This window comes from Kitasatospora sp. NPDC088548, assembly GCF_044753005.1.
GTDB lineage: Bacteria > Actinomycetota > Actinomycetes > Streptomycetales > Streptomycetaceae > Kitasatospora.
The window spans coordinates 110,503-166,612 of sequence record NZ_JBIVMI010000018.1; the positions used below are offsets into that span (position 1 = coordinate 110,503).

The window sequence follows — 56,110 nt, forward strand, 5'->3', positions numbered from 1 at the left end:
CGACCAGCCAGCGCCCGTCGGGCGTGCGGTGGGCGTCGGCGCCGAGCAGGCCGAGCGGCTGCAGGCCCGGTGAGGTGCCCTCGCTGCGCCGGGACGGGGTGACATAGGCGTGCGAGGTGCCGAGTTCGCCGAGGAGTTCGCGCAGCAGGTCGGCGAAGTCGTCCGGCCCGGCGATCCGCTCCAGCAGCGGCTCGTACTGGGCGACCAGGGCGGGCCAGTCCAGCCCGGACATGCCGGTGTCCCAGAACTGGTCCCGGACGATCCGGGCCGCCTCGTGGTACGCCTGGCGCCACTCGGCGGCCGGGTGCACGGTGTGGGTGATCCGGCGCAGGTCGACGCCGGTCCCGGCGGAGGGGGCGCCGACCGGGACGACCCGCAGGGTGCCCGCCGAGTAGACGGAGATCGAGCCGCCGTCGCCGGAGACCGCGTAGCCGTCCAGCTTGTCGACCAGGGTGGTGCGGGTGCCCCGGACCAGGTCGAAGTACTCCAGGGAGGGGCGGCCGGAGGTGTCGTCCGGGTTGGTGAAGGTCTGCCCGAGGGTGCCGGAGATCGGCCAGCGCAGCCAGACCAGCCCGCCGCGCACGGCGTCGGTGGCCGAGTACTTGGAGGCGACCACCGGGAACTGCACCAGCCGCTCGCCGATGTTCTGCGGATCCACCCGCACGGTGCCGTCGCCGTCGTCGCGCGGGGCGCCGTCCTCGGCGGGGGCGGCGAACGGGGAGGGGGTGTCGGCGGTGAGCGGGACGAGGTAGGGGCGGCAGCCGAGCGGGAAGGAGAGGTCGCCGGTGTGCACGTCGTGGACGGGGTCGAAGCCGCGCCAGGAGAGGAAGGCGAGGTAGCGGCCGTCCCGGGTGAACACCGGCTGCTCGTCCTCGAACCGGCCGTCGGTGACCTCGGTGATCGGCGCGGGCGCGTCGGCGCGGGTGAGCCGGATGCGGCGCAGCGAGCGCCCGGCCGACGGCTGGGACCAGGCGATCCAGTGCGAGTCGGGGGAGAAGCGGGCGGCGGAGACCGGGCCGTAGTCGGAGGCGGCCACTTCACGGACGGCGCCGTCGGCGGTGGCGACCAGGAGCAGCCGTCCGTCGGAGGTGGCGGCGGCCAGCCGGGTGCCGTCGGGGGAGGCGGTGAGTTCCAGGACGCGCCCGATCCGCCCGGCGGCGAGCAGGCGGTGGTGGTGGCGCGGCGTCGGCGTCCCGGGCTCCGCGGCCGGGTGTCCGGTCGGCCCGTGCGCGGTCGCCGGGTGCCCGGTGGCCTGGTACCCGGCCGGTTCGTGCCCGGGGAGGGGGACGACCTCGACCGCGTCCGCGCCCTCGGCGTCGGTGATCCAGGCGGCCTCGCCGGTGTGGCCGAGCACGACCGGCAGCCGGGTGCGCACGCCCGGGGTGTCGGCGAGCGCCCGGGCGGGGCCGTCGCGGTGGGTCAGCCAGTACTGGCTGCCGCGTACGGTGACCACCCCGGCCCGGCCGGTCTGGTCGCAGGCCAGGTCCTTGACGTGGGCGGCGGCGTTCACCTGGTACGGCCGCCGGCCGGCCCGGGCACCGCCGAGCGGGACGCGCAGCCGGCGCGGCGCGGACGCCTCCAGGCTCTCCAGCAGCCAGAGGTCGCCGGCGTGCTGGTAGACGATCCGGGTGCCGTCGGTGGCGGCCTCCCGGGCGTAGTACGAGGCGTGGTCGGTGTGCCGGCGCAGGTCGCCGCCGTCGGGGCGGCAGGAGTAGAGGTTGCCGATGCCCTCGTGGTCCGAGAGGAAGGCGATCCTGGGATCGCCGGGCCCTCCCACCGGCATCGGTGAGGAGAGGTGGCCGGGGTGGCCCGGGAGGATCTGCTCGCCGTCCACCCAGAGCCGGCCGGTGGCGCCGCCCCGGTAGCGCTTCCACGCGGCGGGCTCGTGCGGGGCCGAACCGGTGAGCAGCACGGTGTTGGTGCGGCCCATCTGGGCGTCGCCGACCGGTCCCCAGGGCATCCGGCGGCCGGGGGAGCCGTCGGATGGCAGCGCGTGCGCCCAGGTGTAGTGGCCGAAGGGCTCGTGGAAGGAGGTGACGGCCAGCACCTCACCGTCGGGCAGCCAGCCGCGGACCCGGGTGTCCTGGCTGCCCCAGTAGCTGAGCCGGACGCCCTCGCCGCCCTCGACCGGGGCCGTCCACACCTCGGGGGCCGGGCTCTGCCAGCTGGTCCAGGCGAGGGTGCGGCCGTCGGGGGAGAACCGGGGGTGGCTGACCCGGGTGCGGTCGCAGCTGACCCGCCAGGCCCGGCCGGTGCCGCCGTCCGGGGCGAGCGGCGCGAGCCAGACGTCGTCCTCGGCGGTGAACGCCAGCAGGCCCCCGTGCAGGTGGGGGTGGCGGAGGTAGCCGGGCGAGGTCACCCCTCCATCCTTCGACGGGGTGTCACTCCCGGCAACCGGGAAGGCGGCCCGGTGTGCGGCTGTCCGCTACCGGACCGGTCTGGACCATTGACACCGTACGGCCGGATCCACTTCAGTGGTCTAGTCCAACTTGGGTGCGAGGTCGGGCCGATCCCCCACTGGCGCGTACCTCTGCCGTGCCCTCGGACGTCCCCCACGATCGCGCCCCCGCAGGAGTCCCCGCATGCGCAGAACAGTGCCCCTGCCCACCACCACCCCCGGCCGCCGCCGTCCCCGGACGCTGCTCGCCGCCGGCACCGCCTCGGCCGTCGCCGCCGCCACCATGGTCGGCCTCACCCTGGGCCTGGCGCCCGCCGCCTCGGCCGGGGAGTTCCTGGTCAACGGCGGTTTCGAGAGCGGCTCCCTGGCCCCCTGGAGCTGCACCGGCGGCACCGGAAGCGTCGTCACCGGCCAGGCCCACGGCGGCACTTACGCGCTCGCCGCGGCCGCCTCGGCGAGCGACATCGCCCGCTGCGCCCAGACCGTCACCGTCGCCCCGAACACCACCTACACGCTCAGCGCGTACCTCAAGGGCTCGTACGTCTACCTCGGCGTGGACGGTGGCACCAGCACCTGGACGCCCGGCACCGGTGGCGCGTACCAGAAGCTCAGCGTCAGCTTCACCACGGGCGCCGGCCAGACCAGCGCCACCGTGTACACGCACGGCTGGTACGGCCAGGGCACGTACTACGCGGACGACGTCTCGCTGGACGGCCCCGGCGCGCCGAGCCCGACGGCGACCGCCTCCCCGACCGCGACGGCCTCCCCGACGGTGACGCCCACCGACACCGGCTCGCCCACCGTGACGGCGACCCCGACCGACACCGCCACGCCCACCTCCCCGCCCGCCGGGGGCCACACCCTGGTCGGCTACCTGCACGCCAGCTTCGCCAACGGCGCCGGGTACACCCGGGTCGCCGACATCCCGAACTCCTGGGACTTCATCAACCTCTCCTTCGGCGAGCCGACCTCCGTCACCTCCGGTGACATCCGGTTCAACCGCTGCCCGGTCACCGAGTGCCCGGGCGTCGAGTCGGACGCCGACTTCAAGGCGGCCATCGCCGCCAAGCGGGCCCAGGGCAAGAAGGTGCTGATCTCGATCGGCGGCCAGAACGGCCAGGTCCAGCTCACCACCACGGCCGCCCGCGACACCTTCGTCAGCTCGGTCTCGGCGATCATCGACAAGTGGGGCCTGGACGGCCTGGACGTCGACTTCGAGGGCCACTCGCTGTCGCTGAACACCGGTGACACCGACTTCAAGAACCCGACCAGCCCGGTCGTCGTCAACCTGATCTCCGCGCTGAAGACCCTGAAGGCCAAGTACGGCCCGGGCTTCGTCCTCTCGATGGCCCCGGAGACCTTCTTCGTCCAACTCGGCTACCAGTACTACGGATCCGGTCCGTGGGGCGGCCAGGACCCGCGTGCCGGAGCCTACCTGCCGGTCATCTACGCCCTGCGTGACGACCTCACCCTGCTGCACGTGCAGGACTACAACTCCGGCTCCATCATGGGCCTGGACAACCAGTACCACTCGATGGGCGGCGCCGACTTCCACGTCGCGATGACCGACATGCTGCTCAAGGGCTTCCCGGTCGCGGGCAACACCGCCAACATGTTCCCGCCGCTGCCCGCCTCCAAGCTCGCCATCGGCATGCCGGCCACCACCAACGCGGGCAACGGCTACGTCGCCCCCGCCGAGGTCAACAAGGCCCTGGACTGCCTCACCAAGCTGGCCAACTGCGGCAGTTACGTCCCCAAGGCCGGCGCCCAGCCCAACCTGCGCGGCCTGATGACCTGGTCGATCAACTGGGACCAGTTCGCCGGGCGGGAGTTCTCCAAGAACTTCGACGGCTACTTCCGCCGCTGACCGGCCCGGCCGGGCCCGACCCCTGGGCCCGGCCTCCCGGGGCGCCGGACGGAACCGTCCGGCGCCCCGGGGCGGTCAGTGCTCCACCCGCACCGCTTCCAGGTACTCGGCGATGGCGTCCCGGTTGCGGGTGAGGAACCTGATCCGCTCGGTCATACCGGCGAGTTCGTGCTCCAGGGTGGCGATCATCTCCGGGGTGGCGTCGGCGAAGTGGATGACCCGGGGCTTGTCCAGGCAGGGCAGGATCTGCCGGATGAGGCGGGTCGGCAGCCCGGCGTCGAGCAGGCCCCGGATCTGCAGGACCCGGTCGACGCAGGACTCGGCGTAGTCCCGGTAGCCGTTGGCCCGGCGGTCGGCGACGATCAGCCGCTGCTCCTCGTAGTAGCGCAGCAGCCGGCGGGACGTGCCGGTGCGCTCCGCCAGCTCCCCGATCATCATGTGGCTCACCTCACACCGGGACGCGTTGACCCTCACATCAATGTGAGGGTTTGAGCATAGCCGTCATGCGAACCACACAGCCATCCGCACAGCCGCCTGTGCGGCCGTCAACTGCCGTCAAGCAGACGGGACTTCCCCTGTCGGCGCTGCTGGCCCTGGCCACCGCCGTCTTCATCACGGCCCTCACCGAGACCCTGCCGGCCGGCGTCCTGCCCGCCATGAGCACCGACCTCGGCGTCAGCGAGTCCGCGATGGGCCAGTCGGTCACCATCTACGCGATCGGGACGGCGGTCACCGCCCTCCCGCTCACCGCGGCCACCGCCGGATGGCGGCGCAAGCGGCTGCTGCTCACCGCGATGGCCGGGTTCGCCGCCGCCAACACCGTCACCGCCCTCTCGTCCGGCTATCCGCTCACCATGGCGGCCCGGTTCGTCGCCGGGGTGGCGGCCGGCCTGGCCTGGGCCCTGCTTGCCGGGTACGCGCGCCGACTGGCGCCGGCACCCCTCCAGGGCAAGGCGATCGCCATCGCGATGACCGGCGCGCCCGTCGCCCTGTCGCTGGGCGTGCCCGCCGGGACCTTCCTCGGCACGGCGCTCGGCTGGTGGGTGGCGTTCCTGCTGATGACCGTGCTGGCGGTCGGCGTGATCGGCTGGATCGCCGCGACCGTCCCCGACCACCCCGGCCACCCCGGCCAGGGCCGGGCCGAACGGGCCCCGGCCCTGCGGGCGCTCGCCGTCCCGGGGGTGGTGCCGGTGCTCTTCGTGACCTTCGTCTTCGTCCTGGCCCACACCGTCCTCTACACCTACATCGCCCCGTACCTCGACCGGGCCGGCCTGGGCGATGCCACCGGCCTGGTGCTGCTCGTCTTCGGCGTCGCCTCGCTCGCGGGCATCTGGTTCACCGGCGTCCGCATCCACCGGCGGCTGCGCACCCTCACCCTCGCGAGCGGCCTGCTGGTCGCCGGCGCGGCCGCCGTCCTGGCGGTGCCCGTCGACGGCCCCGCGCCCGTCTACGTGGCGGCGGTGCTCTGGGGCCTGGGCTGGGGCGGCATCCCGACCCTGCTGCAGACCGCCGTCGGCGACGCGGGCGGCGAACAGGCGGACGCCGCCCAGGCCATGCTGGTCACGCTCTGGAACGCCGCCATGGCGGGCGGCGGCGTGGCCGGCGGCTTCCTGCTCGACCGCTTCGGCGCCGGCTCCTTCCCCTGGACCGTCCTCGCGCTGCTCCTCCCCGTCCTGGCCGTGGTCACCGCCGCCCGCGTCCACGGCTTCCCCGCCCGGCGCCGGACCGGGTGACGTCCGGGCCCGGACGTTCTAGTCGAACCAGTCGGGGTCGCCGGCCTCGACCAGTTCGCGGAGCAGGGCGCGGTCCCGGCAGGCCTCCCGCAGGAGCGCCCCCAGTGCCCTCAGCGCGTCGGCGTCGTCCCCGTAGGCGACGAACATGCCCGCCTCGGAGTCGAAGGAGATCCGGCCCGCCAGCTCCGGCGCCCGTTCCCGGATCGCGGACCTCGCCACCCCCTCCCAGCCGTAGCCGCCCGCGTCGTGGCCGGCCGCCTCGAAGACGTCGTCCGCCTCGGGCATCCAGCCGTCACTCAGGAGCAGGCAGTAGGTGCCCGGCCGGTGGTCGTACTCGAAGAAGGTCAGTGGGGCGAAGGACTCGCGATCGGTCATGCGCCGACCCTAAGGCCTGCCTCTGACATCCGGTCAGGCGCCGCCGAGGATGCCGCCGCCCGCGCCCGGGGGCGACATCAGCCCGCTGCGGTAGGAGATGGCGACCGCCTGGGCGCGGTCGCGGGCGTCGATCTTCAGCAGGATCCGTTTCATATGGGTCTTGACGGTCGATTCGGCCAGGACGAGGAGATCGGCGATCTCGGCGTTCGAGTGCCCCTCCGCGGCCAGCCGGAGGACCTGGCGTTCACGGGCGGTGAGCCGGGCGAGCCTGAGATCGTCCGGCGTGGGCCGCAGGGGGTCCGTGGTCCGGCCGACGACCTGGGCGACCAGGTCGCGGGTGACCGCCGGGTCCAGCACGGACTCGCCGGCGGCGAGGGTGTGCACGGCGTCGATGAGGCGCTCCGGCGAGGCCCGCTTGAGCAGGAAGCCGCCGGCCCCGGCCCGCAGCGCACCCCACACGTAGTCGTCGTGGTGGAACGTCGTCAGCACCAGGACCCGGGTGGGCAGGCCGGCCGCGACCACCCGGCGGGTCGCCTCGACGCCGTCGATGCCGGGCATCCGGACGTCCATCAGGACGACGTCCGGCCGCAGTGAGCGGCACAGCTCGACCGCCCGCAGCCCGTCCGCCGCCTCGCCGACCACCTCGATGCCGTCGCCGGTCTCCAGTACGAGGGCCACCCCGGCGCGCAGCAGGGCATCGTCGTCGGCCACCACCACCCGGACCGTCATGGGATCGGGAGGACGGCGTGGAGCCGGAACCCGCCCCGTTCACCCCTCTCGTGCTCCACGCTGCCGCCGAGCACCGAGACCCGTTCCGCGATGCCGAGCAGCCCCCGGCCGGGCGCGTACCCCGGGGCGGCGCCGCGGCCGTCGTCGCACACCTCGATGTCGAGCGCGCCCCCGGCGCACTGGACGGTGACATCGGCGGATCCGGCCTGTGCGTGCTTCACGGTGTTGGTGAGCGCCTCCTGGACGATGCGGTACGCCGAGACGTCGATGCTGCGCGGCACCTGCCGGGCGGCCGGGTCGACCCGTACGGTGACCCGGATCCCGGCCTGCCCGATCCGGCCGGTGAGCCGGCCCAGGTCGGCCAGGCCGGGCTGCAGGAGCGGCTCGTCGTCGGCGGGGCCGGTGCGGTCGGCAGGGTCGGTACGACCGTCGGGGCCGCCCTGCTCCGGCGCCCCGGCGCTCCGCCGGAGCAGGCCGAGCACCCGGTCCAGGTCGTCCAGGGCCTCCCGGCCGGTGTGCTCCAGCCCGGACAGCAGCTCGCGGGTGCGGTCCGGTTCGCGGTCGAGCAGCCGGCGGGCCGCGCCGGCCTGGATGAGCATCACGTTCACCGTGTGGCCGACCAGGTCGTGGAGTTCGCGGGCCAGCCGGGCCCGTTCCTCGGCGACGACCCGCTGGCGCAGCAGCGACCGGGCCGCGTCCCGCTCCTCGGCGCGCCGGGCCGCCCCGTACCCGAAAGCCCAGCCGAGCAGCCAGAAGAAGAGGACGCCGGCCGGGATCACCGGGTAGGCGTGCCCGAAGTCCGCGAAGTAGGCGGCCATCCCGAGGAGCGCGGCGAACGGGCCCAGCCAGGCCCGGCGGCGCGTGGCGTACAGGCCGAGCGAGTACAGGCCGATCAGGTTCGCGTACGGCGTCAGCGGGCTGGGCAGGACGAACAGCGCCTCCGCCGACAGCGCGGCGGAACCGATCAGATACCCGGCCAGCGGCAGGGTGCGCCGGACGGCGAGCGGGCCGGCGACGGCGGCGCTCAGCGCCAGGGCGAGCGGTATCCCGGTGCGGAGCCCCGCGGCCGCGCCGAGCCGCTCGACCACCATGGCGCCGAGGAACGCGCAGGCCAGGGCGGTGTCCAGGGGACTGGTCCGGATCGGGACGGGCGGGCTCATCGCGGCTCCGGGGCTGGGGCGGTGATCGCTGCTGCGCGGTGGTGCGGGCGTACGGTCCGTACCGTACCGAGGCCGGTCCGGCCCGCGCATCGCCGCAGGGGGGTATCCCGGGTGTACCCCTCCGGGGGTACCCGGGCGACCGGAGCCGCCTCCCCGGGTTCTCCCGCCACCCCGAGCGGCCCACCTCCGTAAGCCCCCCGGGGCACGTCCGCCGGACCCCGGCGGGGGAGGCGCCGAGCGGGCCCGGTCCGTAGCTTTCGGGGCATGAACTCCCTTGAGTCCCAGGGGCCGACGGGCCCCGCCGCCGCCCGAGGAGAACGGCGGCGGCGGGCCCCGGCCGCCGCCCTGCGCCGTACCGGCTGGATCGCGATGATCGTCCTCGCCGCCGCCACCGCCCTGATCACCAGCCGCTACCTCACCCTCGACCCGGACACCTTCCTCACCGAGCAGCGGGCCGTCTACCTCGCCCATCTGCTCCCCCTCACACTGCACGTCGGAGGCGGCGTGCTGGCGATCCTGCTCGGCCCCTGGCAGTTCCTGCCCCGGCTTCGCGCGCGCCGCCCGGTGGTGCACCGCGTGGTCGGCCGGGGCTATCTGGTGGCCGCGCTGGTCACCGGTGCCGCCGGTCTCTTCCTGGTACCGGACTCGATGGTCGGCCCGATCGCGCCGATCGGCTTCGCCGTCCTCGACATCCTCCTGCTGGCCACCTCCGCCGCCGGGTTCGCCGCCGCCCGCCGGGGTGCGATCGCCCGCCACCGTGCCTGGATGACCCGGTCGTACGGACTGATCTTCGCCGCGGCGACGCTCCGGGTCTGGCTCACCGTGATGCCGGCCGTCGGCGTCCCCTTCGAGCAGGCGTACGCGACCGCGGCCTGGACGTCCTGGCTGATCAACCTGCTGGTGGCCGAGTACGTGATCGCCCGGGGTCCCGGTCCCCGGCCGGGGCGTGACCGGTCCGGGACGGGGGCGTGACCGGTCCGGGGCGGTCGGCCGCGCTGCGTCCTGGCGCGGCCCGAGGGTGCGCCCCCGGGTGTCCGATGCCGCCGGACCGAATATGACGTCCTATCATCCAGCCATGTCCTCAACTGAGTTGATCCGCATCGTCTCCCGATCCTCGCCCATGGCCCTCGCCCAGGTGGAACGGGTCCGGGCCGAACTCGCCGTCCTGCACCCGGGGGTGCGCACCGAGGTGGTCCCGGTGACCACCTCGGGGGACCGGTGGATGGGCGACCTGGCGCGGCTCGGCGGGAAGGGCGCGTTCACCAAGGAGGTGGACGCCGCGCTGCTGGCCGGGGAGGCGGACCTGGCGGTGCACTGCCTCAAGGACGTGCCCGCCGACCGGCCGTTGCCCGCCGGGGCGGTGTTCGCCGCCTACCTCCGGCGCGACGACATCCGCGACGCGCTGGTCCACCCGGGTGGCCTGACCCTCGACGGGCTCCCGGCCGGGACGCGGATCGGCACCTCGTCCGTCCGGCGCCGGGCCCAGCTCGCCGCCTCCCACCCGCACCTGGCCTGCGTGCCGATCCGCGGCAACGCCAACAGCCGGCTGGCCAAACTGGCGGCCGGCGAGGCGGACGCGCTGCTGCTCGCGGTGTCCGGACTGGAGCGGATCGGCGAGAAGGGGCGGATCAGCGAGATCCTGCCCCTGGAGTCGATGTGTCCGCCGATCGGCGCCGGCATCCTCGCCCTCCAGTGCCGCGAGGAGGACACCGCCACCATCGAGGCGGTGAGCGGGCTGGGCCACCGTCCGACCTGGCGGGAGGCGAACGCCGAGCGGATGTTCCTGCACGTCCTCCAGGGCCACTGCAACTCGCCCATCGCCGGCTACGCCAAGGCCGAGCCGGACGGGCGCCTCTCGCTGCGCGGGCGGGTCTTCTCCCCGGACGGCAAGCAGGTCCTGGACGCCCACGAGTGGGCCGGCTCGCTCACCCCGGAGGACCTCGGCACCGCGACCGCCCTGGCACTGAAGCGGCAGGGGGCGGCCGAACTGATCGCCGCGATCCCGCACTGAGCCGCCGCCGGCGGGAACGCCGAGAGGCCCCCTGCTTTCGCAAGGGGCCTCTCGGTTGTCTGTGCGCCGCCAGGGACTCGAACCCCGGACCCGCTGATTAAGAGTCAGCTGCTCTAACCAACTGAGCTAGCGGCGCCTGCTGACGTGGAAAACATTACCTGGTCAGCGGCCGAAACTCACAATCGGGCCCGGCGCCCGCCCCGGGCCCCGCCGCTCACGGGGCGAGGACGACCTTCCCCCGGACGTGCCCGTCGCCGACCAGCCGGTGGGCGTCGGCGGCGCGCTCCAGCGGGAAGGTGTCGGCGATCTCCAGCCGCAGGCCCCCGTCCTCCCAGAGGGCGACCAGCTCGCCCAGCCGGGCCGCCGTCCGCTCGGCGCGCAGCCCGCGCACGCCGAGCCGTTCGGCGGCCGGGTAGTCCACGATGGTGCCGATCCGGTCCCGGTCGGCCACCAGTTCGACGGAGGCCTCCAGCGCGCCGCGCCCGGCGGCGTCGAAGGCCGCGTCCACGCCCTGCGGCGCCACCGCGCGGACCCGCTCGACCAGCCCCTCGCCGTAGGGGACCGGGACCGCGCCCAGCTCGCGCAGGTAGGCGTGGTTGCGCTCGCTCGCCGCCCCGATCACGGTGGCGCCCCAGGCCCGGGCGAGCTGGACGGCGACGGTGCCGACCCCGCCGGAGGCGCCGTGGACCAGCACGGTGTCGCCGGGGCCGACCTTCAGCGCGGTGAGCCCGATGTGCGCGGTCTGGCCGGACGCGGAGAGCGAGCCGGCCTGCTCCCAGGGCATGCCGGCCGGCTTGGCGACCAGCTGGGCGGCGTCCACGGTGACGTACTCGGCGTGCGCCCGGAGCAGCCGGAAGCCCAGCACCTCGTCGCCGACCGCCCAGCCCCGGCTGCCCGGGCCGAGCTGGTCCACCACCCCGGCGAACTCGTTGCCCGGGATCACCGGTGGTTCGACCCGGACGCCCGGCGGGCTCCAGCCGCCCCGGACGGCGAGGTCGACGGGCTGTACTCCGGCCGCGTAGACCCGGACCCGCACCTCGCCCGGTCCGGCGGTGGGCGTGGGCACCTCGGTGGTCCGCAGGACCTCGGGCCCGCCGAACGCGGGGACGGTGACTGCCTTCATGAGGGGCTGCTCCTGCCTGTCGGTCGACCCTTTCCTCAGATGATCAGACCTGAAGTGCGCTTGAGGTCAAGCACTGCCCGGCGTGTTGTCACGGTTGGGCGCATTGTCAGATTTATCCTTGACGGCGGCCCGGATCATGCTCCGGGCCGCCGCCCGACCCGTCGACCACCGGTCGCCGACTCACCACCGAGAGGACCTTCCCGTGGGCCAGCTGCCCCTGCTCTTCCTGGTGCTGCTGGCCTCAGTGGTGACCATGCCGCTCGCCCGGAAGACCGGCGTGCCACAACCCGTGCTGATGACCCTGCTCGGCATCGTCATGGCACTGATGCCGCAGATCCCGAACATCGCCATCGACCCCGAGCTGATCCTGCCGCTGGTCCTGCCACCGCTGATCTTCGCCGTCGCCCGGCGCTCGTCCGTCCGCTACTTCCGGGCCAACATCCGCTCGATCCTGCTGCTCGCCGTCGCCCTGGTGGTGGTCACCACGGTCGCGGTGGCCGGCGCCGTGCACTGGCTGCTGCCCACGCTGCCGCTCGCGGCCGCCATCGCGGTCGGCGCGCTGGTCTCGCCGCCGGACCCGGTCGCCGCCGTCGCGGTGGCCGGCAGCGTCGGCCTGCCGCGCCGCCTGGTGGCGATCCTGGAGAGCGAGGGCCTCTTCAACGACGTCACCGCGATCGTGATCTACTCGCTGGCCATCGACGCCGTGGTCAGCGGCGACTTCTCGGCCGGCCACGCGGTGCTGCGCTTCGTGCTCTCGGCGGTACTCGCCGTCGTCGTCGGCATCGCCCTCGGCTGGCTCAACACCAAGCTCGCCGCCCTCCTGGAGGACCCCACCCAGCAGGTCGCGCTCAACCTGCTGGTGCCGTTCGCCGCCTACGCCCTCGCCGAGGAGATCCACGGCTCCGGCGTGCTCGCCGTGGTGGTCTGCGCGCTCTACCTCGCCGAGCGGGCCGCCGACGCCGACGACGTCTCCTACCGGCTGGTCGGCAACGCCTTCTGGGAGATCGTCGAGATCCTGATCACCGGCGTCGCCTTCGGCCTGATCGGCCTGGAGCTGGCCACCGTCCTCAAGGAGGCGGGCACCGGCTGGACGAGCATGCTCGGCGACGCCGCCGTCGTCATCGCGGTCGTGGTCCTGGTCCGGCTGCTCTGGCTGCTGCCGGCCGGCTGGCTCTCCAGGAGGCTGCGCTCCGGGGCCGAGGAGGACACCCCGATCAGCTGGCAGGAGAGCGTGGTGCTCTGGTGGTCCGGGATGCGCGGGGTGGCCACCGTCGCCCTGTCCCTGGCCATCCCGCTCACCGTGCACTCCGGCGAAGGCTTCCCCGAACGCGGCCGGCTGGTCTTCATCGCCTTCAGCGTGGTGCTCTTCACCCTGCTGGTCCAGGGCCTCACCCTGCCCTGGCTGGCCAAGCGGCTGCGCCTGGACATCGACCAGGACAAGCACGAGCAGGCGGTCCGCCGGCTCTGGTGGCGGGCCGCCAAGGCCGGGCTGACGCGGCTCGGCGAACTGGAGAAGCAGGACAAGCTGCCCGCCGAGGTCGCCGACCGGCTGCGGGACCGTCAGCACGACCGGCTGGCCCGGCTCTGCCCGGAGAACTACGCCGAGGAGGAGGCCGTCGAGGCGAAGCAGCGGCTCACCCAGTGGCGGGCCGCGCACGCCGTCGAGCAGGAGATGATCGCCGCCTCCCGCCGCGAGATGGTGGTCGCCCGCAGCGAACCCGGCGCCGACCCGGAGCTCGTCGACCAGGTGCTGCGCGGGCTCGACCTGCGCTCCGAACGGAAGTGACGGACGGTCGGCGAGCCGGGGCCGGACGTGACCGAACGGAATGCGCACGGCCGGTCCCGACGTTGCATAGGCTGACCCCGGGCAGGCCGTCAACGGAGTCGGCGCACTAACCAGTACCCGCACGACCTCGCGAAAACCCTCCCGCCTGGCCCTGCCGGTATCTGCACCCAGATGAATCGAGGAGCCACCGATGTCGGAGACCCGCGCCGACGCCCGTACCCCGCTCGACCGCACCCCGCAGTGGGCCGCCCTCGGCAAGCACCGGGCGGAGCTGGGCGACACGCACCTGCGTGAGCTGTTCGCCGCCGACCCGGAGCGCGGCCGCCGCTACACCCTGCGCGTCGGCGACCTGCACGTGGACTACGCCAAGCAGCTGGTGACGGACGAGACGCTGGCCCTGCTGCGCGAGCTCGCCGAAGCCACCGGCGTCGCCGGGCTGCGGGACGCCATGTTCCGCGGCGAGAAGATCAACAACACCGAGCACCGCGCCGTCCTGCACACCGCGCTGCGCGCCCCGCGCGGCGCCGTCGTCGAGGTCGACGGCGAGAACGTGGTGCCCGCCGTGCACGCCGTGCTCGACCAGATGGCCGCCTTCGCCGACAAGGTCCGCAGTGGTGAGTGGCGCGGCCACACCGGCAAGCGGATCCGGACGGTCGTCAACATCGGCATCGGCGGCTCCGACCTCGGCCCCGCCATGGCCTACGAGGTGCTGCGCTCCTACGCCGCCCGCGACCTCGACGTGCGCTTCGTCTCCAACGTGGACGGCGCGGACCTGCACGAGGCCGTCCGCGACCTGGACGCCGCCGAGACGCTCTTCATCGTCGCGTCCAAGACCTTCACCACCATCGAGACCATCACCAACGCCGTCTCGGCCCGCAACTGGCTGCTCACCGAGCTGAGGGCCGACACCGACGCGGTGGCCAGGCACTTCGTCGCGCTCTCCACCAACGCCGAGGGCGTCGCCGACTTCGGCATCGACACCGCCAACATGTTCGAGTTCTGGGACTGGGTCGGCGGCCGCTACTCCTACGACTCGGCGATCGGCCTCTCGCTGATGATCGCCATCGGCCCGGACGCCTTCCGCGAGATGCTCGACGGCTTCCACCTGGTCGACGAGCACTTCCGCACCGCGCCGCCGGAGCAGAACGTGCCGCTGCTGCTCGGCCTGCTCGGCGTCTGGTACGGCGCCTTCTTCGACGCCCAGGCGCACGCCGTGCTGCCCTACTCGCACTATCTGTCGAAGTTCACCGCCTACCTCCAGCAGCTGGACATGGAGTCCAACGGCAAGTCGGTGGACCGCGACGGCAACCCGGTGAACTGGCAGACCGGCCCGGTGGTCTGGGGAACCCCCGGCACCAACGGCCAGCACGCCTACTACCAGCTGCTGCACCAGGGCACCAAGCTGATCCCGGCCGACTTCATCGGCTTCGCCAGGCCGGTCGCCGACCTGCCCCCCGGCCTGGTCGCCCAGCACGACCTGCTGCTCGCCAACTTCTTCGCCCAGACCCAGGCGCTGGCCTTCGGCAAGACCCCGGAGGAGGTCGCCGCCGAGGGCGTGCCGGCCGAGCTGGTCCCGCACAAGACCTTCAAGGGCAACCACCCGACCACCACCGTGCTGGCCGCCGAGCTCACCCCGTCGGTGCTCGGCCAGCTGGTCGCCCTGTACGAGCACAAGGTGTTCGTCCAGGGCGCGATCTGGAACATCGACTCCTTCGACCAGTGGGGCGTCGAGCTGGGCAAGGTGCTCGCCAAGCGGATCGAGCCCGTGCTGCTCACCGGGGAGGGCGCCGACGCGCTGGACAGCTCCACCGCCGAGCTGGTCGCCCGCTACCGCTCGCTGCGCGGCCGCTGAGCCCGGGCGGGGCCGTCCGCTCCGGCGGGCGGCCCCGCCCTGCGGATGCTCCCTCGCACGGGAAACGCCGAAGGCCCCTTGCTTTCGCAAGGGGCCTCTCGGCTGTCTGTGCGCCGCCAGGGACTCGAACCCCGGACCCGCTGATTAAGAGTCAGCTGCTCTAACCAACTGAGCTAGCGGCGCCTGCTGACAGGGAAGACTTTAGCAGCGGCGCGCCGTCGGGCCAAAATCGAATTCCGTCGCCCGCCGTTCATCCGGTGGTCAGGCCGACGGGCTCGGCCCGCCCCGCCGGAACGAGCTCGCGAGCGGCCCGGACGCAGGCCCAGAGCACCACCGAGGCGCCCGGCAGCCACGGCTCCCGGCTGTCCGGGGCGACGATCCACCGCCCGGCACCCAGCCCGGGGGAGTCCGGGCTGTTCACCATCCGCTGCACCGGCGGAACGGTGACCGCGTCGCCGCCGCCGTGGCAGAGCAGCGGCGGCACGTTCCTGGCCCACTCCTCCCAGGCCAGCAGACGGCGCAGCCGGGCCGCCGCACCGGGCCGGACGAACAGCAGCGTGCGCCCCCGGTACACGGCGACCGGTCCGCAGCCCGGACCGGAGGCCCAGAGTTCGTCCAGTACCCGGCGGCCGAACAGCGACGGCAGGCTGATCACGTCGAAGGCGCGCCCGCAGGGCAGCACGGAGGGCGCCCACGGGCGTGACTCCCAGAGGGCGCGCATGCTGCGCGGGTACTCGCTCGCGGAGGCGAGCCACGCTTCCCCGGCCACGGTGACGTACTCCACTGATTGGTGCGTCCAGATGTCCACACCCAGCAGGGTGAGGCGTCCGGGGGGTGGCCGGGAGGGAAAGCGTGGTTTGCCGGACAGGGCGCGGGGGAACGGCGTACCCTTCCCCGGCGCATATGCCAGAGGCGAGAGCCGACCGGTCGGCCGTCCGACGGCGCGGGGTGTCCGCCGCAGGGTGCCAGCTGCGGGGTGTCAGCCGTCGTGGCGACGGGGCTGGAGCAGGCCGCGCCCGTACTCGATCATCTTGGCGGCGTAGTCCGGGGTCCAGTCGGCCCGGTCCGCGATCTCGGCGTCCGAGAGCGCGTCGAACCGGCGGGTGTCCGCCAGCTGCGCAGCGGCGACCGCCTGGAAGTCGGTGGCCCGCTCGGCGGCCGCGCGGAAGGCCAGCGCCAGCTCGGTGGAACGGCGCAGCAGCTCGGCCGGGTCCTCGATCGACTCCAGGTCGAAGAAGCGTTCCGTCTCCGGCTCGGCGGCCTGCGGTTCGAACAGCAGCTGCGCCGGGCGCAGGCGCCGGACGGGCGCTTCACCGGCATCCCGGCCCAGGCCGCCCGGGGCGGTCGAACCGCTCGGGTCGGACGCCTTCGCGTGGGAGTCGGGCATGGACGGACACCTCCGGTGCTCGATGGGGGCGGGCGACGGCTGCTCGGGACCGCGCCGCCCGGTCGTGGCCGCCGTCCATTGTCGCGCGGCGGTGGCCGGTAACGGAACGGTGCGAGTTCGGGCGCTATTCCCGCCCGGAGCGCCGGGGGCGTGCACCCTTCGGCCGACGCGGCCGCCCGGCGGGGTACGGGCGGCTCGCGAGGCTTGCGGGGGAAGGCCTGCGGCCCTCCGGGCGGTGCGCGGGACGGCCGGGGAGCGGCCGGCCCCGGACGGTCAGCGGGAGAGCCGGACGCGGTGCCCGGCAAGGTGGTGCAGCACCTGGTGGTTGGCCTCCCAGCCGTCGGAAAACAGCTTGACCATGGTGATAGCGTCGAGGGCCGGAGACCAGGGAGAGAACGACATGCCACACCAGCCGCACCCGGGCACGCGGGTCCTGAGGATGCGCCGCATCAGCCGGGATTCCGAGGACAGCTCTGCGCTGGTCCGCCAGGCAGAAGCCCAGAGCGCTGCTATGACGGCAGGTAAGTACGTCTCCGCCGGAGAAGTGGAGGACTCGTTCGTCTCGGGCGCCATCAGCCCGGAGGACCGACCCAACCTCGGGAAGTGGACGCGCGAACCGCTCTGGTACGAGTGGGACGCCATCATGGTGACCTCGCTCGACCGCATCACCCGCAACCAGACCCACTGGGAGCTGTTCGCGGACAAGTGCTACCAGGGTGGGAAGGACATCATTTGCTTGGATGACCCCTCGCTGGACATCAGGCCCGGCAACGGCCGGATGATCGCCTACATCAAGGCCACCCAGGCTCAGGAGTACAGGGAAGCCATCGTGCAGAAGCGCCGGGATCAGACTCAGTACTACCGTGACGAATCCCTGTGGGGCGGCGGGACGTGGCCGTTCGGCTACCGCGCGGTCCTGGCGGAGCACAACGGCCGCCAGCGCTTCAAGCTCATCATCGACCCTGTCACCGGTCCTCTCATCCGGGAAGCCTACGAGCGGATCGTGGGACAGGGCTGGACCATGGGGCGCCTGTGCAGCGATTGGAACAGCCGTGGAGTCCTGACCTCCCAGGACTACCAGCGGAGCGTGAACGCCGCCGAGGGCAAGGCCGGCGTGAAGTACGAGATCAAGGGGTCGAAGTGGCTCACCTCGACCTTGAGCAAGCTCCTGAAGAAGCCGGTTCTCAAGGGGGTCGCGATGCACAAGGGCGAGCCACTGCTGAGGGACGGCATCCCGGTCCGGTGGGCGGATCCGATCTTGACCGATGAGGAGTTCGACAAGTTGCAGGCGACGGTCACGGAGCTGGGCAAGTTCCGGGCCGGAATCAAGTCGAATGCTTCCCCGGCGGGAGGCGTCTTCTTCTGCCCCTGTGGCAAGAAGATGTACGAGAACAGCTCGAACACCACGCTGGCTAGTGGTGAGTCGAAGCGGCATGAGTACTTCCGTTGCTCCTCGTGGTCGAACGGGACGCCTTGCCCGTTCTCGGTCTCATGGCCGCAGGGCGACCTCTACAGCGTGGCGGAGCACGGCTTCCTGACCTCAGTTGGCAGGGAAGAAATAACAGAGCGGATATATGTTCCGGGAAAGGACAGCCGGAGGCAGATCAAGGAATTGGAGAGTGCTATTGAAAACCTCTCCAACTCCATCGCTCTGGCTGCGTCTCCGGTCGTCATCGAGACCGTCACCAAGACCATGGAGCGCCACGCGGCTACCCTCGAAACCCTCAGGGCTGAACCTTTCGTCCCGGGCCGGTGGGAGGTGCGCGGGACCGGACAGACCTACGCTGCCAAGTGGGCTCGAATGGATGGCTGGAAGGAGCGCGGGCCCTTCCTTCGGCAGGCCGGATTCAGGATCTTCGTGTGGGGTCACCCGAAAAAGACGGATCAGGGTGCTGCCGTGTACGTTATCCCGCCCAAGGACATCGCGCAGATGGCAAACACGGGCGACGGGCCGACGATCGAGCCAACTGACCAGCAGAGTTGGGATCTGGCAGCTCTGAAGATCTTCCGCGAGATTCTTGATTTGGAGATCAAGGCCGCAAGGGACGCATCTGAGAGCAGCACCGACTGACAGTAGGCCGCGCGCGATCCCATAACTTCATAGCACTCAGCCCCCGAGGCAACTCGGGGGCTTTTCATTTCCCAGAATATTGGTTTAGGGGATAGATGAGTTATCACTTCGCCAAGCTCTACCGACCCAAGCACCGAAACCCGGCCGTGGGTGATCCGGGGCTTCAGCTCCATCTCCGGCTCTTCCTGCTCGCCATGGACCGCATGCAACGGGGCGGGCATGCCCCTCTGGGCTCTGGAGAGCTGCAGCTGATCCTCACCCGGGAGGATGGCCGGCCTTACACCGCAGGCCGGTACTCGCAGGCCTTGACGGCCCTCAAGGGCGCTGGGCTGCTCGCCCCATCTGCCTCGGCTCGATGTCTGCTGGTGCCCAACACGGTGGCCAGCATGGACGCGCCGTCGCGGCGGAAGCGGGAGGAGTGTGCAACACACGGCCACAACATGCCGTGGGACGGCGACGCCAAGGACTGGCTTCACTCGACGCCAGAGCAAGCCCAACGGGCCGAGAGCGAGGCTGACAACATCGCCCGGGGCGGTTCGGCGTTCAGCCTCGCCAACTGGGCTCGGGGCCTCCGAGAGAATCCGCGGTTTAACGAAACTGACTCCTCGGCCGCTCAACCGCAAGGGTAAATCCCACAGTCCTTCTTAATAGAGTCCCCTGCTGCCTGGGCCGAGTGATCGAGGCCCAGGAACTTCTAGTAGCTACTCCAGTAGGGCCGCCTAAGGGGCGGCCTTCTAGAGTCATATGTGACTTAGGTCTCTCTTCTGGCCCCACGGTCCGAGAGTGGGGCCATTGGACACATACATCATTAGTAGAAGTGAATGTTTCTCACTTGAGTCTTACCGACTGGCCTTGGCGTTAGGGCATGGCGCCCAGGCCGCCGGTTCTGGCCCTGGTCTCCACTTGGAGGCTGGGGCTTTTTTCATTTCCCTCTCTATTGCTCGATCGCTTGTTGAAGGAGAGCCATGTATGACCCAGTGAAGGGTAAGGCGCGGCGCGAAAGCCTGGGTATCTCGGTCAAGGCCCTGGCCGAGCGTCTGGGTGTCAGTGCTCAGGCCGTCTATCAGTGGGAGCGCGGGGAGCGTAAGCCAAGCCTTCCAATGTTCGTTGCCATCGCTCACCACCTTTGCATTCCTACCGCTTCCCTGATGGAGCAGGCCAAGGACAGTGCAACCCGTCAGGCAATCCAGCTCGCCAACATTTACCAGGGAGGAAGCCATGACGGAAATTCCTAACAACAACACCGAAGAGTCAAACTCCGAGATTTCGGAGTCTACGCCGGCCGAGCCGGAAGCTACCCCAGTTCAGGCGGACCCGAACGAGGCTATTCGAGCTGAGATCCAACAGGAGTACTCGACCCGTCTCGTTCATGCGGAACTGAGGATTCAGGCTGCTCTGGGTGGTTTCCAGTTTCCTGACGGCTTTCTCGACCTGCTTGATTCTTCGAAGCTTCTGGGCGAGGACGGCGAGCCATCCGCTGACGCCATCAGCCTGGCGCTGAAGCCATTCGATGAGCTGCGCAAGCCGGAATGGCCGCAGCTACAGGGTGCCGGTTTTCACCGAGGATCGCCCTACAACAGTGCACCAATTTCCCTTGATGCCCGAAATCGATAACACCTAGGAGGCCATATGGCCCAGGCATACCAGAACCCATCCACCCATTCCTTTGTTCCTGAGGTCTGGGATTCAACTCTTCTCACTCAGTACGATCCGCTGCTCGTTTGGGCTTCCAAGCTTGTGGCGAATCGGAAGTACGAAGGCGACATCCGCAGCAAGGGCGATGTCGTCAGCATTAACAGCCTTGCGACGCCGACCGTGGGCGATTACAAGCTTCCGGACGGGATGACCGCTCAGCGGCCCGAGACCGTAGAGCAGAAGCTCACCATCACCGAAGCGAAGTACCTTCAGCTTCTCGTTGAAGACATTGAGCGAGTGCAGGCCGCGGGGGCCATGGAGTCCCCGATCAATCAGCAGATGATTCGGGCCCTGGCGCGGGAGGCAGATGCCTTCATGGGCCGCGTGATCGCCGCTGGCGCCACGGCCATGCCCAACATCAAGCCCGGGGCCGGAAGTATTCCTCAGGCGCTCTACAGCGGCGTGCTGGACATGATGCTTGCCCTGGATGGCAACGACATCCCAGGCGGCCGATACGTGGTCATCTCACCGAAGGTAAAGCGCTACCTGGTCGAGCATCCAGCCATTGCGAATGCCGGTGCGTACGGTGAGGCCGGGGTAACGGCTAACGGCGTTGTGGCCCGCCTGGCGGGCTTCACGATCCTCTCCACCACGGCCATGCCGGCCGGAGTTGATATCGTGGCCGGACACTCCGATTTCAGTACCTATGCATCGCAGTTCACCGGTTTCCGTTCAGGCCCCAGTGAGCGTTACCGCGCCGATTACGTGGATAACCTCCACCTGTACGGCGGAAAGATCGTGCGATACCCGGGCCTGGACACGACTAAGAGTGATCACACGTTCGATGAGACGAAGCCGACTAAGGGCATCGTCAAGGCTGCCGTCGAGTGGCCTACTTCCTGATCCATTCCCCCTCTCGGGCCCCCGCCTTCTCGGCGGGGGCCCGCTTTTTTGCTTTGAAACCCGGGACAGTATGTGTCGATCAACAGCATCTCGGACATGGGCCACTGCTTTGAGGTGCAGATCACTTCCCATAGGTGGTTATTTGCAACTATTTCGGACCTCAATAAGGCCCGACCCGCCCCATAGTTGGCGAGCCCGGCCTATTTTGGGCTGAGAAGCGGCCTGCCGGCCGAACATTTGAAACCCGTACAGGATGGAAGGAAGGCACCCCCGGTGGGGGTGCACAGGGAATTACTAAGTATTACCCCCAGTTACATTTACCATCTAGTTATCTAGAAGAAATGCATTCGTGATGCTGGATGGGGTGACTCGGAGGCTTCGACTGGGAGAATGGAGACGTTCGCCGGTCGGGCCGGTGGGCGGGAATTGCAGCCGTAAGAAGCAAGGCTCCGGCTGAACCACTGGACTCTCTCCACTAAGGATCGAAAGAACCCATGCGTACGACTGTCTTGGTGCCCGTTGAGCGTGTTTTCTGTGACGCCCACATTGCCCGTGACGGCAGCGAGGAAGAGGCGACGGAGTCTCTGACCATTGCTGGTCGCGCATGGGACCTGTGCTTGGAACACGGTGTCGTCTTCACTCGGTACCTGATGGATGCGCTCGGTGTGCCTGGTCAGCCTGAGGCTGTGCCGGTTGCTGCTGAGCCGACCGTGACCGTTGCCGAACCTGCGATGCCGGAGAGCGAGCACGACCAGCAGGACGACACCGAAGACGACGTGACCGAGGCTGAGTCGGTGGTCCGCCCCACGGTGCTGGTGTCCGGTGAGATCCCCGGGTACGAGTGGGACGACGCGAGGGAAGCGGTCCGCAACCTTGGCTATGCGGTCGTGGGCAGGGCCGACGCCAACACGGTGCTGATCATCGTTGGCGAAGGTGCGGAGCGCGCAACTAAGAAGCTGCAAGACGCTGTTGAGTTCTCCATACCTTGCTTCGACGCCAGGCGTCCGGGTGCCTTCCGGGATGCCGTGTGTGCCGGGGAGTTCAAGGGCGGTGACCCTCTCCCCGAGCCGGTGAGGGTGGACGCTCAGGCCGTCAAGACCAAGTCCGAGGCGCAGGCCATACGTGACTGGGCCAAGGCTCAGGGTTACACGGTGAACGCCAAGGGCCCCATCCCCGCATCGGTCCGCCACGCATACCGGGTGGCAGCCACGCAAGCGGCCTGACCAGCAGCACGTACGTGGGTGGCCGGGGTCGGCCCGGCCACCCGATCCCAACCAGTCTCAGGAGAAGAGAAGTTGAGCACCATCACCCTGTACGGGCCCATCGGTCGCGCCGTTGAGAAGGTCAGCCCCTACGTTGAGTGCGATCCGGTTGGCATCTACGTGGCGGCCCTCTCGTTCTGGAGTGCTGCCATCGGCCAGACGGTCAAGGTGTCCAGCCGGGGCAACGCCCGTCCAGCCCTGGTCTGGAGTGCCTTGGTTGGCGGGACGGGGAAGGGCAAGGGGTCCGCGCTCCGGGCCGCGCAGCACGTCATGAAGCCTGCCCTTGGCCGCTTCTTGGACACCCACACAACCTCGGGGATTACCAGCGGCGCAAGCTTGGTGAACTATCTCGCCGAACAGGTAGAGGCCACGGAGGAGACCGAGGCAGGGCGTGACGTCCGGGCCCTGGTGATCGAGGAAGAGTGGTCCGAAGTGCTGCGCCGGGTGAAGCGTGACCCGTCGTTCACTGCCAAGCTTCGTAGCGCGTGGGACGGCGCCCCGATCCGCAACACAACTAAGGAAGGCGCGCAGGAGGTCACAGACCCGGCGCTCGTGATGCACACGCACATCACGCCGTCCGACTGGACCAAGTACATCGGGGCTACTGAGGCAGCGGGCGGCAGCTACAACCGCATCATGCCCTTCATGCTGGGGTCCGTGCCGATGCTGGATGACGACGGAGCCACGCCGCCCGAGGCGGACGGTTGGGACATCACCCAGGCCTACTACTGGGCGGCCGGTGACAGGCACGTGATCAGCCTCGGAGAGGACGCCCGGCTCCTGTGGAAGGTCATCCGCCGGTACGCCCGGATCATCTCGGAGAACCTGCCCGAGGCACAGGCCGTATACGTCGAGCGGACGGCCGAACAAACGATCCGGGTAGCGGCCTGCCTGGCTGCCTCGGAGCGGTCGGAGGTGATCGACCACGCCTGTCTGTCCGCCGCGTTCTCGCTGGTTCGTTACAGCGTCCGGTGTGCGGTGAGCATCACGGGTGGTGCGGCCGGGACGGTCAAGCCTGCCCGCCGGGTGCCGACCCTGGCGGAGAAGGTCCGGGCCCGGATCGAGATGAATGGCGGGAAAGCACGGTCCTCCGACCTGTTGCCGTACGTCGGGGCCTCTGCTGATGAGGTCAAGGCCCTGCCCGGGGTGACGGTCACTCTCGACCGCTCCGGCCTTGGCCGCCCAGCCACGGTCTACACCCTGGCTGAGGATGTGGCCGGTCACGCTCCGCTCAGCCGGCTGCGAACCCAGCGTGACGAACGCCCGGCGACGGTTGTCCGCATGGACACCTACCGTCCGGCCAAGACCACGCCCCCGGTTCCTGTGTCTGCTCCCGCTCCCCGTCCTGAGCCGGTCGTGACCGGGAACCCGTTCCTGGCGCTGCTCTGAACGCTCGAAACAAAGCAAGCCGCCCCGGCCTTCTCGGCCGGGGCGGTTCTTTCGTTTGCTCAGATGCTCGGGACGGCGGTTAGACCGCGTAGAACAGGGCTGTGGCTTCCTGGATCTCCAGGACGGCAGCGGCGAAGTCCTCCGGACCGCCGCCCCACGGGTCGGTGATGCCCGAGCCGAGGATTCTCACCGGTCGGTCCGGGCCGACGATGGCTTCGACCGCGAGTGCCGTTTCGTCGTCGACCGCGACCACGTCGTCAGCCCACCTGAGCAGCCCCTCGTCCAGGAACCGGCCCCGGTGGCCGGTCAGGTCGTAGCCGAAGGCGGAAGCGGCCTCGATCATCAGCGGGTGTGCGGGCTTGCCCACGTGCCAGTCGCGGGTGCCCGCCGAGCGTACGTCCAGCGCGCCCCCGGACCGCTCCGCGATGATCAGGGCGGCGATCGGGGAACGGCAGTGGTTCCCCTTGCAGACCACCAGGACCCGCCTGCGCCTACTCACCGGGGTTCACCCGCTCGATCTCGAACGTGATCACGCCGAGGGCTTCCTTCTCCGGCGGAAAGATCGCGTGGATCGCCCGCAACTGTTCGGCCTCGGTCGCGTGCGGGTTGACCGCCTTCACGTCCTCGGTGCCGAACATCTCCTTGAAGGTCCTGTAGGTGCCGATGCGGGTCACCTTGGTCAGGCACTCCTCGCCACGACAGGTGAAGTTGAGCAGGTCCCCGACCCTGATTCGCTTCATGGAGGCGTAGGCGACCCGGACTTCGACAGTCTTGGAGCCGTCGGCGATCAGGTCGAAGTACTGCTTGTAGATCTGGATGTTGCGGGGACGGCCATGCGCCTGGGATTGGTTCCTGGCAGGCTGGCGGGTGGTCATCAGGGCTTCCAATGCGGTCGTGGTGTAGGACCGGAAGAAGTGCCTCGGGCTGCTGAGCATCAGCTCACCGGCGCCCGTGAGCGCTTCGACGTAGTCCGCTTGTGTGCCGGGCCAGGCGGCCGGGTCGAGCAGCCACTCCGCGGCGCTGCCTCCCGTCGCGTCTCCGGCGTCGGCAGAGGCGCGCAGGAGGCTCTTGGAGAGCTTCCCGCCGTCGTTGCCGAGGATCTGAGGGGTGAAGACGCGCAGCGGCACCGGAGCGGCCGGCGCCCCGATCGCGACGTGGGCGCCGTCCACCAGCTGGCAGCCGAACGCCCAGTCGCCGCCCTTCACCATCACGTGCAACGTGCCGTCGTCGGGGCGGTAGGAGCGTTCCTTGACCACGTTGCGGTACAGGGTGGAGAGGTCCAGGTACCCGCCGCCGAGCGGCGTGATGTCCGCCTCGTAGCGGCCGTGTTCGTGGCACATCGCTTCGAACAGCGCCCCCGAATCGTCCAGCTCCAACAGCCGCGTGTGGTCGGCGTACTTCTGAGCCCACCCGCACGCCGGACACGGCAGTCGGATGTGAGCGGTGCCGTTGGCCGGAGCCAACCAGAACCGGATCTGATCCAGGAACTCCAGCGTTCGCAGGAACTCGGCCCGGAACTCCGGGCTCGCCTGCTGCTCGGTGTAGCTGCTGACCCTGTACTCCACGCCTGTGCGGCTGGTCATCGCGTCCAGGAGAGGGGCGTAGTACTCGGTCACCAGGGCACGGATGCCGTGGTCTCCGAGCTGATGGTGATAGGTGAGCTGGTACATCCGGCCGCCATCGGTGATGGTCTCCGCCGGGGCGTTGTCCAGCGCCACGAAGTCCACGGCCGTATCGACCCCGAACTCATCGCGGGCCCGCTCGGCGACCAGGAACGACAGGCTCTGCACCAGGTGCGTGCCGATGTGCGGACGCCCGTTGAGCTGCGTCCCCACGGTGAACTCGATCCGTTCCGTCCCGGCCTCCCGGAAGCGGGGACGGAGCACGTCCAGAGCATCGTCAACGGCGTTGGCCAGCACGGTGTTCGGCGACCTGAGAAGGTCGATGGTGTTCAAGTGGTGCCTCCGCTCTGCTCATAAACCGGCTGCGGCCGGCTCAGTGCTGGTGTCGGTGGCGCATGCGCTCGGCATGCAAGGCCCGGAACCGCTCCACCGCGGCGCTCACGGGGTCCGGCGCTTCCGGTGGGTTGGGCGGCTCGGCGGACGTCGAGGACTCGCCCGCCTCGGTCGGCGGGGGAAGGGCGATCGCGTCATTCACCGGAGCCCCCAGTGCGACACCGGGGACACCCGCACCCCGGCGGTAGCGGGTACCGCACGGGTCGGGACTCCGACTGTGCCACCCGGTAATCGTTCAAGATCGCGGCCATCTTCTGCGGACTGGCCCGCTCCCTGCTCCGGTGCGAACCGGCGGACCTCACGGCAGCGGACATACCTGGCTCCCTCTCCTTCACCGATGCGTAGGGGCGTGGGGTAGACCGTACGAACCTCGGCCAGCGGCACTCAACGAAGTTGCTCATAGTTGCTGGAACCCGTCTGAGTGAGCTTTGGTGCCGTCGAACGCTTGACCTTGGGGTGCTCGTAGGGCGAAGGTCGGAGATGACATGCGGCCGGATCATGGGGGGAGCAACATGCGGCAACACAGCAGCGACGGCGACGACTTGACCGCTACGTTCTTCTGCACGGACCCCAACTCTCAGGGCGGCGTCGAGTGCGAGACGTTCTATGAGACCGACCGTGGCTCATGGATCGTGCAACTCAAGAAGCGCGGGCCGAAGGTTCGGGATCAGCTCGTCGCCCTTGCCGACGACGAGACGTTCGGGGAGATGTCCGGGCGGACCATGGATGTGTTCGTTCGGAAGTACGTCAGGGAGCGTTATGGAATTGATCTCGGCGGCACGCCGAATTGAGCTGCTGTTCGGTGAGCCTGCCCAAGAGGTCCGGAAGCTTGAGCTACGGGACTTCTATGAGGTGGACCGCCCGTTGTTCGAGGCATGGCGCTCAGGCGACCGTGAGACGGTCGAGGAGACGATGCGCGGGCATCGTGCGTTCCTGACCGGGAAGGCCGCTGCCGGCTTTCCTTACCGGCGTGTGCGGGTCGTCTCCGAACCCCTCTCGGACTACCAGCGGATGGCGGTCGAGCTGGCCGACCCCACGGAGCGTCTTCGGTGGCTTCCCCGCCGTCTCGTGTCGGCGCTGCCCTTGCCGGGAAACGACTGCCTGATCCGGGATGACCTGGTGGTCTTCAACCTCATCGGGGGAGACAACCAACAGACCGACATCCAGCTCTCAACCGATGCGGACGTGGTCCGGTTCTGCAACGAGGCGTTCGAGCAGGCATGGTCGCTCGGCGTCCCCAATGGTGAGTACAAGCCGTAGCGACATGTCTGACCAGGAACCATCCGAGTCCGCAAGGCGCGCTTTCGGGACTCAGCTCAAGGAACTCCGTCGGGATGCCCATCTCTCGGGTGTCGAGCTCGCGCAGCGCTGTGGCTGGCACAAGACCAAGGTGTCGAAGATCGAGCACGGGACGCAGATCCCGACCGAGGAAGACATCCGACGATGGGCAACGGCCTGTGCCGTCGAGGGGCAGACTCCCGAACTCATCGCGATGAGTCGTGAGATCGAGCAGATGTGGACCGACTACAAGCGGTGGCACCGACCGGGGATGAAGCGTCTCCAGTTCCAAGCCATGGACTTGTACGCGAAGACCAAGCTGCTCCGGGTGTATGAGTCGCTGTTCGTCCCCGGTTTCCTACAGACGGTCGAGTACGCCAAGGCGCAGTTCACCATCCATGCCAAGCTGCATGGCCTGCCCTTGGATGACGTGGAGGAAGCGGCACAGAACCGCATGGTCCGGAAGCGGTTCCTCGGCACCGGGGCGCCGATATTCTCGTTCCTCCTGGAAGCCTCAGCGCTAACTAACAATACGGGCGGTGCTGAGGTGATGAACGGGCAACTTGATCACCTCCTGGAGGTGTCCAGGCTCCCGTACGTGTCCATCGGGATCATCCCGCAAGGCCGGGCACGGTCGCTCTACCCCGGTGAGGGCTTCTACCTGTTCGATGAGAGCTTGCTCAAGCAAGAGTTCTGGTCGGGGGCGTTCCAGACGGCCAGGCCCGAGAACATCTCGTACTTCGTCCGGGTGTTCGCCGCTCTGCGGGACCAAGCCGTGTTCGGCACTGCGGCCCGAAGCGAGATCGAAGCGGCCCGTGGCCGTCTTCAAGGGACCTAAGGAGTGGTGATCAGCCGACGGCGCCCCGGCATGTGGATGCCGGGGCGCCGGTGCTGCTGGCAGCCCTGATCAGTGCAGTCTGACGCGGTGCTGCATCCAGTGCTCCAGTGTGGTAAAACTTGCCTCCCAGCCGTCGGGGAACTTGACCGAGACGCCCAACTGCACCGGCTCGGTGGACGGATGCTCGTCCAGCAGCTCGGCGATACCCGCCCGGGCCACCACGATGCAGGCATGCCGGTGGCGGGAGGCGAGGACACAGAGCCGGCCGGTCTCCAGGTGGAAGGCGGTGGCGTCCGGCCGCCCGGAGAGCGGGTGCAGGACGACGGTGACGTCGTACTCGCGCCCCTGCAGCCGGTTCGCGGTGTCGACGGTCACGGCCGGTCCGGCCGTCGGATCCACCGGGACACCGGCCTTGACCAGCGCCGCCCGGACGGCCGCCGCCTGGTCCCGATGGGCGGTGCCGACCGCGATCCGGCCGGGGGCGAGCGGGGTGGAGCCCTGCTCGGAGTGGGCCGTCAGCCCCCGCTCAAGCAGCCTGCGGACGGTGGCCGCGACGGCGGCCACGGCCTGCGGATCGGTCCGTACGGTGTGCCGGGCGGGCAGTTCCAGCAGCGCCCAGCCGTGCTCGGCCGCCCGGTCGATCGCCGCGTCCAGGGCGGAGCCGTCCGGGCGCACGGCGGCGGTGAGCCGGCGCTCGTCCGGGCCGGTACCGGAGCGGAACGGTGTGTACGGGTAGAACGCGTCCGAGATCAGCGGCGCCGCGCTGGCCGGCAGCCGCCAGGAGACCGGCAGCCGGTGCGGCTCGATCTGCGGGTTGTGCGCGAGCAGGGTGACCACGGCGCTGCTCGAAGGGTCGTACGACAGGCCCGCCCACTGCTCGGTGCCGACCACGGTGAACGGGTCCAGCTGGCCCGGGTCGCCGACGAACAGCGCCCGCTCGAACAGCCGCGCCACCGCGAGCAGCGCGTCCGAGCGCATCTGGTACGCCTCGTCGACGATCGCGTGCCGCCAGGGCGCCTCGGTCCGCACCCACTGCCACTTGGCGGAGGTCGAGATCACCACGTCGAGTTCGGCGAGGTCCGCCACCTTGGCGGAGGGCGTGACGTTGGCGTGCCGCAGCACCTCGGGGCCCGGGCGGGAGTCCGCCGCGTGCAGCCGGCCGATCGTCAACTCGGGCGCCTTCTCGGCCAGCCGGTCGACCAGGTCGTCCACCTGGCCGTTGGTCTGGGCGACGATCATCAGCCGCTCGCCGGACTCGACCAGCTCCCGGGCGGCCCGGACCACCAGGGTCGACTTGCCGGCGCCGGGCGGTGAGTCCACCACCACCCCGCGCGGGGCGCCGACGGCGGGGTGGACGGTGGCCGCCAGAATGCGGGCCACCGCGGCGTCGGCGGCCGCGCCGGGGGCCTGCTCGCTGCTCATCTGCCGGATCACTCCCACTCCTCGGAGGCTGCGGACGGTACGGACGCCGCGCCGGACGCCGCACCGGGCGGGCCGCCGTGCGTCCACGGTGTGTCGTCCGGCTCGGGCAGCGGCGCGGACTGGCGGACCGTCAACTCGAACAGCGTGAAGGTGATCCGCTCGCCCGGCTCGGGCAGGCTCCCCGGCTCGGGCTCCTTCTTCCGGCCCATGCCGGACAGCACCCGCAGGGTGATCGTGCCCTCCGCCGGATCGACCGCCACGATCTCGGCCTTCTGCGGCGTCGGGCCGTGCGCCCGGTGCGCCTCCCGGCCGAGGTCGGCGTGCGGGCGGTCGGCGGTGCGGACCGTCACCAGCGGGCGCGGCTTGGGGGACCGGCCGGTGGTGTCGTAGTCCGGCACCACCTCGGTCACCTCGCCGGAGAACGCCTCGCCGGCCAGCCGGTGCTCGGCCATCGCCAGCGGGTCGTCCAGCGCCTCCTGGACGTCCAGCCGGGCCTGCTCGCGCTCGCGCTGCGCCAGCTTCCGGGCGGCCGTGACGGCGTCGTCCTGCCGGGGCTGCGGAGGTTCGCCGGCCGCCAGACGGTCCCGGTGGCCGGTGTAGGACCAGCGGTCGCCCGTCCAGCGCTCCGCCAGGTGCCCGCCGGGCGGCAGGGAGCGCAGGAGGTCCAGGCCGTGCCAGACGTCGTGCCAGGTGGGCAGCAGCACCCGCTCCAGCGCCGCGCGCAGCTGTGCCACGGCGGCCCTGAGGGCGGCCCGCGCCCGGTCGGCCCCCGCGTCGTCGCTGCCGCCGTCGTGGGCGTGATCGTGGGGTGCGTGCTCCGCGCCCGGGCCGGCCGAGGCCCGGTGCAGCAGGGCGGACGCCGCGGCGTCGTAGCGGGCGATCGCCGGGCCGAGCACCAGCTCGTCGAAGCGCGGGTCGGTGGCCGGGCCGGCCGGCGGGTGCAGCAGCTGCCCGTGCGCGTCGCGGGCGGACTCGGCCAGCTCGGCGGCCTCGGCGCCGGTCAGCCCGGCCGGCGGTGCGTGCCAGGCGAGCCGGGCGGCCAGATGCTGGTCCTCCAGGTGGCTCTGGCCGGTCGCCCAGTGCCGGGCGAGCAGGCCGGTCATCGGCAGCAGCAGGCTGGATCCGGGCACCTGGGCCCGGTCGGTGAGGTGGGTCAGCCAGCGGCCGAGCAGCGGCACCCGGACCGGCGCCGGGTACGGGCCCGGCTCGTCGTCCTCGATGGTGCGGCGGAAACGGGTGGAGCGCCCGAGCAGGGCGAGATGGTGCACCCCCGCGCTGTTCGGCACGATCAGCTGCGGCGCGTCGGCGCACAGCTCGCGGAAGACCTGCGTCTTCTCGCCCGTCTCCACGTCCTTCTCGGAGCCCTCGATCTGCTCCACCTCGGTGCCGAAGGACTCCAGGTAGGGCAGCAGATCGGCGGCCAGCTCGGCCAGGAAGTCGAAGCGCAGCGTGCGGTTGAGCGGCTGCGGCACCAGGTGCAGCCGCGGTGCGGACCGCTCGGTGCCGAGCATCACGGCCAGCGGTGCGCCCGCCTCACCGGCCGCCGTCAGCGGCACGACCACCATCGGGCGGTCGGAGAGGTGCCGGTGCCGGACGGTGGCCAGCGGTTCGGCCCGGCCGCTGCGGACGGCCTCCAGCCGGGCGAGGGTGCCGAGCAGGCTCATCGGGGGCCTCCGGCACAGGCCGGGGCGGGGGCCGAGGTGACGGCCGGGGTGGCGGCGTTCGGGGGGACGGCGTTCGGGGGGACGGCCGCAGGGGGTGCCGCCCCCAGTGCCTCGGCCCGCAGCGCGGCCGCGTACGCCAGCCGGGCGGCCGCCTCGTCGGCGCTGCCCCCGGTGGTGGCGGCCAGCGCCTCGCTCACCGTACGGATGCTGCCCAGCTCGCCGCGGACGCCTCGGCCCAGCTGTTCGACCCGGTCGTCGCAGCGGGCCAGGGCGCGGCAGTGGAAGCCCAGCTCGCAGGTGGAGAGGCAGTCCGGGCTGTACGCGGCGGGCACCGCCTCGACCGACCCGGCCAGCTCCTCGGCGGAGCGGACGGGGACGCCGTCCCGGTCGGGCGCGAGGTCGAAGTCGACGCCCGGCGGCAGCGCCTCCAGCAGCCCGCCGATACCGGTCATCCGGCTCAGCTGGCGGCGGGTGGTGGCCAGCTCGCGGCGGACGTCCACGGCGACCGCGGTGGGCCGGTTGCCGAAGTCCTTCGGGCAGACCAGCAGCACGCTCAGCCGGGGGCTGCCGGGCAGGCGCTGCTCCACGTACGGGCCCTGGTCCGCCTCCCGGCCGGCCAGCGCGGCGGCCGTCTCCTGGAGCGCCAGCACGTACACGGCGGCCTGGCGGGCGGCGGCGCCGACCTTGGCCGGGTCGGCGCTGCCGTCCAGCACCGGAAAGGACTTGATCTCGACCACGGTGCACCGCCCGCCGTGCACCACGACGGCGTCCGGCTCCAGATAGGCGGTGCTGCCGGCCACCGTGAGCCGCAGCAGCGGGTGGTCGAGCAGCGTCCAGGCGTCCGGCTCGGCGGCGGCCTCGGCCAGGGCGGCCGCCGTGCGCTCGGCCCGGACCGCCGGGCCCGAGCGGCGCAGCAGATCGGGCACGGTGAGCGGGGCGCCGCCGTCCGTCGGCAGGCCGAGATGGCGGCGGAGCGGCTCCAGCAGCGCCGCGTAGCCGTCGGCCTTCAGCCGGGACTCGAAGATCACACCGCGCGCGATGGCGAACGGCGACTGCCCGAACGGAGCGGGGCGGCCGAGCCGGGCGGCCAGCGCCGACTTGTCGACCCCGGCGGCGTCGAGTACGGCGCGGCGGTGACAGCCCGGATTGGCGGCGAGCGCGGCGAGGGCGCGGGCGTTCAGGCTGCGCTGCGGCGCCGGACCGCGCAGCTCGGCGAGCCGCTGGGAGAGCGGCTCAAGGTGCCCGCTGGACGGGACGTTCGTCGAGACGTTCATGGTGCGGCCCAGTCTCGCATCCGGGTCCGACAATCCGGTCCGGCCCGGCGGTTCGGGCCTCACACGGGCATGCCGGGAGATATCGGGCCATCCCCGGCGGCGGCCGTGCGGTGCCGTCCGGCCAGGCCCGCGATCGTGAGTGGCTCCGAGGTGAGGGATCATGGAGCCCCGGTGCTCAAGGGTGAGACCGACCGTTGCCACCGCCCCGCTGCGAGGAGCCTTTCCATGCCCGCCCGAATCGTGCTGGTCCGCCACGGCGAGACCGAATGGTCGAAGACCGGACGCCACACCGGACGCACCGACATCCCGCTGACCGAGGAGGGGCGCGCGATGGCCCGGGCGCTCGGCGCCCGCCTCGCCAAGGCCCCCTGGAACGGACTGCCGGACGCGCTCGTCTACACCAGCCCGCTCGACCGGGCCAAGGAGACCTGCGCGCTGGCCGGCTTCGGCGACCGCGCGGTGGAGCGCCCCGAGCTGCTGGAGTGGGACTACGGCCAGTACGAGGGCCGGACCGGGCCCGACATCCGGGCGACCGACCAGCCCGGCTGGCTGATCTGGCGCGACGGCGTGCCCGGCGGTGAGAAGCTCAGCGATGTGGCCGCCCGGGTGGACGCCTTCCTCGCCGACCTCAACGACGAGCACGGCGTGCCCGATCCGGACACCACCGTCATGCACTGCGCCGACCGCGATGTGGTGCTCTTCGCCCACGGCCACCTGCTGCGCATCCTCACCGCCCGCTGGCTGGGGCTGCCGCCCGAGTACGCCCAGCGGTTCAAGCTCGGCACGGCCGCGCTCTGCGTCCTCTCCTGGGAGTACGGCGCCCCGGCGGTCGAGGTCTGGAACGACCTCGCCCACCTGGAGGGCCTGAAGCACTGACCGGTGGGCCGTACGGGCCCTGGGCCGGGGCGGGGTCCCTGGCCCCGGTCCCGGTTCTGGCCGCAGTCCCGGCCGACCGGTCAGGCGGCCGCGGCCACGTCGTACTCCGCCAGGAAGCGGCCGACCTCCGGCACGCCCCGGTGCGCGCGCAGCCGTTCGGCGGTGTCCGCCAGCATGCTGCGGATCCGGGCCGAGCGGACCTCGCCGAACAGTGCGACGGCGGCCGTGCCGTGGTTCGCCGCGCCGGCCAAGTCCCCCCGGCCGAGCCGGTCGTGGGCCAGCTCGGCGGTGTACAGCACCCGGTTGCGGACGAAGCGCGGCTTCTGCAGCTCTATCGCCCGCCCGGCCTGCTCGCTGGCCCGGTCCCAGTCCCCGAGGGCGGACCAGCACTGCGACTCCAGCCCGGCGATCTCCGCCTCGCCGAAGAAGGACATCCATTCGGGATCGGCCTCGGAGGGGCCGCGGTCGAAGAGCGTGTACGCCCGGGAGAGCGCCCGTTCGCAGGCGGCGCGGTCGTGCAGCAGTGCCCAGCCGCCGGCCTCGCGCATGGCGAGCAGCGCGAGCAGCCGGTCGGAGTCCAGGTAACGGGCGGCGGCCTGGCCGGCCTGGGCGGCGCGCAGCGCCTCACGGGGGCGGCCGGCGTCCCTGGCGAGGAAGGCGCTGTTGCAGAAGACATGCGCCTCCAACGCGGAGTCGCCCGCCATCCGGGCGGTGGCGAGCGCCTCGGCGTAGAGCGACCGGGCGTCCGCCAGCCGGTTCGAATCGTGCGCCAACCAGCCGACCGAGATGGCCAGTTCGCCTGCGCCGGCCTGGAGTCTGCGTTCGGTCTCGGCGCTGTACTCGCCCTCGTTGAGCAGCAGGTACGCGGTGCGCAGCGACTGCCCGGCCAGCTCGAACAGGGCGTCGGCCCCGTAGACGTCGTCGGCCAGCCGGATGTCCCGTACGGCCTGTTCGACGCCGAGCACCTCGGCGGCGCCGACCTTGCGGGGCGGTGGCACCGGCCCGGGCCGGCCGGGTACGAAGGCGGAGCCGGGGTCGGAGGCGGATCCGGGATCGAACAGGCCGGGGGCGGCGTCGAACCTGCTTGTGCCGGGCCCCGGCTGGGGTGGGACGAGCCCGCAGGGGGTGGCCGCTCCGGTGCCGGGGCCGCCCGCGGCGGTGCGGGGGCCGGCCCCGGCCGGCCGGTCGATGCCGATCACGGTGGCCAGTGCGGCGGATCCGCCGGCCAGGAACGTACGGCGACGCACGTCGTCGTTCTCCTCGTCGAAATGGTGCGATCCGTCGGGCCCCCGGGGCACCGCCACGGGCCTCGGCGGCATGGGCCCGTCCAGCGGGGGCGGTTCCGCGTACGGCGAGGCAGCGTACGGGAGTTGTGTGGAGAGTGGTGGGCGTGGGGTGGGCGGGAACGGGAACTGCGGGTGGAGCGGGGATGGCCCGGCGCCCCTGCGGCCGTCCGCCCGGCGGCGGCGGACGGCGGTACGGGGGGAGAAGCCGAGATCGGTCAGCGAGCGGCCCGGCCACATGTGCCGGAAGACCCGCTCGTAGGCGTAGTTGGGGCAGCGGATCTCGCCGGCCTCGACCCGCCCGACGTAGCGCGCGTCGCAGGACACGTGCTCGCCGATCTCCCGGGCGGCCCGGCGTACGGCCATGGCGAACTCGCCCGGTGACCGGTCGCCGCGCAGGGCGCGCATCACGGTATTGGGGGACGGGCGGTTCGGCTCGGCCGGTGGGGTGGCTGCCATGGTGCGCTCCGTGGTCGTGCGGGGTGGTGGTGCGAGGCGGGGCGGTTCCGTGGGGTGAGGTCCGGTGTGCGACGGACCGGGCTGGGCTCTCGTGGTTGCCGGGACTGCGGGGACTGAGGGGACTGCGGTGGCCGTGGTGCCGGGGTGCTGCTCCCGGCTGCCGGTGGGCCCGGTGCGGCCGGATGGGCCGCCTGGCTCGCAACCGACAGTACCCGGAGTCACCAGGCGGCCACAGCGAGTTTGCGGATGATAGGTGGTCAATCCTGGTCAAACCGGACCCTGTTGCCGGGATCTGCCATGAAATGCCATGCCTTGCTGTAAGGCGCCCCGTGGCCTGGGAAGCGTCCTTCGCGTTGTCCTGATACGCGGAAGCCTCCGGCCGCCGTCCCGGGCCCGCCGCCCGCCGCGGCGGCCGCCACCGCCCGGGCGGCGCGGCTTCCGAAACCGCCGAGGTGACAGGAGAGCCCGTGATGGCCACCGGAGTACCGCAGTACCACCGCCTGGCCGCCAGAGGAGTGCTCGCCGCCGCCGTCCCCGCCCTGTTGCCCGAGCCCGCCGACGACCGCGGCCCCGGGCGGGGGCCCGCCGAGGGCGGCCACGCCCCGTGCGGCGGCGGCAACGGACGGGCCCGTCGCCTCGGCGAGACCGGGCGCCCCCCGGCGGCCGGCGACGACGGCGTGGTCGTCGCCGGCTACGACATGGTCACGGTCGCGCTGCGGCACGGACTGGAGGCGGTCGACATCCTGCGGCTGCGCCGGGCCTGCGGGGTCGTGCTGCAGAGCCGCAACGGCAGCACCGTCTCCTTCTTCGTCCCGGCCGGCACCTCGGAGACGTGGCACCTCCCAGGAAGCTCCTGTACCGCGGGCGGCCTGCTTCTGCCCGCCACCGACCCGCGGTGGGTGATGCCCCCGACCGGTGCCGGGTGCGCGGCCCGCCCCACCGATGCCTGGGTGCTGCGTTCGGCCCTCTGCGAGGCGGCCTGCACCCTGACGGCCGGCGGCCTCGGCCCGTTCTGACCGTCGCCCGTCCGCCCGGCACCCCCGCTGGGCCGCGGAGGCCTCCGGCCCGGCGGCGATAATGGCCGGTATGGGACGAAGCAGCAGAGCCGGCCGCAGCGCGGACAAGGGGCGTACGACGGCGGAGCCGCAGCCGGCGACCACCGGCCCCGGCGGCCGAACGCACACCCAGGGCCCGCTCACCCGTCCCGTCGATTCCGGGCTGGCCGAGCTCCGCCCCGACCGCGACCGCCCCGGCGCCTGGTCGCTCCTCATCGACGGCGCCCCGCAGTCCATGGTCGACCTCGCCGACCCGAGCCACCTGGGCTTCGAGTACCAGCGTCGCCTCGGCCACCTGATCGACCTGGTCGCCCCGCCCGGTCGTCCCCTGACCGTTCTGCATCTCGGCGGCGGTGCCCTCACCCTGGCCCGCTATGTCGCGGCCACCCGCCCCCGCTCCCGCCAGCAGGTCGCCGAGATCGACACCGCGCTCACCGACCTCGTCCGCGCCGAACTCCCGCTGGAACGGGGCTGGCAGATCAAGGTCCGCGGTTCGGACGCCCGCAGCGTGCTGGAGCGGACCCCGGAGGGCAGCGTCGACCTTGTCATCGCCGATGTCTTCTCCGGCGCCCGGGTGCCCGCCCACTGCACGACCGTCGAGTTCACCGTGCTCGCCGCCCGGGCGCTGGCCCCCGGCGGCTGGTACGCGGTGAACATCGCCGACGGTGCGGCGCTTCCGTTCGCCCGTTCGCAGATCGCCACGCTCGGCGCGGTCTTCCCCGAGCTGTGCCTGGTCGCGGACCCGGCCGTGCTGCGCGGAAAGCGCTTCGGCAACCTCGTCCTGGCCGCCGCCCACGCTCCGCTCCCGGTCGCCGAACTGGGCCGCAAGGTCGCCACCGACGCCGCCCTCGGCCGGGTCGAACACGGCCGCGCCCTGGCCGACTTCGCCGCCGGCGCGGCCCCGGCCACCGACGCGACCGCCGCTCCCTCCCCGGTCCCGCCGCCGGGGACGTTCCGTTAGCCACGTTGCCGTTGCCGTTGCCGTTGCCGTGTTGTTCGGTGGCGGGGAGCGGGGCGTGGCCCGAACTCCGGTAAACCGCTTGGCGGTCGTGCCGCCCGTTGCGGAGAATGGCCGCTGCTGTCCGGAATCCGGACGGCGCTGCCGAACAGGAGGGCACGCCATGCGGATCAGACCGGCTCGGCCGGAGGAGGCGGAGCTGCTCAGCGCCCTCGCCCTCCGCTCCAAGGCCCACTGGGGCTACGACGAGGCGTTCCTGGCTGCCTGCCGGGACGAACTGACCCTGGACGCCGACGGGATCGAGCGGCAGCGGACGATGGTGGTCGAGGAGCCGGTGGCCGCCGGTGACAGCCGGGTGCTGGGCTTCGCGACCCTCGTCGGGGCGCCGCCCCAGGGCGAGTTGGGCATGCTCTTCGTCGAGCCCGACACCATCGGCAGGGGCGTCGGAGGCCGGCTCTTCCAGCACCTTCGCGAGCAGGCCGTGGCGCTCGGCTTCCACCGGCTCACCATCGATGCCGACCCGAACGCGGAGCCGTTCTACCTGGCGATGGGTGCCACCCGGATCGGTGTCACCCCGTCCGGGTCGATTCCCGGGCGCGAACTCCCGCTGCTGGCGTTGGACCTCGGTCCGGCGGTCTGACGCCGGGCGGTCCGTCCCGTGGCGGTCCCGGCGTCGGGACCGGTGCCGGGCCCGCGCCGGTGTCCGTCTCAGTGCCCGCGCGGCAGGCCCCGGTGCTTCCACATCGCGGCGCCGGTGAGCAGCAGTCCGGCGGCGATGGGGGCGAGCACGGCGATCCCCGTGTCCGAGGGCCCGTGACCGGCCGCCATGGTGGCCGGGTCGGTCAGTGCCAGGTCCTCGTACGCCGCCGGACGGCCCTCCGGTGCGGGCCGGCGCGTGGTTCCGGCGCCGTCCGCGCCGTCCTCGGGCGGTTCGGAACCGGGGCTGGACCGAAGGTCGGCGGCCTCGCGAACCGGTGGCGGGGGATTCTGGCCGGGCCGGCCGTCGTCCGCCGGAGCGGGGCGTGGCGTACCGGCACCCGTCCGTCCGTCCGGCGACGAGGGCGTCTCGGGCTCACTGCTCCGTGAGGCGCGTGCCTCCGGGGTACGGGCCTCGGCGGGGGCCGGTTCCAGTAGCCCCGAGGCGATCGCGAACGCGTCCGGAACGGCGGCCCGCTGGCCCGGCAGCGGCAGGCCGCCCGCCCTGATCCGCTCCTGCAGCACACCTCCGACCAGCCCGGTCACGGTGTCCGTACCGGAGGAAGGTACGGACGCGGCCGTACCGGTGAGCTGTCCGACCAGCCCGGGGGACTCCACCGGACCGGGGAGCCCGGCGGGCGCGTCCTGCGGCGGTGTGCCACGGGCACCGGTGGCGCCGGAGGTCTTCCGCCCCGTCTCGGACGGGCGTTCGGCTGACGCTCCGTCGAAGGCCTGCCCGCCGTGCAGGGCCCGTCCGACCGTGCGGTTCACCGGTTCCGGCAGGGGTTCGGGCGCCGCCGCGTACGCGCCCGGTGCTCCGAGCCACCAGATCTGTGCGAGCAGCGCCCCGGCCACCGCGACCACGCGTGGACGGGGCAGCCACCGGCCGACCGTACGCCGCGTGCCGCCGAGGGCGCGTCGGGCTGGTTCCGGGGCCTTGACCGCGTGATTGGCTCGCACGTGAATTGAGAACGAGCGGACGGGGCGTGAGGTCACGGCCGTCGTCACGGACAGTTATCGCGATGAGACCCCGGAACCACCGGGCGCCGGTCGGTCAGGAGTTGGGGCGCAGGGTCCAGACGACGGTCATGACGCCGGTCACGGCCCCGTCGGCGCGGGTGATCTCGACGGTGACCGGGAACTCGGGGCGACCGCCCTCGTCCAGCTCGGCGACGATCCCGGCGGCCGGGCGGCCCAGGACGGCGGTGGCGGTGACCACGCCCATGGCCAGCTTCTTGTAGGAGATCTCGGCACTCACCGCGAGCGGCACGGCACGCGAGAGCTGGTCGCCGAAGGCGCCCAGCACGATGCAGCCGCTCGCCGACTCGGCGAGCGTGAACATCGCGCCGGCGTGCGGCCCGCCGACGTGGTTGTGGTACTCGGGCTGGTCGGGCAGCCGGAGCACCGCGCGCTCCGGGGTGGTCTCCAGGTACTCGAGCTTGAGGGTGCGTGCCATCGGCACGGTCGATTCGAGCAGCCGGCCGATCGAAGGTGTGGTCATGGCGGCAATGTTACTAGTCGGTAGCATCTGGCGGCAGATCTGTCGGCGGGGAAACCGTGCCGTGGAGCTGTGCGGTCGGGCGGGAATCGCGGGGGTCGCCAGGGATGCGCGGTGCGTGGGGATGTGAGGGAACGCGAAAACGCCTGAGGGGCCGATCTCTTGAAGAGATCGGCCCCTCAGGCTCTGGGGTGAGTGACGGGACTCGAACCCGCGGCCACCTGGACCACAACCAGGTGCTCTACCAACTGAGCTACACCCACCATCTGTCCGGACCGTTTGCGCTCTTCGCGCCCCCGTTCCGACAGGAAGAACTCTACAGGATCCGAGAGGGTGCTCGTGCCAGGGTTTCGCCCGGACGAACGCGGGCACCCCCTCGGGCCCTTCCGGCCGACCCCCGCCCGGCGTCGACGTGGTTCGCAGCCGCCGTTCGTCGTCGTTCGCCGACCCGCCGGAGCCGGGCGGGAGAGGTCAGTCGGTCGGCGCCTGGTACTTCTCGGCGATCGCGCGCGCGGTGTCGGTGTCCGGGCCGGGCTGCGGGACGAACACCGCCTCGCGGTAGTACCGCAGTTCGTCGATGCTCTCGCGGATGTCGGCGAGCGCCCGGTGGCTACCGCCCTTCTGCGGGCTGTTGTAGTACGCCCGCGGATACCAGCGGCGGGCCAGCTCCTTGATCGAGGAGACGTCGACGATCCGGTAGTGCAGGTGGCCCTCCAGGGCCGGCATGTCCCGGGCGAGGAAGCCGCGGTCGGTCGCCACCGAGTTCCCGCACAGCGGCGTCCGGCCCGCCTCGGGCGCGTGCTCGCGGACGTACGCGAGCACGAGCGCCTCGGCCTCGGCGAGGGTGACGCCGTGCTCCAGTTCGTCGAGCAGACCGGAGGCGGTGTGCATGGTGCGCACCACCTCCGGCATGTTCGCCAGCGCCTCCGCGGGCGGGCGGATGATGACGTCGACGCCCTCGCCGAGGACGTTCAGCTCGGAGTCCGTCACCAGTGCCGCGACCTCGACCAGAGCGTCCCGGTCGAGGTCGAGGCCTGTCATTTCACAGTCGATCCATACCAAACGGTCATTCACGCCACTCACCCTACGGCGCGATCACGCGCCACGGGCACCGCCGGAGTCGAGCGGGGCGCCGGGGCACAGGCCTCGGCCGCGTGCCCGTCCTGGCCGTGACCGTCCGGCTCATGGCCCTCCCGGCCCTGGTGACCCTCCCGTGCGGAACGGGTGTCGCGTGGCTCACGTCCGGCGTCCGCGGCTCCGGTGCGGCCGCCCTGCTGGCGGATCTGCGGAGGTCGGACCTGGCGGGCCCGGGCCTCCGGAGTCACCGGCGAGGACGGTACCGGCACCCGGCCCGCGGCCGTGCCGTGCCCTCGCCCGCCGGTGCCCGAGCCGGTGGTACCGGTCTCGTCCGACGGCCGTTCGGACACGGCGCGATGCCCCTGGCCCTGGCCGCGCGCACCCGGCTGCGGGTGGCCGTCCTCCGCCGCCGCGTGCTCCGCGGTCCGCGGTGGCCGACCCGCTCCGGGGCCGGGCTGGGCCGGGACCAGCGGCGACCGGGCCGGACCGCGCCCCGAGCCGGGTTGCCCCGGGTGCGACTGAGGCGTCGCCTGCTGGTGCGGGTACGGCTGCCCGGCGCGCGCGTGGAACGCCTGCTGCCCGTGCTGCCCCGGGTGTGCGGGGTTGCCGGGCATGGACGGGAACGAGTGCGCGGACTGCTGTCCGTGCTGTCCCAGCAGCGCCCCGCCTGCCGCCGCGGCGGCGGCGGCCGCCACTGCCGCGGGCGAGCCGGCCGACTGCGGCAGGGCGCCGCCCGGCCGGAGGTCACCGGAGTGCGGCACCATCGGCGCCGGAGCCTGCGGTCCCGGCCGCCGGGAACGGTAGCTGGTCCGGTAGGCGGCCGGCGAGACCCCGAGCTGGCGGCGGAAATGGCCGCGCAGTGCCACCGGCGACCGGAAGCCGCACCGTCGGGCGACATCGTCCACCGACAGTTCCGACGTCTCCAGCAGCCGCTGCGCCTGGAGCACCCGCTGGGTGATCAGCCACTGCAGCGGGGCACTGCCGGTCAGCGTGCGGAACCGCCGGTCGAACGTGCGCCGGCTCATATAGGCACGCGCCGCCAGCACCTCGACGTCGAACTGCTGGTTGAGGTTCTCCAGCGCCCAGGTGACCACCTCGGCAAGCGGGTCGTTGCCGATCTCTTCTGGTAAAGACTGATCGATGTACTGGGCCTGTCCGCCCCCGCTGCGGCGGCTCGGCACCACCAGCCGGCGGGCCAGCGCGTTGGCCGCCTCGGCGCCGTGGTCGCTGCGCACCACGTGCAGGCAGAGATCGATACCGGCGGCGGTACCCGCCGAGGTCAGCACGTCGCCGTCGTCGACGAAGAGCTCGCGCGGGTCGACGTGCACCCGGGGGTAGCGCTTGGCCAGGGTCGGCGCGTACATCCAGTGCGTGGTGGCCGGGCGGCCGTCCAGCAGACCGGCGGCGGCGAGCACGAACGCGCCGGTGCAGAGCCCGATGATCCGGGCGCCCTCGTGGTGGGCCTTGCGCAGGGCGGTGATGGCCTCGACCGGCGGCGGCTGCGAGATCGAGCGCCAGGCCGGTACGACGATCGTGCCGGCCCGTGCCAGCGCCTCCAGTCCGTACGGCGCGGAGAGGGTGAGGCCGCCGGTGGTGGCGAGCGGCCCCTCCTCCCCGGCGCAGACCAGCAGGCGGTAGCGCGGCACACCGGCGTCCTGGCGGTCGACACCGAAGACGGAGAGGGGGATCGAGCTCTCGAAGATCGGGGCGCCGCCGAAGATCAGCACCGCGACGGTCTCGCGCCGGCGCCGGCCCGAGAGCTTCCGGGGGGCGGCGGCCATCACGGGGTTCGCGGAGCCGTTGGCCCCGGACAGGCCGACCGCGCCGCTCGGACCGTGGGCCGTCGGTCCGTGGCCGACCGTGCCGAGCGGACCGGCCGGGATTCCGGCGGTCGCCATCCCGGTGCCGGCGGCCGGGGCGGCGGCGCCCGAGACCGCCGAAGCGGTCGGGAAACCGCCACCGGTGAGGCCGCCAGGGAAACCAGGGAAGCCCCCGCCCTGCCCCGGCTGACCGACAGCGTGGCCAGCGCCCTGGCCACCAGGTTGGCCGGGAACCGACGCTCCCGCCTGGGCGCCCGCTCCGAAGTTCTGAGCTGACGTCGGGCTGACGGACGGTCGGTTGACGGGCCGTCCGACATGCTCCGGGGCAGAGGGGGAGGAAGGTGCGCCAGAGGCCGCTGATACCGAGGATGCGCCTGAGGCGGCAGAGGCGTACGAGGAGTACGGGACGGCGCTGGAGGTGCCGGAGGTGCGGGGGGTGGCTGCGATGGCCGGGATACCGGTGCTTCTCGCGGAACGCCCCGCGATGCCGGCCACGGCCTGGCCGCTGTCAGGACCCGCGTCGCTCCTGCTCACCCTGCTCAAGGCGCTCAAGCCCCCTCGGTGGTGTGGTGTGGGTGGTGCGGCACTGCTCGCCAAGATCGAATCTATCGGGTGGACCGTTGCCGTTGTGACAAGTTCACCATCCGACGCTATGTCGACATGGCAATTTGGCGTGATGCATTCGATCACGAAGCGTGGCACCCGTCGACCCTTCTGGGAAGAGGGCCGGTGCAACGGTGGCTGGTTGTCGCGGGGCTGGTCCTGGGGCGCCCGGCTTCGGCGCACCCGGTCGGCGGGTCTGGGCTGCAGGTTTGCCCAAGGGCGAGGGAGCCGCGCGAGATTGACCGAAAATCGGCGGTGCACGAGAGGGCGCACGGAGCCAAAGCGTGCGCCTCTCTGGCTTCATCCGGCCAGTGCCGAGGCCGGGGGCCGGCCGTCCGGCGCCCGCGCTACCGTCCTGTCGTGAACATCCACAGCCGGCTCGAACAGGCCAACGACAATGCCGCCGCGTTCTGGCTCGCCCAAGCCCGTGCGTACGGTTGGCAGCAACTCGCCCACCCCGGATTCACCGCGGTCCGCTGCGCCCGCACGCCGGACGACGCCCATCGCATCGTGGTCACCCGCCCCTACGGTGAACCGGCTCCGCTGGAAGAGGAATTGGCGGCCCTGCTGCGGGAGTGGTCCACGACGCAGCTCACCCTGGAAGACCCCTACGGCCGCCTGGACATGGCCCGCTTCGGCTGCTCCCACGGCCCGGCGATGCCGGTCATGGCGCGTGAGCCCGGCCCGCTCGACGTGTCTCCCCGGGGTGGGCGGACGGCCACCGGGGGTGGCACGGACGAGTCCCTGACGGTCGATGAGGTCCAGGACGGCGACGGCTTCGCCGAGGTCGAACGCTCGGTGGTGGACGGCTTCCCGATACCCGCCCGGCAGCCCTGGACACGGGGTGGCATGCTTCCCGAGCGCCTGCTCGCCGAGCCGGGCTGTCGGGCCTGGCTCGGGCGCCGGGACGGCGTGACGGCCGGCGCCTGCCTGACCTACGACGACGGCCGGGCCACCGGGGTGTACTGGGTCGCGACCCTCCCCGACCACCGCTCCCGGGGTGTGGCCCGCGCCATCCTGGAGACCGCGCTGACCGCCGCGCACCCCGACCGCCCGGCGACCCTGGTCGCCACCCCACTCGGCGCACCGCTCTACCGCAAGCTCGGTTTCATCGAACAGAGCCGCACCCTCTGGTGGACCCGCAGCCCCTCGGCCGGCGGGCAAGGCCGCGGCGGCCAGGAGCGTTAGGAGGCCGGGGGAGCCGAGAAGGCCGGGCGGGCGGGAGCGCCGGGCGTCAGGGGCGGCCATCGCCTCCGGCGGCCGGCGCCGGGGACCGGCTGCCCGGCCACCTCACTGGGATGCCACGGCCGTCTCCACCGCCTGTGTCACGGTGACTGCGGTGACCGGGGTGACCGCAGTCACCGGGGCGGCCGGACGGGGACCGAACCGCGGTGGAGGCGCGGCGAACCGGGTCCGCGAGGGCGGCGCGGCGACCGGTGTGCCGGTGGCGGGCGCCCCGGTGGTGGTCCGACTCGCGTTCATGGGATGGCTGCCGCCGGATGAGGCAACTTCGCCGGACCGGTTTCGGACAGCCGGCCTCGTCCCCGAGCCGGGAGCGCTCCCTTCCGTGGCGTTCATGGGAACAGGCGCACGCATGCCGTCCGGGGCGGACAAGGAGAGCTGTGCGCTGGACCGCGCGCCGGTGAGCGCGGCCGCCGCCGCGAGATCCCGGGAGGAGGAACTGCCCGGGGCCGCGCCGGCCGTCCTTCGTCGGCCCGGCCCGCCCGTTCTGGTCCCCGCCCGGGCCGCCGCCCGGGGGCCGGGCGCGTTCCGGGCGGACAGCACCTGTCCGACGGCCTCAGGCAGACCGGCCGCCTTCAGCGTCGGCCGGTAGCCGGGCTCGGCCCAGGGACGGCCATGGTGCAGCCAGACGCTGCGCAGACCGGCGAGCTCGGCCCCCGCGATGTCGGCCGGGGCGTAGTCGCCGATCATCCAGGTGTGCGAGGCCCAGTCTCCGGTGGGTGCGATACCGCACCGCTGGGCGGCGATCTCGAAGATCAACGGGTCCGGCTTGACGCACTCGGCCTCCTCGGAGATGACCCAGCCGTCGACCAGCGGGCCGAGCCCGGTCCGGCGGATCTTCTCCAGTTGGGGGCGGGTGCTGCCATTGCTCACGATGCCGAGCGTCCACCCGGCATCGCGCGCCGCCCGCAGCGCGTCGATGTGCCGGGACGGGCAGTGGATGTGCGAGTTGATGCCGTGTCGGTAGTGCGCCAGCAGGAGTTCGAGGGACTCGTCCAGCCCATAGCGGCGCTGGGCGGCGGACAGTACGGCGCTGCGCGGCACATAACCGCCGCCGTCGATGGTGGCGAGCCAGTCGAGGTCGCCGGGCGGCAGCCCTCGTTCGGCCAGAAAATCCTGAGCCCAGGCCCGGAAAGCGGCATCCCTGGGGAGCAGCGTGTTGTCGAGGTCGAGCAGGAGCAGGGACATGTCGAGCATGGTGTCAGCGGCAGCGCCTATGCATCTGGCAAATGCCAGACGGCGTCGTGAACCCGTGGGTGTTGGCCGAAAGGCCGCCAGACGGGAGGTACGCCGGAGCAGCGTGACGGCGGGTGGTGTCCGTGAGGTGCGGGGCGGCGTTCAGCGGGGCCGACCGTTCGGAACGCGCGCGCCGGTCGGTGACGGGTGGCAACGGATCGTCGCCGATCGATGACAGTCCGGTCACGGTGTCCCTTGGGCCTGTTGCATCGCCCGGTCTGCTCAGCCAAGCTCCAGAGAACCTCCTTTGTCGAGGGGGCGCGATCGCCTGCCTGTAGGGGGCGCACTGCTGTCGGCGGGCGCATCCTCCATTCGCGGGAACAAAGTCATTCCGAGGCTTCGCCACTGGGCTGAGCCTCAAGCCCGTCGTACTCTGAAAGGAACAGGTCACATACGGTGGTGCTCGGCGCAGACCGACGTCGTTCCGTGGGCGGGCCTGCCGCCCGGGCAGCGTTGTCCTCTCCTGTCGGCACATCTCCCTCGAAGAGCCTTGAGCCATGGCTGGTTTTGAGTCCTCCCGACCGGTTGATCCGGATTCGGGCCGTGGCGCGCGCGCAGCGGCCGGGGGAGTCGGTGACGGCTGCGGCGACCCCGGCGACGACCCGGACGCCCAGGGCCTCTCGCGTTCCCTTCGCAACATCGCCCGCCGAGGCCGTCCCGGTCCGCGTCAGCGGCGGGACGAGCACCGGACCGGCCCTGTGGAGCCGGCGATGACGGGCCGCCTCGGTCCGGGCGCCGAACGCCCGGAAGCCTCCGGCATGCCGGACGTGACCGGCGATCCGGCTGCTCGGGAGACGCCCGTCGGCGCATGCGACCCGGCCTTCCAACACGGTGTGGTGGTGGGATTCGACGGCTCCCTGTCGAGTGAGCGCGCTCTTGCCTATGCGGTGGGCATGGCCCGTCGCTCACAGTGCGGCCTGGTGATCGTGCACGTGGCCAACCGGTTGCCCGCCACGGTCTGGGCGGGGTGTGAACCTCCTGTCTTCGTCGATCTCCCCGACCATCGGACCGAGGTCCTCGGTCTGGAACTGGCCTGCGCGGACTTCCTGGCCGGCGTGCCGTGGATCCTCGTCGAGCGGGGCGGCGACATCTGCCACGAGATCGAGGAGGTCGGTCGCGAGTACGCCGCCGACGCCATCGTGGTCGGCAGTACGCACGGCCTGCTCGGCAAGATCTTCGGATCTGTCTCAGGCCGGCTGGCCCGGCGCGCCAACCGCCCCGTGATCGTTATTCCCTGATGCTCTGTCCGGTGTCGGACCGTCCAGAGCCGGGCGGACACCGGTGGACCGAGGGCAGAATCGGCTCGCAGGCCGGTGCGCGGCCGGTGACCGGACCGGCGCGCCGGCCGACGCGCCGATCCGAACTGCGGCCTGTGGCCGGGGCGCTGACCCGAGGGGTCGGCGACAGCGAAGATAGACCGATGGCGGACGCTCTCCGGGCTGTCGCTGCCCAGGGCCGGCGCCCCGAGCCGCTCGGGCTCAGGAGGATCCGACGCCCAGCTCCCGGGCGATGAGCATGCGCTGGACCTCGGAGGTGCCCTCCCCGATCTCAAGGATCTTGCAGTCGCGCCAGAAGCGGGCGACCGGGAACTCGTTCATGAAGCCGTACCCGCCGTGGATCTGGGTCGCCTCGCGGGCGTTGTCGACGGCGGCCTCCGACGAGTACAGCTTGGCAATGGCGGCCTCCTTCTTGAACGGTTCGGCGTGCAGCAGCCGGGAAGCGGCATCCCGCCAGGCCAGGCGGGAGGTGTGGGCGCGCATCTCCATGTCGGCGAGCTTGAACTGGATGGCCTGGTTGGCGCCGATCGGCCGGCCGAAGGCCCGGCGCGTACCGGCGTAGATGACGGACTGGTCGACGCACCCCTGGGCCAGGCCGGTGGCCAGGGCTGCGATGGCGATGCGGCCCTCGTCGAGGATCCGCAGGAACTGGGCGTAGCCACGGCCACGCTCGCCCAGCAGGTTGGCCGCGGGTACACGGCAGTCGGTAAAGGACAATTCACGGGTGTCGGATGCGTTCCACCCGACCTTCGAGTACTTCTTCGACACCTGGAACCCCGGGGTCCCGGTGGGCACGATGATGGAAGAGATTTCGCGCTGTGGCGAGGGGAATTCGCCCTCTTCACTCGAACGAGCGATCGGTTCGGTGAGCGCGGTGACCGTGACCAGCCCGGTGATCTCGGTGCCGGAGTTGGTGATGAAGCACTTCGTGCCGTTGATGACCCACTCGTCGGTGGCCTCGTCGTACCGGGCCGTGGTGCGGGTCGCCCCGGCGTCGGAGCCGCCCTCCGGCTCGGTCAGGCCGAAGGCCCCGAGGAGTTCACCGGACGTCAGCCGGGGCAGCCACTCCCGCTTCTGCTCCTCCGTGCCGAACCGGTGGATCGGCATGGCGCCGAGCGAGACCGCCGCCTCCAGGGTGATCGCGACCGAGGAGTCGACCCGGGCGAGCTCCTCCAGCGTGAGGCAGAGCGCGAAGTAGTCGCCGCCCATGCCCCCGTACTCCTCGGGGAACGGCAGGCCGAAGAGGCCCATCCGCCCCATCTCCCGCACGATCTCGTAGGGGAACTCGCCCTGCTCGTAGAACTCGCCGATCTTCGGCGCCACCACGTCCTGGGCGAACTCGGCGACGGTGCGCCGCAGTTCCTCGTACTCGCTGTTCAGCCGGTGGTCGAGCATGGTGATCCTCCTGAGGCCCGGCCGGGGTGGCCGCGGGCGTGATCGGGATGACCGGCGTCCGTCTGATGGTGTGACAGGCGCGCGGTGTGGTCGAGAGAGTGGATGTCGTACGGACGGTGGCGTCGGCCGGGCGGGTCCCGGACCGGCCGACGCCGGGTGGTCGAGCCGGGCCGGCGTCAGCCCCGGCCGGTGCCGAGCAGCGCCTGGACGGTGCGGGACGGGCTCGGGCGGCCGAGCTGCCGGGCCATCCAGCCGCTGGTGGCGACCAGGGCGCGCAGATCGACGCCGGTCCGGATGCCCAGCCCGTGCAGCATCCAGACCAGGTCCTCGGTGGCCAGGTTGCCGGTCGCGCTCTTGGCGTACGGGCAGCCGCCCAGGCCGCCCGCCGAGGCGTCGACCGTGGTGATGCCGCCGCGCAGCGCGGCCAGCGTGTTGCTGAGCGCCTGGCCGTAGGTGTCGTGGAAGTGCACCGCGAGCCGGTCGGCGGGCACACCCGCCTCGGCGAAGCCCTCCAGAAGTGCGGTGACCTGCCCCGGGGTGGCCACGCCGATGGTGTCGCCGAGGCTCAGTTCGGTGCAGCCCATCTCCAGCAGCCGCACCCCGAAGCCGATCACCTGGGAGGCGGGCACCGGGCCCTCCCACGGGTCGCCGAAGCACATGGAGAGGTAGCCGCGGACCCGGATCCCGGCCCTGGCGGCCCGCTCCACCACCGGCTGGAACATGTCCATCGCCTCGTCGGCCGACCGGTTGAGGTTGCGGCGGGCGAAGGTCTCGGTGGCGCTGGCGAAGACCGCGATGTCGCCGGTGTGGTGGGCGAGCGCGCGGTCGAGCCCGCGCTCGTTGGGCACCAGCACCGGCAGCCGCAGACCGGGGTGACGGGCCGGCAGGTCGGCGAGCCGGGGGACGAGCTCCTCGGCGTCGGCGAGCTGCGGTACCCATTTCGGGTGAACGAAGCTGGTGGTTTCGACCGTGCGCAGTCCGGCGGCCGCGAGCCGGGTGATGAACTCGGCCTTGACCTCGACGGGGACCAGGGCGCTCTCGTTCTGCAGTCCGTCGCGCGGGCCGACCTCGTGGATCCGGACCTCCTCGGGCAGGCCCGGGGCGTGGACGGGGTCGGGCAGGCCCAGGTCGAGGGCGTCCGGCTCGTGCGCGGGGGAGGCGTCGGCGGTCATGCCCGCACCTCCGCCGGGGTCCCGGCCGCCGCACCGGCGAGTGCCTGGCCGGCCGGCCCGTCCTCCGCGGCCTCGTTCTCGGCGGGGACGACCACGGCCAGCAGCTCCTCCATCGCCACGGTGGCGCCTGCGGTGGCCCGCAGTTCGCTCACGACGCCGTCGTGCGGGGCCGTGATCACGTGTTCCATCTTCATGGCCTCCAGGACGAGCAGTGGCTGGCCGCGGTGGACCGTCTCGCCGGCCGCGGTCTTGACGACGGTGACGGTGCCGGGCATCGGGGCGGTCAGGGCGCCGTGGTGGGCGCCGGCGGCGGTGGAGTTCTCGCCGACGGAGTCGTACCCGTGGACGGGCCAGGCGTCGCCGTCGATCCCGAGCCAGGTCACCGGGCCGGCGGCAGGGCCGGGTGCGTTGTCGGTGGCCTGTGCGAACGTCGTCTGCAGGCCGTCGACGGTGAGGTGCAGCCGGTCACCGGCCCGCGCGGCCCGGGCGCGGTGGACCGGGCCGGAACCGAGTCGGATTTCCATCTCAGGAGTGACGCCCGGGGGAATGTCAGTGGCCTCGGCTACGTTGCTCGCAGTGATCGGGCGAATGCTCACCGACACCGGGTCCTGGCCGGGGGCCCGGAGCCGATGGGTGGTCCAGGCGGCGTCACCGCCCATGCGCCAGCCGGAGGGAAGGGAGAACGGATCGGTCCAGCCGTCGGTGCCGGCGGCGGGAGTGAGGTCCAGCTGCCGTGTGAGCGCGGCCGCGTAGTAGAGGAGGTGAGCAGGGGTCGGTACCTCGGACGGCCGGGATCCGGAGGTCTCGGTGGAGTCCGCGGCGGGAGCCGCGTCGGCCGGGGAGTAGGGCGAGGCCAGCAGTGCGGGCTGCTGCTGCGCCGTCTGTTCCACGAGGCCGGTGTCGAGCTGGCCGGCGACGACCTCGGGGTGTGCGAGGAGTCGCTGCAGGAAGCCCGTGTTGGTGGTCACGCCGAGGATCCGGGTGTCGGCCAGCGCGGCGCGGAGTCGGCGCAGCGCGGTCGCGCGGTCGGGGCCGTACGCGATGACCTTGGCGAGCATGGGGTCGTAGGCGCTGGTGATGACGGTGCCCGTGGCCACGCCCGAGTCCACGCGAACGCCCTCGCCCCGGGGCTCGTCCAGCACCAGGATGCGTCCGCCGGTGGGGAGGAAGTCCCGTTCCGGGTCCTCGGCGCAGATACGGGCCTCGATGGCGTGGCCCAGAAAGGAGATGTCCGGCTGGGTGAAGGACAGGCGCTCGCCCGAGGCGATCCGCAGCTGCCACTCGACCAGGTCCAGCCGTCCCGGCCGGTCCTCGGCCGGGCCGGTGGCCGCCGAACCGCCCACCGTGATGGCGAGTTCGGTGACGGGGTGCTCCACCTGCAGGCGGGTGTTCATCTCCATGAAGAAGAAGTCCCGTACCCCCTCGGTGGGGGTGGGGGAGTCCGGGTCGATGCCGGGAACGATGAACTCGACGGTGCCGGCCCCGGTGTACCCGCAGGACTCCGCGGTGCGGACGGCCGCAGCGCCCATGGCGGCGCGGGTCTCGGCATTGAGCAGAACGGAGGGTGCTTCTTCGATCAGCTTCTGGTGGCGGCGCTGCAGGCTGCACTCGCGCTCGCCGAGGTGGACGGTGGTGCCGTGGGCGTCGGCGAGCACCTGGACCTCGATGTGGCGGGGCCGGTCGATCCAGCGTTCCAGCAGCAGGGTGTCGTCGCCGAAGGCGGTGCAGGCGACCCGTCGGGCGGCGGCGATCTCGGTCGGCAGGTCGGACCGGTCCCGTACCAGGCGCATGCCCTTGCCGCCGCCGCCGGCGGACGGCTTGAGCAGCACCGGGTAGCCGATCTCGTCGGCGGCCGCGACGAGTTCGCCGTCGGTGGGCGCGGTGGCCCGGCTGCCCGGGACGACCGGGACGCCGGCGGCCCGGACCGCCTCCTTGGCGTTGATCTTGTCACCCATCAGCTCGACCGCGGAGGGAGGAGGACCGATGAAGACCAGGCCGGCGTCGGCGCAGGCGCGGGCGAAGGCGGCGTTCTCGGCGAGGAAGCCGTAACCGGGGTGGACGGCCTGGGCCCCGGTGCGGCGGGCGGCGGCGAGGATCTGGTCGGTCCGCAGGTAGGTCTCGGCGGCCGAGCTGTCACTGCGGTCGGCCGGTCCGAGCCGCACCGCGAGATCGGCCTCGCGGACGTGGGGCGCGTCGGCGTCCGCGTCGCTGAACACGGCGACCGAGCGCACGCCGAGCCGCCGCAGGGTGCGGATCACCCGGACGGCGATCTCGCCACGGTTGGCGACCAGAACTGTGTCGAACATGGGAGGCGTTTCCTCCGGGTCGAGGGGAGCCGTACGAAGGAGATGGCGGGAGGGAGCCGCAGCGCCGGGTGTGGTGGCGCGGCGGCGGAATGGAGGTCACATCCGGAAGACGCCGAACGGACCGGGCGGCGGGAGCGGGGAGTTGGCGCAGGCGGTGAGGGCCAGGCCGAGAACGGTGCGGGTGTCCATCGGGTCGATCACCCCGTCGTCCCAGAGCCGGGCGGTGGCGTAGTAGGCGTTGCCCTGATGCTCGTACTGTTCGCGGACGGGGCGCTTGAACGCCTCCTCCGCGTCGGCGGGCCACTCCTCGCCGCGCGCCTCGAACTGGTCGCGCCGAACGGTGGCCAGGACCGACGCCGCCTGCTCGCCGCCCATCACGGAGATCTTCGCGCCCGGCCACATCCACAGGAAGCGAGGTGAGTAGGCCCGGCCGCACATCGAGTAGTTGCCGGCTCCGTACGAGCCGCCGATCACCACCGTCAGCTTCGGTACGCGGGTGCAGGCGACGGCGTTGACCATCTTGGCGCCGTGCTTGGCGATGCCGCCCGCCTCGTACTGCCGGCCGACCATGAACCCGGTGATGTTCTGCAGAAAGAGGAGGGGGATGCCGCGCTGGTCGCACAACTCGATGAAGTGGGCGCCCTTGAGGGCGGATTCGGAGAACAGCACGCCGTTGTTGGCGACGATGCCGACGGGGTGGCCGTGGATCCGGGCGAAGCCGGTCACCAGGGTCGCGCCGTACTCGGCCTTGAACTCGGCGAACCGGCTGCCGTCGACCAGCCGGGCGATCACCTCGCGTACGTCGTAGGGCGTGCGCGGGTCGACGGGGACGGCTCCGTAGAGCCCGGCCGGGTCCACGGTGGGCGGTTCGGCCGGGGCGAGCGGCCATGGCCTGGCCGGGCGCGGACCGAGCCCGGCCACGATGGTGCGGACGATGGAGAGGGCGTGGGCGTCGTCCTCGGCCAGGTGGTCCGTCACGCCGGAGGTCCGGGAGTGGAGTTCGCCGCCGCCCAGTTCCTCGGCCGTGACCACCTCCCCGGTGGCGGCCTTCACCAGGGGCGGTCCGCCGAGGAAGATCGTGCCCTGGTTGCGGACGATGACGGCCTGGTCGCTCATCGCCGGCACGTACGCGCCGCCCGCCGTGCAGGAACCGAGCACGGCGGCGATCTGCGGGATGCCCGCGGCCGAGAGCCGGGCCTGGTTGTAGAAGATCCGGCCGAAGTGGTCGCGGTCCGGGAAGACCTCGTCCTGCATCGGCAGGAAGGCGCCGCCGGAGTCCACCAGATAGACGCAGGGCAGACGGTTCTCCAGCGCGACCTCCTGGGCGCGCAGGTGCTTCTTGACCGTCATCGGGTAGTAGGTGCCGCCCTTGACGGTGGCGTCGTTGGCGACGACGACCACCTCGCGCCCGGCGACCCGGCCGATGCCCGCGATCACGCCGGCCGCGGGCGCGGCTCCGTCGTACATCCCGTCGGCCGCCAGTGGGGCCAGTTCCAGGAAAGGCGAGGCGGGGTCGAGCAGGGTGTCCACCCGGTCGCGGGGGAGCAGCTTGCCGCGCGCGGTGTGGCGGTCCCGGGCCTTGGCTCCGCCGCCGAGGGCGGCCGCGCCGAGTTTCTCGCGCAGCTCGGCGACCAGGGCTCGGTGCGCTTCGGTGTTCGAGCGATAGGCCTCGGAGCCCGGGTCGACGGCGGTGCCGAGCCTGGGCGCGGGAGCGGTGGCTCCCGGTGGAACGGCTCCGGGTCCGGCGGTACCGGCCGCCCCGTTGCCATGGACGCCGGTCTGTGTACCGGCGGTTGAGATGACCATCCCAAGAGCTCCCTTGCCCTCGGCACCAGGTGGGCCGCAGGGCCAGGGTGTGCCCGCGACCCCCGCGTTAATGAGCGTTAACTCGTGCCGCCCAGGTTAACGGGCGATAACCGGACTGTCTACGATGGGCAGCATGCCGAACGTCCCAGCCACCTCAGCGCTCCCACGCCGTGACCAGATCCGCAAGGAGGCTGCCCGGCTGTTCGCCGCCCGGGGTTTCCTGGGGGTGGGCGTGGACGAGATCGGCAAAGCGGTCGGTATCAGCGGGCCGGGGCTCTACCGGCACTTCGCCGGCAAGGACGCGATGCTCGCCGACCTCCTGATCGGCATCAGCGAGCGCCTCCTGGAGGAGGGCCGCAGGCGTGCCGGCGGCGGTGCGGGTGGCGAGATCGATGCCGACGGCAGCGGCAACGGCGATGGCAGCGGCAGCGAAGGCGCGGCCGCCGCGTTGGACGCGCTGATCGGCGGACACGTCGAGTTCGCGCTCGACGACCGCGACCTGATCACCCTGCACGACCGTGAGCTGCTGAACCTCAAGGAGGAGGACCGCCGGACGGTCCGCCGACTCCAGCGCGGCTACGTCGAACTCTGGGTGGACGTGGTCCGGCGGGCCTACCCGCCGCTGGCCGATCCCGGCGCCGAGCCGGTCGCGCGGGCGGCCGTGCACGCCGTTTTCGGCCTGATCAACTCGACCCCGCACAGCCTTGGCCCGAACCTCGCCCAGGGTGAGCGGGTCGGCCTCCAGCGCGACGACATGGCCTCCCTGCTGCGCCGGCTGGCGCACGGCGCCTTCTCGGCGGCGGCCGACGCCGCGGCGTCCGCCCGGGGCTGAACCCGGGCCCGGGTTCAGCCCGTTCGGGGCGCGCCGGTCCGGTGTGCACCTGCCCGGTGCACGCCCGTCCGATGTGCACACGCCCCGGTGTGTACGCCCGCGCCCGAGTGCCCACGCGTAGCGGCCTCGGCGCGCGGGTCGGGTCCAGGTGCGGCCTAGGCCCAAAGGGGGTGGCCCACTGCCTCGGAGGGCGGTGGGCGGTCGGCCTGCCGTCGTCCATGCTGGTAGCAGACGGCCGGGCGAGGTCCGGCCGGGAATCACCGCAGGTTGCGGGCTGTTGGCGGGTCAAGCGGGTCGGACACGTCGGCCTGCTCTGGCCTGAAACCCCATGGCGGCCACCCCACGGAATGGTTAGCATCCCTAAATATGCCTGAGACTCACGGATCTACGGTGGAGCTTTCCCCGGGCGGCACCCGAGCCGGTAACCGAGCTGGTACCCGGGGCACGCGGGGCAAGCAGGGCGGCACCGACGCGCCGGGTGACCGCACGCCCGGCCATGACACCCCGGGCGGCGGGAAGGACGCGTCGAGCGCGACACCGGCCCCCGGCGGTTCGGGCCACCCCGGCGGTTCGGGTTGGCTGCGGCGGCTGGTCGGCTACTGCTGGCGGTCGCGACGCAGCGTCCTGCTGGCCTTCGGGGCCTCACTGGTCGGCATGGCCGTCACCTCGCTGGTGCCCCTGGCCACCAAGGTGATCATCGACGACGTCATCACCCGGCACACCCGCTCGCTGGCGCCCTGGGCCGTCGCGCTGCTGCTGGCCGCCGTCCTGGTGTTCGCCTGCACCCAGGTGCGCCGCTACTACGGCGGACGGCTCGCCCTCGACGTCCAGCACGACATGCGCAGCGACCTCTTCCGCTCGCTCGGGCGGCTCGACGGCCACCGGCAGGACCGACTGGACACCGGGCAGGTGGTCGGCCGTGCCACGTCCGACCTCCAGCTGATCAACGGCCTGCTCTCGATGCTGCCGATGATGACCGGCTACCTGCTGATGTTCGTCATGTCGCTGGCCGTGATGATCTGGCTATCGCCGCCGCTCACCCTGATCGCCCTGGTGATGGGCCCGGCACTCTGGTGGATCTCGGTACTCAGCCGCAAGCGGCTGTTCCCCGCCACCTGGGCCGCCCAGCAGGAGGCGGCGGCCGTCGCGGGCGTCGTCGACGGAGCGGTCGGCGGCGTGCGGGTGGTCAAGGGCTTCGGCCAGGAGGCCCAGGAGCTGGACAAGCTGGAGACCGCCTCCCGCAACCTCTTCGCGGCCCGGCTGCGCTCCATCCGGCTCAACAGCCGTTACAACCCGGCGATGCAGGCGATCCCGGCGATCGCCCAGGTCGCCGTGCTGGCCTTCGGCGGCTGGCTGGCGGTCGACGGCCAGGTCTCGCTCGGCACCTTCGTCGCCTTCTCCACCTACGTGGCGCAGATGACCGGGCCGGTGCGGATGCTGACCATGGTCATCACGGTCGGGCAGCAGGCCAGGGCCGGGGTGGAGCGGGTGCTCCAGCTGATCGACGAACGCCCGCTGGTGCAGGAGCGTCCGGATGCGGTCGGCCTCGACCTGACCCGGGACGTCACCGACCCCGAGCACCCCGCCGAACCGCACCCCGCCGAACCGCGCCGCGCCGCGCCGCACCCCGCCCCGCCGCACGCCGCGAGGCCGCACCTCGCGAGGCCGCACTCTGCCAAGGGGCCCGCGGAGCGGGAGCCGGTCGGCCCGCGCACACCCGACGTGGCGCTGGAGTTCGACCGGGTCGAGTTCCGCTACGACTCCGACCACCCGGCGCCCGTCCTGCACGGGCTCAGCCTGAAACTCGCCCCCGGCGAGACGCTGGCCCTGGTCGGCGCGTCCGGTTCCGGCAAGTCGACGGTGGCGCAGCTGGTCCCCCGGTTCTACGATCCGGCGGCAGGCACGGTCCGCCTCTACGGCCACGACCTGCGTGATCTCACCCTCGACTCGGTCCGGGCGGCGGTCGGTATCGTCCCCGAGGAGAGCTTCCTGTTCTCCGAGACGGTCCGCACCAACATCGCGTACGGTCGGCCGGACGCCACCGACGAGCAGATCGTGGCCGCCGCCCGGGCGGCGCAGGCGGACGAGTTCGTCCGGCGGCTGCCCGACGGTTACGAGACCAAGGTCGGCGAGCAGGGCCTCACCCTCTCGGGCGGCCAGCGCCAGCGCATCGCCCTGGCCCGGGCGATCCTCACCGATCCGCGCATCCTGCTGCTGGACGACGCCACCTCGGCGGTCGATCCGCAGATCGAGGCGGAGATCCACGACGCCCTGCGCTCGGTCATGCGCGGCCGCACGACCCTGCTGATCGCCCACCGCCGCTCCACCCTCCAGCTCGCCGACCGGA

47 protein-coding genes, 3 tRNA genes and 1 pseudogene (2 of these 51 running past the window's edge) are annotated in these 56,110 nt (G+C 71.9%); 24 read left to right on the plus strand and 27 right to left on the minus strand.

The annotated features are described in order from the left end of the window. A protein-coding gene (locus ACIP82_RS23010; protein ID WP_400655679.1) for a S41 family peptidase crosses the window boundary here: on the minus strand, positions 1-2,359 show its 5' portion. The gene continues 938 nt to the left of window position 1, outside the view; 2,359 of the gene's 3,297 nt are visible here — the first part of the coding sequence; it begins with the start codon at positions 2,357-2,359; its stop codon lies off the left edge, out of view. Positions 2,360-2,582: 223 nt separating this feature from the next. Between ACIP82_RS23010 and ACIP82_RS23015 the strand changes: the two genes are divergently transcribed. Further along, entirely contained in the window at positions 2,583-4,265 is a 1,683-nt protein-coding gene (locus ACIP82_RS23015) for a chitinase (RefSeq protein ID WP_400655681.1), read from the plus strand. A 75-nt stretch (positions 4,266-4,340) separates the two neighbouring features. Here ACIP82_RS23015 and ACIP82_RS23020 read toward each other — a convergent pair whose 3' ends face one another. Further along, a complete protein-coding gene (locus ACIP82_RS23020; protein ID WP_400655684.1) occupies positions 4,341-4,703 on the minus strand; it encodes a MerR family transcriptional regulator in 363 nt (120 codons plus the stop codon). 65 nt (positions 4,704-4,768) lie between these two features. Here ACIP82_RS23020 and ACIP82_RS23025 point away from each other — a divergent pair, with 65 nt between their 5' ends. Beyond that, a complete protein-coding gene (locus ACIP82_RS23025; protein WP_400655686.1) occupies positions 4,769-5,998 on the plus strand; it encodes an MFS transporter in 1,230 nt (409 codons plus the stop codon). An 18-nt stretch (positions 5,999-6,016) separates the two neighbouring features. On the opposite strand, the gene ACIP82_RS23030 is transcribed toward ACIP82_RS23025, so the two are convergent. The 3 genes from ACIP82_RS23030 to ACIP82_RS23040 are packed head-to-tail and all read right to left on the minus strand — an operon-like array spanning position 6,017 to position 8,262. Next, complete coding sequence (locus tag ACIP82_RS23030) at positions 6,017-6,373, minus strand: immunity 51 family protein (protein ID WP_363606749.1); 357 nt, start codon at positions 6,371-6,373, stop codon at positions 6,017-6,019. Between the two features lie 33 nt (positions 6,374-6,406). Beyond that, positions 6,407-7,102, minus strand: coding sequence for a response regulator (locus ACIP82_RS23035; protein WP_400655689.1), 696 nt, complete (start codon positions 7,100-7,102; stop codon positions 6,407-6,409). Then, on the minus strand, positions 7,099-8,262 hold the full coding sequence (locus tag ACIP82_RS23040) for a sensor histidine kinase (RefSeq protein WP_400655691.1): 1,164 nt from the start codon (positions 8,260-8,262) through the stop codon (positions 7,099-7,101). The genes ACIP82_RS23035 and ACIP82_RS23040 overlap by 4 nt, the downstream gene beginning before the upstream one ends. A gap of 264 nt (positions 8,263-8,526) precedes the next feature. Between ACIP82_RS23040 and ACIP82_RS23045 the strand changes: the two genes are divergently transcribed. Both ACIP82_RS23045 and hemC read left to right on the plus strand, forming a co-directional pair. Next, positions 8,527-9,234 (plus strand): DUF2306 domain-containing protein, encoded by a 708-nt coding sequence (locus tag ACIP82_RS23045; RefSeq protein WP_363606753.1) that lies wholly within the window; start codon positions 8,527-8,529, stop codon positions 9,232-9,234. A 103-nt stretch (positions 9,235-9,337) separates the two neighbouring features. Next, entirely contained in the window at positions 9,338-10,273 is a 936-nt protein-coding gene (hemC, locus tag ACIP82_RS23050; protein ID WP_400655694.1) for a hydroxymethylbilane synthase, read from the plus strand. 62 nt (positions 10,274-10,335) lie between these two features. On the opposite strand, the gene ACIP82_RS23055 is transcribed toward hemC, so the two are convergent. Further along, positions 10,336-10,409 (minus strand) — tRNA-Lys (locus tag ACIP82_RS23055). 78 nt (positions 10,410-10,487) lie between these two features. After that, entirely contained in the window at positions 10,488-11,396 is a 909-nt protein-coding gene (locus ACIP82_RS23060; protein ID WP_400655697.1) for an NADP-dependent oxidoreductase, read from the minus strand. A 202-nt stretch (positions 11,397-11,598) separates the two neighbouring features. On the opposite strand from ACIP82_RS23060, the gene ACIP82_RS23065 reads away from it, so the two are divergent. Together ACIP82_RS23065 and pgi are read left to right on the plus strand one after the other, a co-directional pair. Beyond that, positions 11,599-13,182, plus strand: a complete 1,584-nt coding sequence (locus tag ACIP82_RS23065) for a Na+/H+ antiporter (RefSeq protein ID WP_363606758.1) — start codon at positions 11,599-11,601, stop codon at positions 13,180-13,182. Between the two features lie 190 nt (positions 13,183-13,372). Next, positions 13,373-15,034, plus strand: a complete 1,662-nt coding sequence (gene pgi, locus ACIP82_RS23070; protein ID WP_363606760.1) for a glucose-6-phosphate isomerase — start codon at positions 13,373-13,375, stop codon at positions 15,032-15,034. 109 nt (positions 15,035-15,143) lie between these two features. On the opposite strand, the gene ACIP82_RS23075 is transcribed toward pgi, so the two are convergent. The 4 genes from ACIP82_RS23075 to ACIP82_RS23090 all read right to left on the minus strand — a co-directional run bounded on the left by ACIP82_RS23075 (position 15,144) and on the right by ACIP82_RS23090 (position 16,823). After that, positions 15,144-15,217: transfer RNA gene (locus tag ACIP82_RS23075), tRNA-Lys, on the minus strand. 67 nt (positions 15,218-15,284) lie between these two features. Beyond that, positions 15,285-15,842 (minus strand): bifunctional DNA primase/polymerase, encoded by a 558-nt coding sequence (locus ACIP82_RS23080; protein ID WP_363606761.1) that lies wholly within the window; start codon positions 15,840-15,842, stop codon positions 15,285-15,287. 171 nt (positions 15,843-16,013) lie between these two features. After that, entirely contained in the window at positions 16,014-16,421 is a 408-nt protein-coding gene (locus tag ACIP82_RS23085; RefSeq protein ID WP_363606763.1) for a hypothetical protein, read from the minus strand. Between the two features lie 273 nt (positions 16,422-16,694). Continuing rightward, complete coding sequence (locus tag ACIP82_RS23090) at positions 16,695-16,823, minus strand: hypothetical protein (RefSeq protein WP_400655701.1); 129 nt, start codon at positions 16,821-16,823, stop codon at positions 16,695-16,697. Here ACIP82_RS23090 and ACIP82_RS23095 point away from each other — a divergent pair. The 7 genes from ACIP82_RS23095 to ACIP82_RS23125 all read left to right on the plus strand — a co-directional run bounded on the left by ACIP82_RS23095 (position 16,822) and on the right by ACIP82_RS23125 (position 23,681). Then, positions 16,822-18,492: a recombinase family protein gene (locus ACIP82_RS23095; protein WP_400655703.1), complete on the plus strand. Its 1,671-nt coding sequence runs from the start codon at positions 16,822-16,824 to the stop codon at positions 18,490-18,492. The genes ACIP82_RS23090 and ACIP82_RS23095 overlap by 2 nt on opposite strands. Before the next feature lie 95 nt (positions 18,493-18,587). After that, a complete protein-coding gene (locus ACIP82_RS23100) occupies positions 18,588-19,121 on the plus strand; it encodes a hypothetical protein (RefSeq protein WP_400655705.1) in 534 nt (177 codons plus the stop codon). A 336-nt stretch (positions 19,122-19,457) separates the two neighbouring features. Continuing rightward, entirely contained in the window at positions 19,458-19,727 is a 270-nt protein-coding gene (locus ACIP82_RS23105; RefSeq protein ID WP_400655706.1) for a helix-turn-helix domain-containing protein, read from the plus strand. Next, positions 19,711-20,106 (plus strand): hypothetical protein, encoded by a 396-nt coding sequence (locus ACIP82_RS23110; protein ID WP_400655708.1) that lies wholly within the window; start codon positions 19,711-19,713, stop codon positions 20,104-20,106. Before ACIP82_RS23105 ends, ACIP82_RS23110 begins: the two co-directional genes overlap by 17 nt. Positions 20,107-20,121: 15 nt before the next feature. Continuing rightward, positions 20,122-21,030, plus strand: a complete 909-nt coding sequence (locus ACIP82_RS23115) for a hypothetical protein (protein WP_400655710.1) — start codon at positions 20,122-20,124, stop codon at positions 21,028-21,030. 494 nt (positions 21,031-21,524) lie between these two features. Continuing rightward, complete coding sequence (locus ACIP82_RS23120; protein ID WP_400655712.1) at positions 21,525-22,253, plus strand: histone-like nucleoid-structuring protein Lsr2; 729 nt, start codon at positions 21,525-21,527, stop codon at positions 22,251-22,253. 72 nt (positions 22,254-22,325) lie between these two features. Further along, entirely contained in the window at positions 22,326-23,681 is a 1,356-nt protein-coding gene (locus tag ACIP82_RS23125; RefSeq protein ID WP_400655715.1) for a DUF3987 domain-containing protein, read from the plus strand. Between the two features lie 79 nt (positions 23,682-23,760). Here ACIP82_RS23125 and ACIP82_RS23130 read toward each other — a convergent pair whose 3' ends face one another. Beyond that, positions 23,761-24,180 carry a low molecular weight phosphatase family protein gene (locus tag ACIP82_RS23130; protein WP_380295363.1) on the minus strand — a complete coding sequence of 140 codons (420 nt, stop codon included), beginning with the start codon at positions 24,178-24,180 and terminating at the stop codon, positions 23,761-23,763. After that, complete coding sequence (locus ACIP82_RS23135; protein ID WP_400655721.1) at positions 24,173-25,636, minus strand: ASCH domain-containing protein; 1,464 nt, start codon at positions 25,634-25,636, stop codon at positions 24,173-24,175. The genes ACIP82_RS23130 and ACIP82_RS23135 overlap by 8 nt, the downstream gene beginning before the upstream one ends. 572 nt (positions 25,637-26,208) lie before the next feature. On the opposite strand from ACIP82_RS23135, the gene ACIP82_RS23140 reads away from it, so the two are divergent. From ACIP82_RS23140 to ACIP82_RS23150, 3 genes are read left to right on the plus strand one after another with little or no spacing between them, the layout of a single operon-like run. Further along, entirely contained in the window at positions 26,209-26,487 is a 279-nt protein-coding gene (locus tag ACIP82_RS23140) for a hypothetical protein (protein ID WP_380295366.1), read from the plus strand. Next, entirely contained in the window at positions 26,456-26,956 is a 501-nt protein-coding gene (locus ACIP82_RS23145; RefSeq protein ID WP_380295367.1) for a DUF6879 family protein, read from the plus strand. The genes ACIP82_RS23140 and ACIP82_RS23145 overlap by 32 nt, the downstream gene beginning before the upstream one ends. A gap of 4 nt (positions 26,957-26,960) precedes the next feature. Further along, entirely contained in the window at positions 26,961-27,812 is an 852-nt protein-coding gene (locus ACIP82_RS23150; RefSeq protein WP_400655723.1) for a helix-turn-helix domain-containing protein, read from the plus strand. 69 nt (positions 27,813-27,881) lie between these two features. Here ACIP82_RS23150 and ACIP82_RS23155 read toward each other — a convergent pair whose 3' ends face one another. The 3 genes from ACIP82_RS23155 to ACIP82_RS23165 are packed head-to-tail and all read right to left on the minus strand — an operon-like array spanning position 27,882 to position 32,172. After that, a complete protein-coding gene (locus ACIP82_RS23155) occupies positions 27,882-29,234 on the minus strand; it encodes an AAA family ATPase (RefSeq protein WP_400655771.1) in 1,353 nt (450 codons plus the stop codon). Positions 29,235-29,242: 8 nt separating this feature from the next. After that, the gene (locus tag ACIP82_RS23160) at positions 29,243-30,898 is read right to left on the minus strand and encodes a hypothetical protein (protein WP_400655725.1); all 1,656 of its coding nucleotides are present in this window, start codon (positions 30,896-30,898) and stop codon (positions 29,243-29,245) included. Then, the gene (locus tag ACIP82_RS23165; RefSeq protein ID WP_400655727.1) at positions 30,895-32,172 is read right to left on the minus strand and encodes a hypothetical protein; all 1,278 of its coding nucleotides are present in this window, start codon (positions 32,170-32,172) and stop codon (positions 30,895-30,897) included. The genes ACIP82_RS23160 and ACIP82_RS23165 overlap by 4 nt, the downstream gene beginning before the upstream one ends. Before the next feature lie 225 nt (positions 32,173-32,397). Between ACIP82_RS23165 and ACIP82_RS23170 the strand changes: the two genes are divergently transcribed. Continuing rightward, positions 32,398-33,048 (plus strand): histidine phosphatase family protein, encoded by a 651-nt coding sequence (locus ACIP82_RS23170; protein WP_400655729.1) that lies wholly within the window; start codon positions 32,398-32,400, stop codon positions 33,046-33,048. Positions 33,049-33,128: 80 nt separating this feature from the next. On the opposite strand, the gene ACIP82_RS23175 is transcribed toward ACIP82_RS23170, so the two are convergent. After that, positions 33,129-34,790, minus strand: coding sequence for a tetratricopeptide repeat protein (locus ACIP82_RS23175; RefSeq protein WP_400655731.1), 1,662 nt, complete (start codon positions 34,788-34,790; stop codon positions 33,129-33,131). A gap of 470 nt (positions 34,791-35,260) precedes the next feature. Here ACIP82_RS23175 and ACIP82_RS23180 point away from each other — a divergent pair, with 470 nt between their 5' ends. From ACIP82_RS23180 to ACIP82_RS23190, 3 genes are all read left to right on the plus strand, one after another. Beyond that, positions 35,261-35,806 (plus strand): hypothetical protein, encoded by a 546-nt coding sequence (locus tag ACIP82_RS23180; RefSeq protein WP_363606771.1) that lies wholly within the window; start codon positions 35,261-35,263, stop codon positions 35,804-35,806. A 70-nt stretch (positions 35,807-35,876) separates the two neighbouring features. Next, entirely contained in the window at positions 35,877-36,806 is a 930-nt protein-coding gene (locus ACIP82_RS23185; protein WP_400655734.1) for a spermidine synthase, read from the plus strand. 160 nt (positions 36,807-36,966) lie between these two features. Further along, positions 36,967-37,443 (plus strand): GNAT family N-acetyltransferase, encoded by a 477-nt coding sequence (locus tag ACIP82_RS23190; protein WP_400655736.1) that lies wholly within the window; start codon positions 36,967-36,969, stop codon positions 37,441-37,443. A gap of 68 nt (positions 37,444-37,511) precedes the next feature. Here the strand turns inward: ACIP82_RS23190 and ACIP82_RS23195 are convergent, their stop codons facing one another. The 5 genes and pseudogenes from ACIP82_RS23195 to ACIP82_RS23215 form a co-directional block, all read right to left on the minus strand. Further along, on the minus strand, positions 37,512-38,363 hold the full coding sequence (locus ACIP82_RS23195) for a hypothetical protein (RefSeq protein WP_400655739.1): 852 nt from the start codon (positions 38,361-38,363) through the stop codon (positions 37,512-37,514). Between the two features lie 190 nt (positions 38,364-38,553). Further along, the gene (locus ACIP82_RS23200) at positions 38,554-39,000 is read right to left on the minus strand and encodes a DUF4442 domain-containing protein (RefSeq protein WP_400655741.1); all 447 of its coding nucleotides are present in this window, start codon (positions 38,998-39,000) and stop codon (positions 38,554-38,556) included. Positions 39,001-39,184: 184 nt separating this feature from the next. Continuing rightward, a tRNA-His gene (locus ACIP82_RS23205) sits at positions 39,185-39,260 on the minus strand. 208 nt (positions 39,261-39,468) lie between these two features. Next, a complete protein-coding gene (orn, locus tag ACIP82_RS23210) occupies positions 39,469-40,071 on the minus strand; it encodes an oligoribonuclease (protein ID WP_363606776.1) in 603 nt (200 codons plus the stop codon). A 587-nt stretch (positions 40,072-40,658) separates the two neighbouring features. Continuing rightward, a pseudogene (locus ACIP82_RS23215) lies at positions 40,659-41,855 on the minus strand (helix-turn-helix domain-containing protein); the annotation flags it as partial. 1,002 nt (positions 41,856-42,857) lie between these two features. Here ACIP82_RS23215 and ACIP82_RS23220 point away from each other — a divergent pair. Then, positions 42,858-43,685 carry a GNAT family N-acetyltransferase gene (locus ACIP82_RS23220; protein WP_400655744.1) on the plus strand — a complete coding sequence of 276 codons (828 nt, stop codon included), beginning with the start codon at positions 42,858-42,860 and terminating at the stop codon, positions 43,683-43,685. Positions 43,686-43,787: 102 nt separating this feature from the next. Here ACIP82_RS23220 and ACIP82_RS23225 read toward each other — a convergent pair whose 3' ends face one another. Beyond that, positions 43,788-44,927, minus strand: coding sequence for an HAD family hydrolase (locus ACIP82_RS23225; protein ID WP_400655746.1), 1,140 nt, complete (start codon positions 44,925-44,927; stop codon positions 43,788-43,790). 806 nt (positions 44,928-45,733) lie between these two features. Between ACIP82_RS23225 and ACIP82_RS23230 the strand changes: the two genes are divergently transcribed. Continuing rightward, the gene (locus tag ACIP82_RS23230; RefSeq protein WP_400655774.1) at positions 45,734-46,213 is read left to right on the plus strand and encodes a universal stress protein; all 480 of its coding nucleotides are present in this window, start codon (positions 45,734-45,736) and stop codon (positions 46,211-46,213) included. 240 nt (positions 46,214-46,453) lie between these two features. Here ACIP82_RS23230 and ACIP82_RS23235 read toward each other — a convergent pair whose 3' ends face one another. From ACIP82_RS23235 to ACIP82_RS23250, 4 genes are all read right to left on the minus strand, one after another. After that, the gene (locus ACIP82_RS23235; RefSeq protein WP_363606779.1) at positions 46,454-47,647 is read right to left on the minus strand and encodes an acyl-CoA dehydrogenase family protein; all 1,194 of its coding nucleotides are present in this window, start codon (positions 47,645-47,647) and stop codon (positions 46,454-46,456) included. 176 nt (positions 47,648-47,823) lie between these two features. Further along, the gene (locus ACIP82_RS23240; protein WP_363606780.1) at positions 47,824-48,819 is read right to left on the minus strand and encodes a hydroxymethylglutaryl-CoA lyase; all 996 of its coding nucleotides are present in this window, start codon (positions 48,817-48,819) and stop codon (positions 47,824-47,826) included. Beyond that, positions 48,816-51,125 carry an acetyl/propionyl/methylcrotonyl-CoA carboxylase subunit alpha gene (locus tag ACIP82_RS23245; RefSeq protein WP_400655750.1) on the minus strand — a complete coding sequence of 770 codons (2,310 nt, stop codon included), beginning with the start codon at positions 51,123-51,125 and terminating at the stop codon, positions 48,816-48,818. The genes ACIP82_RS23240 and ACIP82_RS23245 overlap by 4 nt, the downstream gene beginning before the upstream one ends. A gap of 96 nt (positions 51,126-51,221) precedes the next feature. Next, entirely contained in the window at positions 51,222-52,931 is a 1,710-nt protein-coding gene (locus ACIP82_RS23250) for a carboxyl transferase domain-containing protein (RefSeq protein WP_363606782.1), read from the minus strand. A 133-nt stretch (positions 52,932-53,064) separates the two neighbouring features. Here ACIP82_RS23250 and ACIP82_RS23255 point away from each other — a divergent pair, with 133 nt between their 5' ends. After that, positions 53,065-53,763, plus strand: a complete 699-nt coding sequence (locus ACIP82_RS23255; RefSeq protein WP_400655752.1) for a TetR/AcrR family transcriptional regulator — start codon at positions 53,065-53,067, stop codon at positions 53,761-53,763. Positions 53,764-54,342: 579 nt separating this feature from the next. Further along, on the plus strand, positions 54,343-56,110 hold the 5' end (the start) of the coding sequence (locus ACIP82_RS23260; protein ID WP_400655776.1) for an ABC transporter ATP-binding protein. It continues 2,162 nt past the right edge of the window; the window shows 1,768 of its 3,930 coding nt (coding positions 1-1,768); the start codon lies at positions 54,343-54,345; the stop codon falls past the right edge of the window.

What these genes read in the sequence shown, in the direction of transcription:
- ACIP82_RS23150 (WP_400655723.1), top strand. Translation starts at nt 26,961, where the DNA reads ATGTCTGACCAGGAACCATCCGAGTCCGCAAGGCGCGCTTTCGGGACT.
- ACIP82_RS23060 (WP_400655697.1), bottom strand. Translation starts at nt 11,396, where the DNA reads ATGAAGGCAGTCACCGTCCCCGCGTTCGGCGGGCCCGAGGTCCTGCGG.
- ACIP82_RS23245 (WP_400655750.1), bottom strand. Translation starts at nt 51,125, where the DNA reads ATGTTCGACACAGTTCTGGTCGCCAACCGTGGCGAGATCGCCGTCCGG.
- ACIP82_RS23160 (WP_400655725.1), bottom strand. Translation starts at nt 30,898, where the DNA reads ATGAGCCTGCTCGGCACCCTCGCCCGGCTGGAGGCCGTCCGCAGCGGC.
- ACIP82_RS23100 (WP_400655705.1), top strand. Translation starts at nt 18,588, where the DNA reads ATGAGTTATCACTTCGCCAAGCTCTACCGACCCAAGCACCGAAACCCG.
- ACIP82_RS23015 (WP_400655681.1), top strand. Translation starts at nt 2,583, where the DNA reads ATGCGCAGAACAGTGCCCCTGCCCACCACCACCCCCGGCCGCCGCCGT.
- ACIP82_RS23225 (WP_400655746.1), bottom strand. Translation starts at nt 44,927, where the DNA reads ATGTCCCTGCTCCTGCTCGACCTCGACAACACGCTGCTCCCCAGGGAT.
- ACIP82_RS23030 (WP_363606749.1), bottom strand. Translation starts at nt 6,373, where the DNA reads ATGACCGATCGCGAGTCCTTCGCCCCACTGACCTTCTTCGAGTACGAC.
- ACIP82_RS23235 (WP_363606779.1), bottom strand. Translation starts at nt 47,647, where the DNA reads ATGCTCGACCACCGGCTGAACAGCGAGTACGAGGAACTGCGGCGCACC.
- ACIP82_RS23180 (WP_363606771.1), top strand. Translation starts at nt 35,261, where the DNA reads ATGGCCACCGGAGTACCGCAGTACCACCGCCTGGCCGCCAGAGGAGTG.
- ACIP82_RS23020 (WP_400655684.1), bottom strand. Translation starts at nt 4,703, where the DNA reads ATGATGATCGGGGAGCTGGCGGAGCGCACCGGCACGTCCCGCCGGCTG.
- ACIP82_RS23200 (WP_400655741.1), bottom strand. Translation starts at nt 39,000, where the DNA reads ATGACCACACCTTCGATCGGCCGGCTGCTCGAATCGACCGTGCCGATG.
- ACIP82_RS23120 (WP_400655712.1), top strand. Translation starts at nt 21,525, where the DNA reads ATGCGTACGACTGTCTTGGTGCCCGTTGAGCGTGTTTTCTGTGACGCC.
- ACIP82_RS23165 (WP_400655727.1), bottom strand. Translation starts at nt 32,172, where the DNA reads ATGAACGTCTCGACGAACGTCCCGTCCAGCGGGCACCTTGAGCCGCTC.
- ACIP82_RS23230 (WP_400655774.1), top strand. Translation starts at nt 45,734, where the DNA reads ATGCCGGACGTGACCGGCGATCCGGCTGCTCGGGAGACGCCCGTCGGC.
- ACIP82_RS23040 (WP_400655691.1), bottom strand. Translation starts at nt 8,262, where the DNA reads ATGAGCCCGCCCGTCCCGATCCGGACCAGTCCCCTGGACACCGCCCTG.
- ACIP82_RS23255 (WP_400655752.1), top strand. Translation starts at nt 53,065, where the DNA reads ATGCCGAACGTCCCAGCCACCTCAGCGCTCCCACGCCGTGACCAGATC.
- ACIP82_RS23115 (WP_400655710.1), top strand. Translation starts at nt 20,122, where the DNA reads ATGGCCCAGGCATACCAGAACCCATCCACCCATTCCTTTGTTCCTGAG.
- ACIP82_RS23175 (WP_400655731.1), bottom strand. Translation starts at nt 34,790, where the DNA reads ATGGCAGCCACCCCACCGGCCGAGCCGAACCGCCCGTCCCCCAATACC.
- ACIP82_RS23090 (WP_400655701.1), bottom strand. Translation starts at nt 16,823, where the DNA reads ATGTCGTTCTCTCCCTGGTCTCCGGCCCTCGACGCTATCACCATGGTC.
- ACIP82_RS23045 (WP_363606753.1), top strand. Translation starts at nt 8,527, where the DNA reads ATGAACTCCCTTGAGTCCCAGGGGCCGACGGGCCCCGCCGCCGCCCGA.
- hemC (WP_400655694.1), top strand. Translation starts at nt 9,338, where the DNA reads ATGTCCTCAACTGAGTTGATCCGCATCGTCTCCCGATCCTCGCCCATG.
- ACIP82_RS23170 (WP_400655729.1), top strand. Translation starts at nt 32,398, where the DNA reads ATGCCCGCCCGAATCGTGCTGGTCCGCCACGGCGAGACCGAATGGTCG.
- ACIP82_RS23145 (WP_380295367.1), top strand. Translation starts at nt 26,456, where the DNA reads ATGGAATTGATCTCGGCGGCACGCCGAATTGAGCTGCTGTTCGGTGAG.
- ACIP82_RS23035 (WP_400655689.1), bottom strand. Translation starts at nt 7,102, where the DNA reads ATGACGGTCCGGGTGGTGGTGGCCGACGACGATGCCCTGCTGCGCGCC.
- ACIP82_RS23085 (WP_363606763.1), bottom strand. Translation starts at nt 16,421, where the DNA reads ATGCCCGACTCCCACGCGAAGGCGTCCGACCCGAGCGGTTCGACCGCC.
- ACIP82_RS23185 (WP_400655734.1), top strand. Translation starts at nt 35,877, where the DNA reads ATGGGACGAAGCAGCAGAGCCGGCCGCAGCGCGGACAAGGGGCGTACG.
- ACIP82_RS23155 (WP_400655771.1), bottom strand. Translation starts at nt 29,234, where the DNA reads ATGAGCAGCGAGCAGGCCCCCGGCGCGGCCGCCGACGCCGCGGTGGCC.
- pgi (WP_363606760.1), top strand. Translation starts at nt 13,373, where the DNA reads ATGTCGGAGACCCGCGCCGACGCCCGTACCCCGCTCGACCGCACCCCG.
- ACIP82_RS23095 (WP_400655703.1), top strand. Translation starts at nt 16,822, where the DNA reads ATGCCACACCAGCCGCACCCGGGCACGCGGGTCCTGAGGATGCGCCGC.
- ACIP82_RS23110 (WP_400655708.1), top strand. Translation starts at nt 19,711, where the DNA reads ATGACGGAAATTCCTAACAACAACACCGAAGAGTCAAACTCCGAGATT.
- ACIP82_RS23140 (WP_380295366.1), top strand. Translation starts at nt 26,209, where the DNA reads ATGCGGCAACACAGCAGCGACGGCGACGACTTGACCGCTACGTTCTTC.
- ACIP82_RS23190 (WP_400655736.1), top strand. Translation starts at nt 36,967, where the DNA reads ATGCGGATCAGACCGGCTCGGCCGGAGGAGGCGGAGCTGCTCAGCGCC.
- ACIP82_RS23250 (WP_363606782.1), bottom strand. Translation starts at nt 52,931, where the DNA reads ATGGTCATCTCAACCGCCGGTACACAGACCGGCGTCCATGGCAACGGG.
- ACIP82_RS23105 (WP_400655706.1), top strand. Translation starts at nt 19,458, where the DNA reads ATGTATGACCCAGTGAAGGGTAAGGCGCGGCGCGAAAGCCTGGGTATC.
- ACIP82_RS23240 (WP_363606780.1), bottom strand. Translation starts at nt 48,819, where the DNA reads ATGACCGCCGACGCCTCCCCCGCGCACGAGCCGGACGCCCTCGACCTG.
- ACIP82_RS23025 (WP_400655686.1), top strand. Translation starts at nt 4,769, where the DNA reads ATGCGAACCACACAGCCATCCGCACAGCCGCCTGTGCGGCCGTCAACT.